Genomic DNA, 55522 nt, shown 5'->3' with positions numbered 1-55522 from the left:
GTGGCCTTCCTCGACGTCTCCCCGCTCACCGACGGCCACACCATGGTCGTCCCGCGGGCCGAGATCTCGCAATGGACCGACCTCGACGAGGGCCTCCTCGACCACCTCATGAACGTCGCCCGCCGGATCGGTCGGGCGCAGAAGGAGGCCTTCGACTGCGAGCGGATCGGTCTGATGATCGTCGGCTACGAGGTGCCCCATGTCCACATCCACGTGTGGCCGACGACCTCGATGGCCGACTTCGACATCTCCGACCGCGCCCCGATGCAGGATGCGGACACGCTGGCAGGGCCCGCCGAGAAGATCCGGCAGGCCCTGGCCCAGCAGTCCTGAGCTCACGTTGCATGTTCAGTCGGGTCAGCGCTCAGCTCGCTGGGCACTCAGCTTGCTGAGCGCTCAGTCGGCTCACTGCGCGTCGAGGTAGGACACGAGTGCATCGCGGACGAATCCCGCACCCTGCTCACCACCGTAGGTGGCCGCGAACCGGGGGTCGGCGACGTACATCTCCGCAAGCCCCCGAACGTAGCCGTCGGTGTCACCGTCGGGATCCGACGCCGGAGTGCCCGGCACCGAGGACAGCCACTGAATGTGACGGCGGGACAGGTCCCGTGCCTCGGGCGAGTCCGGGGCCGCCCCCGCCTCGGCGGCCTGGGCCCAGTCGGCGGCAAGGTCACGGACCCGGGCCTGCCAGTCGGCGCGCTCGGTCGCGGTCATGCCCGTCCACCATCTCTCCGAGGTCTCATAGGCGCGGTCTCCCCACGTCTGCCGGACCTCGTCCTCGTACTTCCGATGGTCGAAGCCATCGAACATCTCCTCTGCCATGAGAGGCTCACCTGCCTTCATTCTCTCGATCGTCGCGGTGACGGCTCGGATCTGCCTCGTCAGGCGCGCTCGCTCGCGTCCGAGCGAGCGCACATGTTCATCGAGGGCGGCGATCGGGTCCGCGGTGCTCTCGAGCACCTCGGCGATCCGGGGCAGCGGCAGTCCGAGGTCCCGCAGCAGCAGGATCCTCTGGAGGCGGACGAGGCTCGCCTCGTCGTAGTGCCGGTTGCCGTTCGCCGTCCGCGATGACGGAGGCAGGAGGCCGATCGCGTCGTAGTGACGCAGGGTTCGACTCGTCGTCCCCGTCAGCCGCGCTGTTTCCTGTATGGACCAGTCCATGTCGACCAGCCTAGAAGTTGACGTCGCGTCAATGTCAACAGTGCGGGACGGGTTCGCGGTCGATGCCGGACCGGCGGCAGAGCCTCAGGCGGCAGAGCCTCAAGCGGCGGCGCGGACGGAGTCGAGGGCGGAGAAGAGGTCCTCAGCGAGGTCGTCGACGTGTTCGAGGCCGACCGAGAGGCGGACGAGTCCGTCGCCGGGCTTCGCCTCGGCGGTGACCGGGCGGTGGGTGAGCGATGCCGGGTGCTGGATGAGGGTGTCGGCGCCGCCGAGGGAGACGGCGTGGACGACGAGGTCGCAGGCCTCGACGAACGCGCGGGCCGCCTCGAAGCCGCCGGCGACCTCGAGGGCGATCATCGCTCCCGGGCCTGCCATCTGTCGGCCGAGGAGGCCGTGGGGATCCTGCCCCTCGAGTCCCGGGTAGTGGACGGCGGCGATCGCCGGGTGGGCACTCAGGCGCTCGGCGAGCTGGGCTGCCGTGGCCTGGGCGGCGCGCATCCGCACCCCGAGGGTGCGCAGACCGCGGTGGAGGAGATAGGCGCCCATCGGGTGGAGGAGTGCGCCGGTGATCGCGCGGACCTGGCGCAGGCGCATCGCCCACTCGGAGTTCGTCGCGATGATCCCGCCCATCGCATCGCCGTGGCCGCCGATGTACTTCGTCGCACTGTGGAGGACGAGGACGGCACCGTGGCGGATCGGGCGCTGGAGGACCGGGGTGGAGAACGTGTTGTCGACGAGGACGGGCACGGATCCGGCCTGCGCGACGACGGCGTCGAGGTCGACGAGGTCGAGGCTCGGATTCGCCGGGGTCTCGACGATGACGAGACCGGTGTCCGACTGGATCGCCTCGGCGATGGCGTCCTGGGTCGTCCACGTCACGGTTGTGCCGAGCAGGCCCGAGTCAAGCAGGTGGTCGCTGCCGCCGTAGAGGGGGCGGACGGCGACAATGTGCGGGGTGCCTGCGCTCACGGCGGCGAGCAGTGTCGCGGTGAGTGCCGCCATGCCGGTGGCGAAGGCGACGGCCTCCTCGGCCTGTTCGAGGTCGGCGAGCGCGGATTCGAAGCGGGCGACGCCGGGCTGCCACAGGCGCTGGTAGACAGCGGAGTCGCCGTCGCGGAGGGGATGACCGGTGGCGAGCCATTCGTAGGACTCGCCTCCGGTGTCGATGTCGCCGACCGGGTTCGTCGTCGAGAGGTCGATCGCGGGGACGTGGACGCCGGCGTCGGTGAGGCCGTCCATGCCGCCGTGGACCATGAGGGTCTCGGGGTGGAGGTGGGATTCGGGGTGGAGTGAGGTCATGCCAGCATTCAAGTCATCTCTGCGGTCAACCGCAATGGATCCTCACGGATCTGCGAAGAACTCGTTTCTCATCGCAGAACCTCCACCGAGGTGTGGGAGACTGTGAGGCATGTCGCAGAAAGTCGAACTCGATGACGTCGATCTCCGTCTCCTCCGCGCGCTGCGGAGGAATGCGCGGGCCTCGGGCTCGGCGCTGGCCGCCGAGGTGGGGATCTCCGAGTCGACGGTGTCGCTGCGCCTCAAGCGCCTGCGCTCCTCGGGAGTCATCCGCGGTTTCAGCGTCGACATCGACACCTCGGCGCTCGGCATCCCGCTCCAGGCACTCATCTCGATCCGGCTCGCCCAGCACGATCGCGCAGAGATCGACGCCTTCACCGCGGCGGCACCGAAGTTCCCCGGGGTCGTGCGGATGTACCACATGGCCGGGGCCGATGACTATCTCCTCCACATCGTCGCCCCCGACACCGAGGCCGTGCAGTCCTTCGTCCTCGACTACCTCACCCGGTACCCGGCGGTCGCGCACACGCGCACGAACCTCATCTACCGGGTCGAGGACGGTACGGACTGGCTGCCCGAGGGCTGACAGGAGGGGCCGCCTCGGCGATAATCGGGGCATGGCCGAACAGAAGACGAAGCCCACCGACGCCGATGTCGGGGCGTTCATCGACGCGGCGAGCCCGGCGAAGCGACGTGAGGACGGGAAGCGCCTGAGGGAGATCTTCACCGAGGTGACCGGGGTCGACCCAGTGATGTGGGGTCCGTCGATGGTCGGGTACGGCGAATACCACTACCGGTCGCCGGTGAATCCGCGCTTTCACGGGGTGTGCGATCTCACCGCGGTGAACGCTAGGGCGGTCCGGCGCGAACGACAGACGATTCAACCGTGTATCGGTGGATCCCCTCGTCGTCGGTCGCGAGCACACACGGCCCGGAGGTGATTTCAACGGGTAGCTGAAGCTCTTCAGCGGAACACCGGCTGGCTTCGCAGCCTCACCCAGAAATCGGTTCCTTTTGAAACAGGCAGATCCAGCTCGCGACTGGATCCTCGACATGGAAGAGCAAATACGCTCTGGCGCATTGGGGAGAAGGGTAATGCTGTGCACCATTAATCGCGATTCTGAATCCGCGCAGTCTAGCTGAATGGAAGAGTTATCAATTATGGCTCGAACGGCTTGTACGTCGATATGCGCTTGAAGTACCGAACCTGACTGGGGTCGAATGAGAATGGACATTTCGTCGGCGAAAGCTCATCCGATCCTGATCGAGAAGAGGGTTCAAGTTCAAAGTCTTCTCGATTGAAAAATAGTGCGTAGGTGGGTCGTCCGGTGTGCGCACTTGGAAACTTCAATCCATCAATTCGCGGCGACGAGATCCAGCGGAGATACTCGGTTATCACCTGAGTCGGCACGTACTCGATGTCCTGGTCGTCTGGCGCAATTGACCGAGAAATGTCTTCTCTGAATCGGTTGAAAAATCTAGCCATTCGCCTTTCCCGCAACGCTGTGGGATCGAAAATCGAAGGCCAATCGGGCTCCTGAGTTAAGTCAAGTACACGAAGTCTATTAAGGTTTATGAACTCGCCGATTATCATGTACTGTTTTTCGCCGTGCGCGCCGATTTCCATTTCCGCAGTTTGAATGTCCTCTGTCACGTACATGATCGGTACACCGGCGGGTGACATGCGGTTGGAAGCGGCTCGGCTTTGGGGGGCTGGGCCAAGGGAGTCAATTGTTATATGCGATTCCTCTAACTCGTCAAAAAGTCGTCCACGGTAAAAGAACGCACCTGGTTCAATAGTTTGAACCAAGTTAAGTGAGTCTTCAAGGCACGAACCGAAAGCATCTAGAAATTCAGCGAGTTCGTGACTGCCATTATTCATCGTTGGGTGTAGCAAAAAGAAGCGAGCACGATGCTTAACTAGCTCCTGGAATTCTTCCCATGGATATATGAGATCGTCTCGCTCGCTTTCGGTGCCGCATTCTGTCCATTCAGTATCGAAACCGATAGTTTGACATACTGTGCGAAATACCTCGCCGAAAACCTCTTCATCTACTAAGTCCGGTGCCGCGAGAGACGCCACCGCTTCGTCAGTACCGACGACGTCGCCTAAGTAATGGCCGCTTTCGGCGTCCCAGGAGAGTTCATTCGCCGCGTCCTGGTAGAAGTAGCGAAATGCTTCCATAAACTGCGACATAAACGCTCTGCCGTCAACCGCGAACATTTCGGTGCTGCTGGATTTAGTGCAGAACGTGCAAAATATGTTAGTTGCCTCGTTTGCGAGGCGCTTTTGCAGGTCCGCGTCAGTAATATGATCGAGACAGATGCTCCACGACGCCGATCCAAAACCCCGCTCTTCGTACTCTGACTGTTGCCTTTTCACCCAACCCATGGGTTCGATTCTAGTTGCAGCAGATCCGGCTTTCATGCCGCGTCGATGGCGAAACGAACGAATTTGTCGACAGTGTGGTTTCGAACTTGTCAGTAGAAGTGTCCATCGCATAACTATCCGCTTCGTCACTTAAGTGGATCAAGGGCTCGGCTTCCCGGGCAAGCATGCCGCGGATTCGTACGACCGTCTGCAAGAGATCGCGCCGACGGTGATCGTGTCCGGGGACAGGCAGACGTGGCAGGATCAGTTCGCGTTCATCGCCGGTGACGTCCTCGGCAGGCAGGATGACTACGACGGCTTCGTCCGCGATTATGAGAAGCGGGTCGCCGAGGTGAGGGAGAGCATCGAGGTGCCCGCAGGGGAGGTCTCGTTCCTCACCCTCGACAAGCCGGAGAGCCCATACATCCTCATTGAGGGCAAGAGCCTGTCGGCCGAGCTCGCACCGCTCGGCTTCACGACCGCCCCCTTGTTCGAGCGCAACGACATCGACCCCTATGTCGCCGGCGGCGACATGTTCGGCCCCTCACTCGAGACGCTGCCCGACGTCCTCGATGCGAACACCGTCTTCGTCGTCGGGTTCAACAGCCCGAAGATGACCGTCGCGGCGCTCGAGGACCGCGCCCCGTACGACCGGGTGCCCGCGTTCGAGACGGGCCAGGTCTACGACCTGCCGTACTGGGCGCTGCGCGCCGACTACGACGAGTCGCGGGCGCTCCTCGACCTCATCGAGGACATGTTCGCTAAGGCGTGAACCGCGGATCGGCTGACAGGAGGGGCCGCCTCGGCGATAATCGGGGCATGGCCGAACAGAAGACGAAGCCCACCGACGCCGATGTCGGGGCGTTCATCGACGCGGCGACCCCCGCGAAGCGACGCGAGGACGGCAAGCGCCTGGCGGAGATCTTCACCGAGGTGACCGGGGTCGACCCGGTGATGTGGGGTCCGTCGATGGTCGGGTACGGCGAATATCATTACCGATCGCCGGTGAATCCGCGCAATCACGGGGTGTGGCCGAAGACGGCGTTCTCACCGCGGAAGGCGCAGCTCTCCCTCTACGGGCTCAAGGACCTGCCCGAAGGGGCCGCGCTGCTGCCTCGGTTGGGGAAGTACACCGAGGGCGCGGGGTGCGTGTACGTGAGGAAGCTCGAGGACATCGACGAGGATGTCCTGCGCAGGCTCATCGCCATCGCCTTCGCGCGGGAGGACGATCCCGAACCTGGAGCAGCTCACTGAGGCGGGGCGCAGCTCACTGGGGCGGGGCGCTGCCGATGCTCAGCCCCGGTTTGCGCTGGTGGACCGAGAGATAGCTCAGTCCGTGCTCGCCGGCGGTGAAGGCTCGGGGCGTGCGGCGCGGGAGCCAGACGATGGCTCCGGGGGAGAGGGCGATGTCCTCGTCGTCGGTTGCCAGCACTCCGGAACCGGAGATGACGTGGATGAGGACATCGAGAGCCGGGCCGGTGTGCCGGTCGATGGTGTCGCCGGGAGTGAGGACGATGATGTTGGCATCGAGGTCGCGGGCGGGTGAGTCGAGCCTCCAGGCCGAGCCGGATGCCGGCGGCACTCGGGTGAAGTCGGTGGAGTCGGCGACGCGTCGAGGTGTCTCGGTCATGGCAGTTCCTTCCATTCGTCACGCCGGGGTCGGTCGAAGTTCGACGGTGCTGGTGAGAGTGGGGCGGAGATGAAAAAATCTCGGGCCATCGCACTGCGATGACCCGAGATCTCACGTGGTCGGGATAGCGGGATTTGAACCCACGACCTCCTCGTCCCGAACGAGGCGCGCTACCAACCTGCGCCATATCCCGTGACCAGCAACTACTATAGCGAGGGGAACGCATTCTGAGAAATCGAGTGCGCCCCGGAACGAAAAATGAAAGGAACGTCTCATTGCCGCTCAGTGCTGAGAGCATCACGACGACCGCACTCGACGTGCTCTCGCGCTACGGATTGGGCGATCTGTCGATGCGGCGGCTCGCCCGTGAGCTCGATGTCCAGCCGTCCGCGCTCTACTGGCATGTGAAGAACAAGCAGGACCTGCTCGTCCTCATTGCCAAGCAGATCTGCGCCGAGGTCGACGCCCGGTGCCCTGCGAGCGCCGATCCACTCGTCGCCACTCTCGCGCTGCGCGATGTGCTCCTGCGGTTCCGCGACGGCGCCGAGATCGTCATGCTCGGATATTCACTCGCCCCCGAGGACGTCACCCCGGCGGCACTCGACCCGGACCGGTTGGGGACGACCGCCTCGGCGGGGGTGATGGCTCACGCCCTCGGTGCGGTCGCGATCGAGCAGAACCGGGCCCTCTTCGAGGTGGCCGATGAGACGGCAGGGGAGCGCTTCGCCGAGGTGGCGGCAGGTCTTCTGCGCACCCCGGCCTGACCGCGGGGTCGGGGACTCTGTCGGTGAGGGCGCGACGTCCCGGCTTGTGCGGCTGCCCACGGAGGATTCGGAGGCCTCCGCCGCGTATGGCATACTGAACTCGCACGTTCGGGGCCTATAGCTCAGTTGGCTAGAGCATCTCGCTTACACCGAGAGGGTCGGGGGTTCGAGTCCCTCTGGGCCCACCGTTTGGTCGAAGTTCCCACCCTGCCCCGTGGTCGGTGGGCAGGGTTGCGTCACCTGAGTAAAGATGCCGATGCCTGAACTCGCCGAACAAGGTCACAGCACTCGAACGGAGGATCGTGACCTCAGCGTAGTCGCACGCCGGTGGCTTTATGCGGAGATGTCTCGTTCCCGTCCTGGCGACGACTGCCGAGGAGTTGCGACGCCTGGCTCTTGGCATTCTCGGCTCAACTGACAGTGCGTCGTCAAACCATACCGTTCGCGCCGGGAGAAGCGCGCTTGCCCGCCAAGACAACTGATTCAGCAACTTCATTGCCGCTTCGTGGCTGCCGTATTGGTCGAGCGGTTTGCCGTTTTGACTTGCTCGGCGAACCATCGCGCGACGGCCGGGCCGAATCGGCCCGCTCGGGTGCTGTCAATGACGACGCCGAGGCCCAGGGGACAGTCTTGTCGCTGAGTCATGGCAACAGGAGCGTCTTTCCGGTCGTGGCGCGTGACCCGATCGCGGCGTGGGCTGCGGCAGCGTCATCGAGAGGGAAGGTCTGCCCGATGGTTGGTCGGAAGGTTCCCCGGGCGGCGAGATCGAGGGCTCGTTCGGTGAACGAGAACAGTTCTCCGGGGTTGGCACCGATCGCGTCGAGGGGGATGACCGTGACGTTCCTTTCGGCGGCCGCGGTTGGTTCTATCGTGCCCCAGCTCCCGCCCGCTGCGCCGTGCTGGACGTATCGCCCGCCGGAGCGGACCAGCGCGAACAGCGCCGCGGTTGTGCCGGTGCCGATCCCGTCGAAGACGACGTCCAGTCCGCCTGGCGCAGCCGCGCGGAGGCGACTGGTCCAGTCGAGGTCGCGGTAGTTGACAACCGTGTCGGCGCCGAGACTGCGAGCATGATCGAGCTTGCTGGTGTTTCCGGCGAGGGCGATGACGTGCGCGCCGGATACTTTTGCCAGTTGGGTGAGGATGCTGCCCACGCCGCCTGCCGCGGCAGTGATCACGACGGTTTCGCCGGGTCGGATGCCGGCGGCGTCGTGCAGGCCGACGGCGGTACGGCCGTCGGCGAGCAGTGCGGCCGCTTCCGGGAGGTCGAGCAGTTCGGGCACACGGTGCAGGTCAGCGACGTGGGCCAGCGCGAGGCTGGCGTAGCCGCCGGTGCCCCCGGTGGTGGTGACCACACGGGTACCGATCCAGGCCGGGTCCACGCCTGACCCCACCCGGTCTATGAGGCCGCCGACGCCGTTGCCGAGGACGACGGGGAACGTCGCACGCGGCGCGACGGGGCTGCCAGAGCGGATCAGCGTATCGATGAAGGTGGTCGCGGCGGCCTCGACGGCGACCCGCACCTGTTCGGGGCCGGGCGCAGGATCGGGCAGCGTGACCGGATGCAACACGTCGGGGGTGCCGGGACGGTCCGCGATGACGGCTCTCATGTTGTGGTCCTCATTTCTGGATCTCTGACGTCTGTCGGTGGTGGGGGTGGGTCTTTAGGCAGGAGGAGCACAATGACGAGGGCAACGCCGAGGAACCCCAGCGTCCACGCGAAGGCGTGCGCGAACGCCGTGTCAATCCCGCTGCTGCCGGAAGCAACGAGGGCGGCGAGCCGGCGGTGGAGGATGAGCGCGACGACGACGGTGCCGAACGAGGCGCCGATGCGCTGGACGACGTTGAGCAGGCTGGTAGCGTGGGGGATCGACACGGGTTCGACATCGCGATAGCTGGTAGCGGAGACTGCCACGCCGATGCTCCCGAGTCCGGCCCCGAGAGCGACGAGCCCGGCCGACAGCACCGTTAGCGAAGCGCCCCCGGCGAAGACGAACATCCCGAGCCCGGTGCCAGCGAGCACCGTGCCTGCGAGCGCGACGATTCGCGGGCCGTACCGGTCGGCGTACCGTCCCGCGACCCACAAGCCGGCCAAGAACCCGAGGCCCTGCGGGGCCAGCATCCACCCGACCTCTGCCACCGGGAGGCCGCGGGCCTGTTGATAGAACAGAGGCAGAAGCAGCATCGGCCCGTATAGGCACACGCCGGAGAGGAACATCATCACGATGGCGATCGAGAACGATCGGCATCGGAACAGCTTCAGATCGAGCAGCGCCCGGTCGCCTCGGCGTTTGGCGTGCAACACGAACCCGGCCAGAAGCACCACTCCGCCGACGAGCGGAACTATCGCAACTGCCGACAGGTCATCGATGAGCGACAGGCCAACCAGTACTGCCACTGTCGCCGCGACCATCAGCAACGCGCCGATCCAGTCCAGCCCGGCAGGCTGCCGCTCATGCACCGGATGCAGGTGGCGATAGGCGAGTACGAGAGCGAGCAGGCACAGCGGCGCGTTCACCACAAAGATCCACCGCCACCCGAGCGAGCCCAGGATCATCCCGCCCAGCACCGGGCCGAGAATCGGGGCGAGTTGGCCGGGAATGCCTATCAGCCCCATGACCCTGCCCACTCGCCGCGGGCCGGCCGCGCGGGCGAGCATCGCCTGCACCAGCGGCAGGATCAGCCCGCCACCGAGACCCTGCACGACTCGGAAGGCGATCAGGCTCTCGATCGACCACGCCAGTCCGCACAGGATCGATCCGATCAGGAACACCCACAGCGTCACCAGCCAGACCCGTCGTGGGCCCCATCGGCCGGTCAACCAGCCCATCATCGGAATCGCCGCTGCCATCGCCAGCAGATACGCCGTCGTGGCCCACTGAGCCGCCTGCACCGAGGAGTTGAATGCCCGAGTCAGGTCGGCGATCGCGACCGCGACGATCGTCGTATCCAAGAGCGCGACGGACGCGCCGACCAGCAGCACCCCGACCAGCGCCAGTAGGGATCGGTCGATCCGCACCGAGTCCGAATTGATTGCTGGCATGCCAACATCATATCAATGTTGCTGGCATGCCAACAGTCTCGCTATTCTGTCACTATGACAAGCCGGGAAGAGGACCGCACCAAGGATGGATCGCCGCCCCGTCACGTCGGTACCAGCATCGAAGGCGCCCCGATCGGTTCCCTGTTGTTGCAGGTCCTCCGTGCCCATGCACGAGTTGGTACGGAGCTGTTGAACGAAGCGGGCGTCGCGTCTCCGCACGAGATCGTGTTGCTCTACCTCAACGCGCACGGCCCGGTGCCGCAAACCGAATTGGTCCACTACATGGGCCGTGACCGCTCCACCGTCACCGCGACCCTCCAAGCTATGGAACGCGCCGGCCTCGTCACACGCACCTCATCGCCTTCGGACCGGCGCGCCATGATCGTCCGACTCACCGAGAAGGGATGCGACGCCGTGCCTCGGGCGCAGGCTGCCTGGCACGAACTCGAACGCCGCGCCACCCGAACGCTCTCCCCGTCGCAGCAAGAAGACCTGATGACGTCCCTCGCCGCGATACGCGATGCACTCAACGAAACCGACGAGTAGCCCAGGCCCAAAGCCCATAGCGGCAATGAGAGCCGCGAGCGCGACCGTCGTGCTGGGGAACGACGCCGTTCCCCAACGCGGCGAGTCTCGGGTTACGCGACAAGCGTAGCGACGGTTCAGCGACCCAGCCGGGGCGCAGGCACTGGAGCCACTCCACAAATGCCGGTGCAGGTCGCACGCATACATCGAGATTCGGGATCGCGGCCGCGGGGGTGCAATAGCCGATGATGCGCGCCCGCCGGGCAATAGTAGGAGGCGTAGCGTCCCCGCCGTCGCAGAACTCCTGACCAGTACGAACGTTGCTTCCGGTGAGCGACGACCGTGCAGAGTCACGAGGTCGATCACCTGATGATTGGTCGCGATCGTTTCGCGACGTGCGTGCAACTGATGTGGTGGGCCAAGACGCGGGCGACGGGCTCTATGGTTTCGGAAGACCACACGGTGCGGGATTCGACGTATTCCTCAACGGCAAGGTCGAGGCCGCCCTAGCGGGAGACGTGCGAGCCGACCCGCAGGCTCCGCTCGTCGCCGGCATTCCGACCCCGTCAAAGGTATGCCTCGTTCGGCGTCACAGGCCAAATATTCGGCCGATGGACGTGTGGACAGGGGTCGTCGCTTCTCAGGAATTCTTTCCGTACCTGACCGACGAACTGCTCAATGGTACGAGACGGAGGGGTACAGGCGATGTCCATGATCTCGACCCGAGATCGAGAAACGCACTGTCAGGTCCACTTGGCTCTTCAAGACTTCGCCTCCAGTGCCGCGACTGCAGCGCAAATCTTTCCCTGGTTAACGAGCAGTTGCTCCTTCCTGATCACGTGCATTCATCTCTGCGCCATTTGCTTCGAACGGTCGACAGACCGAACCTCGCATCGGTTTGTCACCGGGAAGCGGGTCAGCGTTTCGTTTCCACGTTCTCTGCAAGTCAACATACTGTTGGGCCGCTTTCCAATCTTTCGACCGCGAGGCGGAAAGGACCACCCGCAGACCACACGCTCGAAATGGGCACCCACACCTCTCAGAGCTTTTCTACAGTCGTCAGCTCCCCGCGCCATGCCGGTGAGCCCAGCCGTGATTGAATGAGCACCATGTCCAGACAGCGAGCCGCGAATCCGTCTGATCGTCGGGCCGCGGTCGTCGCTCTGGCCGAAGCCGCACTGACCTGGGAGCCGCGCGATTGGTGGAGGCTCGAAGGCCTGGCCTGGGCCGGAACGAAACGCGTCCCCCTCGCCCAGGCGCAGGTGGCGCCTCCGACCACACTTCATGCGATGACTCCTCCCGGGCGTCCGACCTTCCTGACCGTCCTCAACGGCATCTGGATCATCGCCGCCTTCGTCGGCGGTATCGTCCTCCACATCTTCGGTCTCGCCTTCATCGCCGGGCCCCTGCTGCGCGGCGACGGCGACGTCGTCGACCTCGGATGGGGTGGCCTCTGCTTCGCCGCTGCGGCAGCACTCGCGCTCGTCGATCTGGTGCGCAGCGCCTCGCGGCCGGACTTCGGCGAGGGATCATCCATCGTCGCGGTGCTCTACCTCGTCCCGGCAGTCCTCGCTCTCATCGCGATCGCTGCAGCGGCTGCGATCGGGTCACCCATCCACGGATGGATCGGTATCCTCGGCGTCATCAGCGGACTCGCCATCGGCCTCATCAGCTGGTTCGCCTCCGCCCGGGCACGCCGCAGCAGGAGGACGACTCCGCTCGAACTCCTCGATCGGGCAGTGGAGTCGACCTCTGCGACGACACGCACCCGTGTGCGCTCCGATATCGCCGCCGGGATCGCTGTGCTCGCCGAGCGAGGCCTCATCACCGCTGCCGTTGGGGAACGGGCCGAGGCCGCGGTGCCCGGACACCTGGGTCTCACCATGGCGCCGGAGGTCGCACGGCAGGTGGCAGCACGTCCGGCTGCGAGGGGTTGACGTCTCCGTCACGCACCTTCTAAGTTGATCGCACCTCCCCGTGCCGACGATGGCATGGCACACGAAGAGATCAGGTGAGCGATGGCTTCTGGATCCGCATCAGCATGGCCCACGTTGCGCGTCGACGACTGGACGGAGACACGCGAGTGCCTCCACCAGTGGCTGCAGATCATCGGGAAGATCGAACTCGTCTCCACCACGCTCATCAACCACTGGTGGAACGTCACCTTCGACGTCAGCGCCCGCGGACTGCGCACCCAGATCCTCATGCACCAGAGCGAGCGCACCTTCGACGCCGAATTCGACTTCATCGACAGCGTCTTCGTCCTCCGGGCGAGCACCGGAGACACCGAGACGGTCCCACTGACCTCCCAGTCGGTCGCCGACTTCTACCACGCGGTCATGGCCGCCCTGCTCAAGCTCGGGGTGCCCTGCACGGTGTGGGCGTGGCCGAACGAACTGCCCCACGCGACCCCGTTCGCTGAGGACACCCGCCCCCGCACCTACGACCCTGAGTCCGCGCGCCTGTGGTGGCGGCAGCTGCAGCGGATCGAGAAGGTCTTTGCGTACTGGCGGGCCGGGTTCGCCGGAAAAGCGAGTCCCGTCCAGCTCTTCTGGGGGTCGATGGACCTCTCTGCGACCCGGTATTCGGGACGGACGGCACCGCCGAGCCATGCTGCACCCCCGAACTGCCCGCCCTGGGTGATGGCCGAGGCCGAAGACAGGGAGAACGTCGCGGTGGGATTCTGGGCCGGCGGCAGTGATGAGGGTTCGTTCTATGCCTACGCCTATCCGGCACCCGAGGGCTACTACGACGGCACTCTCACCGCCGGCGGCTACGATTCGACGCTGGGGGAGTACCTCCTGCCCTACGCCGATGTCCGCACCGCCGCTGACCCCGAGGCGACGCTGCTCACCTTCCTCGACGAGGTCTACGCACGCGCCGCCGACCTCGCCGACTGGGACCGCAAGCTGCTCGAGGTCGACCAGGACCGGCTCATCAGATATCTGCCCCCGGCCGATCTCTCAGCCCACGACCACGGTGCGAATCCCGCCTAACGCACCCCGCAGCCTGCGTACAATCAACGTGTGAACGGCACCCCCTCCGACGATCATCCCCCTCCCCGCCGACTCCGACTGAGGTCGGCCCGTATGCGCGTGCTCGCAGCAATGCTCGGCCCGGTCGCTGTCCTTGCGCTCTACTTCACCGTGCCCCTGGCCAGCTCCGAGATGGGCGCCGTCGGGCGAATCATCGCCACGGCCGCAGCGCTCTCAGTGCTCGGCTTCGCCCTGCTGTGGCTGCGCCGGCACGACACGAACCTTCCTCTGCTCATCCTCCTCTTCGTCCTCGTCGCCGCGATCTTCTCGGCGGTCTTCTTCGTCATCGCGGTCAACCGTCCCGGCGAGTTCGACGGCATCACCACCCGCATCGACGCGCTCTACTTCACGCTGACGACGATGACGACGACCGGGTACGGCGACATCACCGCCGTCGGGCAGGTCGGTCGGGTCCTCGTCTCCGCGGTCTTCGTCTTCGATCTCGTCTTCCTCGGCCTCATCGCCGCTGAGCTCTCCCGACTCATGTCCCGCCGACGCCGAGGCGACGCTGACCCTGAAGACGCACCGTGAGTTCCCGATTCGCCGGGGTGACCGGGCGCCTTGCCCTTCTCGCCCTCGTCTACGGGGGCATCGCCGGTCTCGTCGCCGCCCTCGTCTTCGCCGGGATGACCTGGCTGCAGGAGATCGTCTGGGGAGCCTCCGGTTCCCTGCTCGGGAACACCCCGCTTCAGATCGTCCTCACCATCCTCCTCGGCGGGATCCTCCTCATCGTCCTCGACCGTGCCGCCCCGACCGAAGACCTCCAGACCCTGCTCGAGCAGTCCCGCGACCCGGATGCCCTGCCTCGGCGGGCGGTGGCGACGACCGCACTCTCAGCGATCGTCGCCGTCGCCTTCGGGGGAGCGATCGGCCCCGAAGCCGGCATCATCGCCGTCGTCGCCCAGCTCTCGACGATCGTCGCCCACCTCATCGGCGAGGACGTCGAGATGCGAAAGACGATCGGGCAGGCCGGCAGTGCCGGTGCCCTCGGCGGGTTCTACGGGTCACCGCCGGGAGCCGCCGCCATCGACGGGGACGAACTCGGTCCGAGCAAGGCCCTGCAGTTCGCCGCTGCACTCGCCGGTTTCTTCGTCTTCCTCGGGGTGACGAAGCTCGTCACCGGGGGAGGAGGCGCACAGATCACCCTGCCGCCGGTCGACGCGGGCTACGCGGATCCGTGGCTGCTCGGAGTCGCCGTCGTCGCGGCGGCGGCCGGTCTGGCCTTCCGCGGACTCCACCACGGGCTCGAGCGCCTCACCGACCGGCTGCGCCGACCGTGGCTGATCATCGGCCTCGGCACCATCGTCTTCGCCCTGCTGGCAGCGGTCGTGCCCCTCGTCCGGTTCTCCGGGCACCACGAACTCCACGATCTCCAGGTCCTCACCGAGACCGGAGCGTGGGCGACGCTGCTCGTCGTTGCCGTGGGCAAGATCGTCGCCGTCGCCGTCTGCTTGGTCAGCGGGTGGCGCGGCGGCGAGTTCTTCCCGCTCGTCTTCATCGGCTCCGCGATCGGCGGGGCCGTCGCCGTCGGCGTCCCCGGACTCGAGATCGGTGCCGCCATGGCCACAGGCATGGCCGCGACCGTCGCCGTCGGATGGAAGCGCCCCCTTGCCGTCCTCCTCATCCTCATCCTGCTCATCGACATCCCCGTGGCACTGCCTCTCATCATCGGCGCCGGCGTCGGATTCCTCGTCAACCTCCTTGGCCGAAAGCGCCCGGTCGAGGCCGAAGCGGCCTGAAGGCGCAGAACGATCGACTGCCCTGGCAGATCCCACCGAATCGCGTCTGCCTGTTGTCATCGGCAGGATATGTTGCCATGATCACACCAGGTGCGTGGGATCCCCCGCACCTCCGTGCACCACCCACGCAGGAGGACAACGCCCATGGCCACCTCAGATCTCGCCGCACAGTTCCACACCGCGCTCTCGAACGGCGACGCCGACACGCTCGCCTCCCTCGTCACCCCTGTCGTCACGTTCTCCGGCCCGCTCGCGCGCGCGTCGGGCGCCGAGGACGTCGTCAAGGGCCTGACCGAGATGGGCGCGATGACGACGTCTGACGATGTCGCCGTTCAACTCGCCGACGACGACAATGCCCTCACGTGGTCGGTGCTCAAGACCACTGTCGCCCCGTCGACGCCGGCCGCCACCTGGCTGCGGTTCGAGGGCGGGAAGATCGCGGAGATCCAGACGGTCTTCAACGCCGGTCGGTGACCTCGATTCGGCTCCGACAATGGATGGGCAGCACGACCCGGCAGATGTGCCGGCGGCAGTCGGCGGCTACGCGAACGCCGTTGAGGTTCCGGCCAGCCGTCGATTGCTCTTCATCAGCGGCCAGATTCCCGAGACTCGGGAGGGCGAGGTTCCCGACGACGTCGAGGATCAGTGCAGGCTGATCTGGCAGCACATCACCTCTTGCCTACGATCAGCGAACATGAACGTCACCGATCTGGTGAAGGTGACGACGTACCTCAGCAGCAGAGATCTCGCCGCAGTGAATACACAGGTGAGGCTCGACGTCCTGGGCGACCACCGTCCGGCGCTCACGGTGATCATCGCCGGGATCTTCGATCCGAAATGGAAGCTCGAGATCGAAGCGGTGGCGGCTGCGGCATCCGAGTGTTCTCCGGTGCCGCGGTCAGGGTGACGACTGCGCCAGACGGTCTTCAACGCCGGTCGGTGACCTCCGGCTGGCCCGCCTCGGCGGCGGAGTTGGGGATCGTTGCCGTGCCCCGCCACTTCGCGATCGCCCGCATCACCTGATAGATGACGATCGCCGAGGCGGTGCCCAGAGCGATTCCCGCGAACTCGAGCCCCGCCGGGGACCACGTGTAGTTCGCGATCGCGACGATGAGCGAGACGGCAGCGGTGTTGAGGTTGATGGGGTTGAAGAAGTCGACGCGGTTCTCCACCCAGATGCGCACGCCGAGGAGGCCGATCATCCCGTAGAGGACCGTCGCCGCTCCGCCGAGGACGCCCGGAGGGATCGTCGCGATGATCTCGCCGAACTTCGGCAGCAGGCTGAGGATGAGGGCGATGATCGCCGCACACAGGTAGGCGGCCGTCGAGTAGATCTTCGTCGCTGCCATGACGCCGATGTTCTCCGCGTACGTCGTCGTCCCCGACCCGCCGCCGGCTCCGGCGATCGTCGTCGCCAGGCCGTCGGCGAAGAGCGCGCGCCCGGTGAGTCCGTCGAGGTCGCGGCCGGTCATCGCCGCCACCGACTTCACATGCCCGATGTTCTCCGCGACGAGGACGAGGACGACGGGCAGGAAGAGCCCGAGGTAGCCGAGGTCGAAGGCCGGGGCATGGAAGGTGGGCAGCCCGACCCATGCCGCGGTCTCGACGGTCGAGAAGTCGACCTCACCCTGGACGAGTGCGGCTCCGTACCCGATGAGGACGCCGATGAGGATCGAGAGCCTGCCGAGCATACCTCTGAAGAGGACGGAGGAGACGATGATGGCGGCGATCGTGATCACCGCGGTCAGAGGTGCCTGCTGCACCCAGCCCCATGCGGCGGGGGCGAGGTTGAGCCCGATGAGGGCGACGATGGAGCCGGTGACGACCGGCGGCATCGTCACTTCGATCCACCGCACCCCGGCGAAGTGGACGACGATGCCGACGAGGGCGAGGGTGACCCCGACGGAGATGATCCCACCCTGGGCGAGCGCCATCGCCGAGGGGTCGAGCTTCTCACCCGAGGTCGCGGCGAAGCCGGTGACCGCTCCGATGGGGGCGAGGAGACCGAAGGACGAGCCGAGGTAGGACGGCATCATCCCCTTGGTGATGAGCAGGAAGAGCAGGGTGCCGATCGCGGTGAAGAACAGCGTCGTCGACGGCGGGAACCCGGTGAGCAGGGGGACAAGGAACGTCGCACCGAACATCGCGACGACGTGCTGAGCGCCGATCCCGATCGTCCTCGGCCAGGTCATCCGCTCCTCGGGGAGGACGATCTCCCCTGGCCTGATCGACTTCCCGTCGCCGTGGAGTCGCCACGGCCACCCCTTGATGCTGTCCTCAGCTCTCATCCGCAGCCTTCCCATCTCCGTGCGGCCAGCACTCTGGCCCTAGTGCAGTGTATGCGAGGCCGGGCACCGTACCGCGCCCACCGCCGGTCACGCCTCGCGGAGGGAGCGCTTGAGGATCTTCCCAGCGGAGTTCTTCGGCAGCTCGGAGACGAACGCGACCCGTTTGGGCACCTTGAACCCGGCCAACCGGTCCCGGACATGGGCGATGACGTCCGCCTCGGCGATCTCACTGGCGTCGTCGCGGACGACGACGAACGCCGAGATCGCTTCGATCCACTTCTCGTCGGCGATGCCGACGACGGCCACCTCGGCGACTCCGGGCATCTCGAAGATCGCGTCTTCGACCTGTCGGCTGGCCACGAGCACCCCGCCGGTGTTGATGACGTCCTTGACTCGGTCGACGACCTCGACGAAGCCGTCCGCGTCCATCCGCACGAGGTCCCCGGAGTGGAACCATTCTCCGTCGAACGCCTCGGCGGTCGCCTCCGGCTTGTCCCAGTAGCCCGAGCACAGCTGCGGGGAACGGTAGAGGATCTCCCCGAGCTCACCGGGGGCGACGTCGTCACCGGCGGCGTCGACGACCCGCGTCTCGACGAAGAGCACGGCGCGACCGGCCGATCCCGGGTGGGCATCGTGCTCCTCGGGTCGGAGCACCGTGCACAGCGGACCGAGTTCGGATTGGCCGAAGCAGTTGTAGAAGCCGAGCTCCGGAAGGCGCTCACGCAGCTTCGTCAGAACCGGACCCGGCATGATCGATGCCCCGTAGTACGCCTTGCGCAGGCTCTCCAGGTTGCGGGTCTCCAGCTCCGGACTGTTGGCCAGCGCCACCCACACGGTGGGGGCGGCGAAGAACGAGTTGATCTGCCGCTCCTCGAAGAGGGCGAGCAGGTCACCGGGTACGGGCGCGGGGACGATGATGTTGTGCGCGCCGACGGCGAGCAGAGGGAGGAGAAAGACGTGCATCTGCGCCGAATGGTAGAGCGGCAGGGCGTGGACGGCCCGGTCCGTGCCTGAGAAGTCGAGGCTGGTCAGGCACGAGAGGTACTCGTGGACGAGGGCGCGGTGGGTCATCACGGCGCCCTTCGGCGCCGAGGTCGTCCCCGAGGTGTAGAGGAGTTGCGCGATGTCGGCGTCGGTGACGTCGAATTCGTCCGGGGCGGCAGGGTCGATGTCGCTCTCCGAGGCGGGGCCGAGAAGCGAGGACAGGGTCCGCACCTGCCCTGCCGCACCCGAGGGCGTCGCCGTCACCGCGTCTATGAGGTCGTCGTCGGCGAAGACGATCTCGGCCCCGGAGTTGGCGAGGATGTAGTCGAGTTCGTCACCGGTGAGCTGGAAGTTCACGGGCACATGGATGAGCCCGGACCGTGCGCACGCGAGGAAGAGGATGAGGTAGAGGTCGGAGTTCTTCCCGTACGCGGCGATCCGGTCGCCTTTCGCCGCTCCGAGGGCGAGGAGTTCGCGGACGACCGCGGTGACCGCGGCATCGAGTTCGGCATACGACCACGTGCGGTCGGAGAACTCGACGGCGGTGCGGGAGGCGAAACGGCCGGCGCTGCGGGCGATGATGTCGGCGACGGTCGAGGACACGGGCTTCACTGGGGGCGTCGTCTCTGACGCGTGAGTGCTCATGATGCCAATCTAGCGGCCGACGACCTCGGTGAGAAGATTCGTCGCCGAGGAGCGGGGGAGCATCGACTAGGGTGGGCGTATGAGGTATCCGACGGTGAGTGAGTGCGTGGACGTCTTCGACTCCCTGTGGCCGCCTGACCTGGCCGAGGACTGGGACACCGTGGGTCTGGCCGTCGGGGATCCCGACGCCGAGGTGCGTTCGATTCTCCTCGCCCTCGACCCCACCGATGCCGTCATCGCCGAGGCGGTCGTCCTCGGCGCCGATCTCCTCTTCACCCATCATCCGCTCATGCTCCGGCCGGTCAACACGGTGAGCGCCGGCACGCTCAAGGGCGGGGCCGTGCACACGCTCATCACCAACGGGATCGCCCAGTTCAACGCCCACACGAACGCCGACGCCGCGGTCGGAGGCGTCTCCGACGTCCTCATCGGACTCACCGGCGTGTCGGAGTCCGCACCCCTCGTCCCCGACCCCGCCGCCCCGGAGCGCGGCATCGGACGGGTCGGCGACCTCGGCGAGGCGACGACCGTGCGCGACATCGCCCGCACGCTGGCCGAGCGTCTGCCGCGGACGACGACGGGGGTGCGCATCGCGGGCGACCCGGCCGCCGCCGTCACCCGTGTCGCCGTGTGCGGGGGAGCCGGCGATTCCCTCTTCGATGCCGTCCGGTCCAGCGGTGCCGACGTCTACATCACCGCCGATCTCCGTCACCATCCGGCGACGGAGGCCCTCGACACCGCCAATCGCGCCGAGGCGCGGCCGCAGCTCATCGACGTCTCTCACTGGGCCTCGGAGGCCGTGTGGCTGGCGGCGGCACGAGCAGAGCTCGAAGCGGAGTTCGAGCAGCGCGGACTCTCGGTCGCCCTCCAATCGTCTGCCGTCAACACCGATCCCTGGGTCGAACGCTACTGAAAGGGACGTGACCATGATCCTCACCGCCGCTCAGCGCACCACTCTCGACGAGCTCATCGAGCTCACCGCACGGTCGCGGGCTCTGCGTCACGAACACGACCATCCCGTCGACGCCCCGAAGCTCCAGGAACTCATCGACCGGCACAAGGCACTCGGAGCGGAGCGGGACGGTGTTGCAAAGGTCATCGCCGGCCTCGAGGCCGAGACGGCCGAGCTCACGGCGGCCATCGACAAGCAGACGGCGCAGATTGAGAAGAAGACGGCCGAGCTCAACGACGGCACCGGCCTGACCAGCCGCGACCTCGTCCACCTGCAGGAGGAGATCGCCGCCCATGAGGGCCGTGTCGCCGAATTCGAAGAGACCGAGCTGGGGGCGATGGAGCGCCTCGAGGCCGCGCAGGGCGAACTCGCCCGGGTCGAAGCCGACATCACCGCGGTGACCGCAGAGGGCAAAGCCACGCAGACCGGGATCAAGGAGCGCAAGGCGGCGCTGGCCGAAGACCTCGACGAGCTCGGCAGCCAGGAGGCGCAGCTGAAATCGGATCTGCCGCCCGACCTCGTCCGGCGCTTCGAAGCCAATGTCGCCCAGGGTGGTCCGGGGGCCGCGATCATCGCCGGCCCGCACTGTCAGGCGTGCGGTCAGGAGATCAGCGGGATGACCTGGCACGAATGGCTTGCCGAGGACGTCAACGAGGTCCACGCCTGCGAGGAGTGCGAGGCCGTCCTCCTGCGTCGAGGGTGAGCGGGCGCTGCGCTTCAAACGCCGAGGTGTGGGCTCAGTCGACGCTGTAGGGCTGGCTCAGTCGCGGAGGACGATCGTCAGCCCCGCCGGCCGTGACCCGGTCGCGGGAGCGAACTCGACCTCGTAGTGCTCGCCTGCCCGGTCGACGAGGGCATTGATGTTTGCCGGAAGTTCGCGTTCGTCGCGGAGCAGTCGGCCGACGAATTCGCCCCGGTAGAACTTGGCCCAGTGGGAGACGACGCTGCGCTTGGCACCGGTGTCCTTGACCGCTCCGAGCGTGACGACCTGGCTGTTCGGTCCCGGCCACGCGGCGCGGTAGTCGCTCGAGCGGCAGTCGAGGACGACTTCCTCGGACCCGACGGAGAACGACTTCGCGAGGATCGGTTTCCACCACGTCGAGAGGCGACCGAGCTGCCCGAGGTCGGTCTTCATCGCCAGCCGGTACGCGGGAATCGGGTCGAGGCCATTGACCTGGCCGAAGACGGCGGAGAAGACATGGACGTCGCGCAGGCGCTCGGCCATCGACGCATCGGCCTCGGCGGCGGCGACGAGGTCGGCGGCCCCCATCGCCTCGTAGAGGACACCGGTGTAGGTGAGCAGTGCGGGAGCGCACGGCTGGAAGTCGATTGTGACGTTGCGGGCGACATCCTCGGTCAGCGAGGCCCCGACTCCGAGAGCGGTGAGCGCATCCCGACGCTTCGAGACCTTCTTCAGGGCCCCGAGGACCTGCTTGCGCTTGGGGTTGAGATCCGGGGACGACAGCGCCGTGAGGTCGAGCGGATCGCCGCTGGGCGGCGGGGTCTTGCCTTCGGACGGCGGGAGGAGGATCTTCACGCCTCCATCGTATTCGGCGGCCCGGACACGCAGCGAAGCCGTCCATGTCGGATTGGTCACGGGCGGCGGCGACCCGGTGCCGGGGCGGGCCCGCGCGGGTAGACTGACCTGTGAGGACAGGTCACCAGACGGTCGCGGCCCTATGGGCTGAGGAACGTCCGGGCTCCGCAGAGCAGGATGGTGGGTAACACCCACCCGGGGCAACCCGCGGGCAAGTGCAACAGAGAGCAGACCGCCTGTCGACCGCGTCGGCAGGTAAGGGTGAAACGGTGGTGTAAGAGACCACCAGAGTGCCGGGTGACCGGTGCTGCTGGGTAAACCCCATCCGGAGCAAGATCAGACAGACGGCGTTCGAGGCTGCTCGCCGAGCCGTCGGGTGGATCGCTTGAGGCCGGTGGTGACATCGGTCCCAGATAGATGGCCGTCAGTCGAGGAGGGTGACCGACTCGATGACAGAACCCGGCGTATCGGTGGCCTGTCCTCACTCACATCCGGGCCGCAGCGCTGAGCCGAGGCCCTGTTGCCTGTGGTCAGCGCCGCAGCACCACAATGTCCTTCGCCGTCGCGACAAGGGTGCGCGCCCGTCGCACCAGCGTCTCTGCTTTTGCCTCAGACATGAGGCCGGTCCCGTACTCGATCTCGCTCTTTGCGGAAACGAGTTGTCGCAGGCACCGTTCGGCGTCGGCGGCAACGGGCCGACTCCCAAGCACGTCGCGCAGTTCTCGGGCTGCGCGAGAATGGTCCTTCGCCTTTCCCGTCGTTCCTGAAAGCGCAGTGACGATAGCGTCTTTGGCGCAGATTCCAGCATGGACGGCGTCACCGCCGGCTACGGTGAGGCGTTCCAGAACGAGGTTGTCCTCCGCCGAGTCCAGGTACTCCTGCGCCTTTCGCAGGAACAGCCGAGCGGAATTCTGCTGTTCCGACCGCGCCATCAGCCGACCCGCGGCTCGCGATGGGGGAGCGCACCGACGAGCGGAATGCCGTCACGAAGGATATCCCTGACGACGGGTTCGCCTCGTCTGACTGCCGCGTCAAATTCCTCCGGCGTGAAGACGAGAACGTCACATGGGTTGCCCATGCCGGCGTGCACGTGCTGAGCCAGACGGCCGGATTCGTCCCAGTCACTCGAGCCGATGACGGCAAGATCGATGTCACTGTCGGCGCTCGCTGCTCCGGTGGCTGTCGATCCGAAGAGAATGACCGCGTCGACAGCAGTCGTGTCGATGTGCGCTTCGATGACCCCGGTCAGCATGCCGACAGGATCGACGAGCCTGCGGAGCGAGGGCACTGTTGCATGGTCTTCGTTGATCGAGTAGATGATCGACGGCCCCACCGTCGTCTGCTCGACGATTCCCAGCTCGACTAACGCTTTGAGCGCCTGCTGCACAGACCAGAGGCTGTGGTCACCGTCGAGAAGCGAGTGGACCCTGCGACCCGTCGGCTGGGCGCCGGTCCGTAGGAGGAGAGCGAGCACTGCGCCGCGTGCGCCGGTGATCAGTCCTCCGAAGGGCTCGTCGACATTCATGTGACCAGCATACCGATCACGTGACTGGCTGAACAGTCAGATGGGACTGCAGTGCTCAGCCGAGGCCCTTCTTCACCCGCGGCTTGCCGTCGTTGACGGCCAGTATTGCGGCACCGACGATGCCCGCGTTGTTGAACATCTTCGCCGGGCACATCACGGCCCGGGTCGTGATGAGCGGGAGGAACTCGTCGTGGCGCTTCGAGATGCCGCCGCCGACGATGATGAGATCCGGGGCGACGAGCAGCTCGACCTGCGAATAGTACTGCTGCAGCCGCTTCGCCCATTCGTCGAACTCGAGCTCCTCACGGACCTTGACCGACTCCGCTGCCTGCGTCTCCGCGTCACGGCCATTCATCTCGATGTGGCCGAGCTCGGTGTAGGGGACGAGGCGACCCTGCGTGAACAGCGCCGTGCCGATACCGGTGCCCAACGTCGTGAGCAGCACCGTCTTCTTCCGGTACTTCCGTCCGGCACCGAAGACCATCTCGGCCAGACCCGCGGCGTCGGCGTCGTTCATGATGAAGAACTGCCTGCCCATGCGCTTGCGCAGGATCGCCTGGATGTTCGAGCCGATCCAGCTCCTGTCGAGGTTCGCCGCGTAGTGGACCTCGTCGTCGAGGACGACGCCGGGGAACCCGCACCCGAGCGGCAGCGCGTCGAGGACGCCGCGGTCGGCGACGACCTCGAGTTCGAGGGCACGCTCGACGAGGAGGTCGACCACCTCGGCGATGGCATCGGCCACGGCATCCGGGGTGCTCGGCTTCGGAGTGAGCACGCGCACGCGCTTGAACGCGAGCTGGCCGGTCTCCGTGTCGACGAGGGCGGCCTTGATCCCGGTGCCCCCGATGTCGATGCCGATTGCGAAGCGGGCGGGGGTGTCCTCAGTCATCTGCGTCCTTGGGCGTCGGGCCACCGGCGATCGCCGAGGCGGGGTCGGGAAGGGTGAGGATGTCGGCACCGGAGTCGGTGACGACGACGGTGTGCTCGAACTGGGCGGAGCGCTTCCGGTCCTTCGTCACGACCGTCCACGAGTCGTCCCAGACGTCCCATGCCTCGGTGCCGAGGTTGAGCATCGGCTCGATCGTGAAGATCATCCCCGGCTCCATCACCTCGGCGTGGGAGGGGGCGGCATCGTAGTGGGGGACGATGAGGCCGGAGTGGAACTCCCGGCCGACGCCGTGGCCGCTGTAGTCGCGGACGACCCCGTAGCCGAAGCGCTTCGCGTACTTCTCGATGACCCGGCCGATGACGTTGATCTCCCGACCCGGGTGCACCGCCTTGATGCCGCGCATCGTCGCCTCCCACGTCCGTTCGATGAGGAGGCGCGACTCGTCGTCGATGTCTCCGACGGCGAACGTGTAGTTCGTGTCCCCGTGCATGCCGCCGATGTAGGCGGTGATGTCGACGTTGACGATGTCGCCGTTCTCGAGCACGGTCGAGTCGGGGATGCCGTGGCAGATGACCTCGTTGACCGAGGTGCACACGGACTTCGGGAAGCCGCGGTAGCCGAGCGTCGACGGGTAGGCGCCGTGGTCGGCCATGAATGCGTGGGCGACCCGGTCGATCTCATCGGTCGTCACCCCGGGGGCGATGATCTCTCCGACGGCGGCCAGGGCGTTGGCCGCGATGCCGCCGGCGACGCGGACGCGCTCGATCTCCTCGGGCGTGTACTGGTCGCCGCCGCGGCCTTCGTCGGCGTCGGCGCGCCCGACGTACTCGGGTCGGGTGATCGAAGCGGGGACCTGACGTTCGGGGGAGAGCGTTCCGGGCGTGATGAGGCGAGGATGGGCTGTCATGATGGTCACGATTCTAGAGCCCCGGCGCATCGAGAATCCACTGACGAGCACCCCACCGACGTCCCGCCTCGGCGGTGGGAAAGCTTAGACTCGGAGAAGACACAGGACCGGGAGAGCGAAAGTGGAGGTGCGATGAGCGAGCGGCCTGACCTGCCCGGCAAGGAGTTCTCCGGGCTGAGCGAGGTCGTCAGCCTCACGAGCGCCCCGCAGCAGATCGCCGACCACATCCTCTCCGGCATCGCGGTCGGCGCCCTGCCCGAGGGCACGCTGCTGCCGGGGGAGCGTGCGCTGGCAGCCGACCTCCAGGTGTCGCGATCGAGTGTGCGCGCCGCCCTTGAGCGCCTCGAGCGGCTCGGCGTCGTCGAACGCCGTCGCGGTCGTGGCGGCGGCACTTTCGTCGCGAGCGCCGCACCAGCGACCCTCGCCCCGATGGCCGAGAGGATCGAGGAGTTCCACGCCGAGCGGCGCAACCTCCTCGACGCCCGCGCCGTGTTCCAGAACAGTCTCGCCGCGACCGCGGCGCTGCGCCGCACCGACGACGAGCTCGACGAGCTCCGTGACCTCGCCGAGGCGTACTCCGAACGCGCCGAGGCGTCGGCCGCCCGCACGGCCGACGCCCGGTTCCACTTCGCGATCGCCCGGGCCGGACACAACCCCGAGCTCGTGCGCATCGCCATCGACATCGACACCCGCATCAACGCCGGTTTCCGCCACGACCCGTTCTCCCACGAGCTCTTCGATCGGGCCGTCATCGACCACGCCGCGATCGTCGAGGCGATCGCCGCCGGAGACGCCGAGGCGGCGGGTCGCCTGTGTGAGGAGCATTTCCGGCAGACGACGATGCGGGAGTCCCGGTAGGCAGCCTCGAGCGTCGACACTGATCGTTCGCGGTCGCGCACGAGACCGTGTGCGGTTGCGCCCGGCAGTCGTTAGCGGTTGTGCACGGCGGCGGCCCTGTAGACGTCCCCGCGGGGACGTTCTCCCTCTCACCCCCTACTTCAAACGGCACGTCCTACCCCAAGCGCGGAAGCGCACCCGAACCGACGCTGCGCACCTGCACTGCCACAACCTCGGCGGGGGAATGCACAACGCACCGTCAGCGTCTGTTCATCCCGGTCTACGGGGTGGAGAAGACGCTGACGGTGCGTTGTGCGCTCGGGTGCCGGTAGCGATCAGCGCTTTAGCGGCATCGAGCGAGAACCGGCCGAGCAGCAACCGGTCGCTCGGTGACTCAGTTCGCGAGCGCGTGTTCGACGGAGACGGCCTGGAGGCCGAACGCCTCGGCGACGTTGTCGTTCGTCACGTGGCCGTTGTGGGTGTTGAGGCCGCGGGCGAGACCGGTGTCGTTCGACAGCGCCTTGTGCCAGCCCTGGTCGGCGAGCTTGACGGCGAAGGGCAGGGTCGCGTTCGTCAGCGCGGCGGTCGCGGTGTTCGGCACGGCGCCGGGCATGTTCGCCACGCAGTAGAAGATCGACTGGTGGACGACGTAGGTCGGGTCGTCGTGGGTCGTCGGGTGCGAGCCCTCGAAGCAGCCTCCCTGGTCGATCGCGATGTCGACGAGCACCGAACCGGGCTTCATGCCGGCGACCATGTCGTCGGTGACGAGCTTGGGAGCCTTCTTACCCGGGATGAGGACGGAGCCGATGACGAGGTCGGCCGTCGAGAGCGACTTCGTGATCTCGTACCTGTTCGACACCTTCGTCGCGATCGCACCGTTGAAGGTCTCGTCGATCTGGCGCAGGCGGGGGATGTTGATGTCGATGACCTCGACGTTGGCGCCGAGGCCGAGCGCCATGCGTGCGGCGTTCGTGCCCGCGACACCGGCGCCGATGACGACGACGTTGGCCTTGTCGGTGCCGGGAACGCCGGAGAGGAGCACACCGCGGCCGCCTTCGGCCTTGAGCAGGCTGTGCGCGCCGACCTGCGTCGAGAGCCGACCGGCGATCTCCGACATCGGAGCGAGCAGGGGCAGGCCGCCGCCGTCGGGTTGGACGGTCTCGTAGGCGATGGCGGTGGTGCCGGCCTCCATGAGCGCCTTCGTCAGCGCCTCATCGGCGGCGAGGTGGAGGTAGGTGAAGAGGATGAGGTCCTTGCGGAGGAAGCCGTACTCCTGCGCGATGGGCTCTTTGACCTTGAGGACCATGTCCCCGGCGGCCCAGGTGCTCGCGGCGTCGGGAGCGATGGTCGCACCGGCTGCGGTGTATTCGTCGTCGCTGATGAATGAGCCTTCGCCGGCACCGGCCTGAACGGTGACCTCGTGACCGCGGGAGACGAGCTCATGGACGCCGGCAGCGGTGATGGCGACCCGGAACTCGTTGTTCTTGACCTCTGTGGGCACTGAAATGCGCATTGGATTCCTTCTCTCATGGCGCCCCGGCAGCGGGGCAGGTCCGGCCGCGCGAGGCAACGGCCGAGGGTACATCTCACTCTAAGCTTCTGAAGGTCTGGGAGGCAAACCTTTACATGCCCATTTCGTGCCGAGTCTTGCGGAATCGGTTGTCCACGATGCGAAAGATTACGGAATGGTTCGATCGACGGCAGCGTCGGGACGCCTCGGCGGGAGACTCCGCCTGCAGTGACACGGGCGGTCAGATGACCGCGTCCAGCTCAATGCCCACAGTCGCCGACACGGCGCCGACACCTCGGCGAACACCCCTGTCAGGAGGCCTGCGAACCGGTAAGCTGACATCGTCAGGGCACCACAGCAACGACGGAAGGCCGGCCATGGGACTGTTCAAGGATATCGACGAGGCGAACTCCAAGTGGTACTTCAACACTGCGACGGGTGAGGTCGAACAGGGTCTCGTCAGTGACTGGACCCACCGGATGGGCCCCTACACCACCGAGGCGGAGGCGCGCGACGCCCTCGAGCAGGCGAAGAAGCGCAACGAGGAGTGGAACGAAGACGACGAGAAGTGGAACGGCTGATCGATGTCGCGACAGGAAGAGTTCGTCCTCCGCACCGTCGAGGACCGTGAGGTCCGGTTCATCCGCCTCTGGTTCACCGACGTCCTCGGCGGACTGAAGTCGGTGGCGATAGTGCCCGCCGAACTCGAGGGCGCGTTCTCCGAGGGCATCGGGTTCGACGGCTCGGCGGTCGAAGGACTCTCCCGGGTCTACGAGGCCGACATGGTCCTCAAGCCCGACCCCTCGACGTTCTCCCTGCTGCCGTGGCGCGGAGAGACCGAGCCGACGGGCCGGATGTTCTGCGACATCCACGTCCCCGGGGGCGAACCGGCCAAGGCCGACCCGCGCAACGTCCTCAAGCGCACCCTCGAGGCGGCGGCGAAGAAGGGCTTCACCTTCTACGTCCACCCGGAGATCGAGTTCTACCTCTTCCGCTCCGGCAACCTTGACTCCGGCAACGGGACCCTCGGTGCGCCCGTGCCCGTCGACACCGCAGGCTACTTCGACCACGTCAACGGCGGCACCGCGAACGACTTCCGCCGCTCGGCGGTGACGATGCTCGAGGCGATGGGTCTGTCCGTCGAGTTCTCCCACCACGAGGCGGGACCCGGGCAGAACGAGATCGACCTCCGCTACGCCGACGCGCTGACGATGGCCGACAACATCATGACGTTCCGGTCGGTGATCAAGGAGGTCGCGATCGCCCAGGGCGTCTACGCCTCGTTCATGCCCAAGCCGCTCTCCGACCATCCCGGCAACGGGATGCACACCCACGTCTCCCTCTTCGAGGGGGAGAACAACGCGTTCTTCGAACCGGGGGCGACCTATCAGCTGTCGAAGACCGGGCGCCAGTTCATCGCGGGCCTCCTCCACCATGCCGCGGAGATCACCGCGGTGACGAATCAGTACGTCAACTCCTACAAACGGCTGTGGACCGGCCACGAGGCTCCCTCGTACATCTGCTGGGGCCACCGCAACCGCTCGGCGCTTGTGCGTGTGCCCCAGTACAACTCGGGCAAGTCGTCCTCGGCTCGCGTCGAGTACCGGGGGCTGGACTCCTCGGCGAACCCGTACCTCTCCTACGCCCTCATGCTCGCCGCCGGGCTCAAGGGCATCGAAGAGGACTACGAACTGCCCGAGGAGGCCGAGGACAACGTCTGGCTGCTCTCGGACACCGAACGTCGGGCGATGGGCATCCGCGCCCTGCCTGCCAGCCTCGCCGAGGCGGTCGAGATCATGGAGGGCTCCGATCTCGTCGCCGAGACGCTCGGTGAGGAGGTCTTCGACTTCTTCCTCCGCAACAAGCGCCAGGAATGGACCGAATACCGGGCGCAGGTGACGCCGTACGAGCTCAGCAAGCACTTCTCGTCGATGTAGACCATGGCTCGGATCACCTCACGGACCCCTGCCGGCTCCACGTCGGCCACCCGCTTCCTCGGCGACATCGACGGGATCGTCGGAGCGCCGCTGGCCACGGATTCGCGGTTGGTCGACCTGCTCGAGGCGACCCCGGACCCGCACCAGGCCGCTCTCGGCCTCCTCCGCGTCCTCGAACAGTGCGAGGACGATGGACGCGCCCTCGTCGAGGCGGTAGGAGCGGGCGGGCCGGACCCCGTCGCCGAGGCGGATCTCGACCGCCCGCTGCTCGCGCGACTGCTTCGGGTGCTCGGCACCTCCGAGGCGATGGTCGATCATCTCGTCCGCCACCCCGACTCGCTGGGCATCCTGCTCAACCGTGCCCCGTATCTCATGATCTCGACCCCGCAGGCCTCGGCGAGCGCCCTGCGCGAGACGCTGCTGGAAAGCGTCGGCGCCGACCCGGATGATCCGGCCCCGGTCGCCGCTCACACCGGCAACGAGGGGATCGCTCGCCTGCGCCGGGCCTACCGGGACGTGCTTCTCGCCCTCATGGCCGACGACCTCTTCGCCGACCAACCCGAGGACATCGTCGACCTCGTCACCGCAGTCCTCTCCGACCTCGCCTCGGCCGCGATGGAGGCGGGCCTGTCCATCGCCCGGGCCGAGCTCGACCCGGACGCGGACGTCCGGATGGCCGTGATCGCGCTCGGGAAGACCGGGGCAAGGGAGCTCAACTACGTCTCCGACGTCGACGTCGTCTTCGTCCTCGCCTCCGAGTCGACCGACGCTCAGCGGCGCCTGGCCACCGAGGTGGCGCAGCGGATGCGCTCGATCCTCTCCGACCCCGGTGCCGAACCGGCGCTGTGGGAGGTCGACACCGCCCTGCGTCCCGAGGGCAAGGCCGGAGCGCTCGTGCGCACGATGTCGGAGTTCGAGCACTACTACGCCGATGTCGCGAAGAACTGGGAGTTCCAGGCTCTCCTCAAAGCGAGGCCCGTCGCCGGCGACTCCGAGGTCGGCACCGCGTTCACCGACACGCTCGGCCCTCTCGTCTGGGAGGCTGCCGGCCGGGAGGGCTTCATCGACGGGATCCGGGCGATGCGCCGTCGAGTCGTCGACCTCATCCCCGCCGCCGAAGCGCCGCGGCAGATCAAACTCGGACGCGGGGGACTGCGCGACGTCGAGTTCTCCGCGCAGCTCCTCCAGCTCGTCCACGGGCAGAGCGACGACGAGATCCGGTCCCCGAACACGCTGCTCGCCCTGTCCGCCCTCGGAGAGCACGGCTACATCGGCCAAGACGATGCCGCAGCGTTCTCCGCGGCCTACCGTTTCATGCGTGTCGTCGAACACCGTGTGCAGATCCCGCGGATGCTGCGCAACGCCCTCATCCCCGACGACGAGGCGAAGCTGCGGACTCTCGCACGCTCCGTCTTCACCTCCGGCACCCGCTCGGGGGAGCGGCTCGAGGAGACGCGCCGGGACTTCGCCAAGCAGGTCACGCGGCTGCACGAGCAGATCTTCTACCGTCCCGTCCTCGACGCCGCCGTCGGCGTCCACGGTGCCGTCGTCGACGCCCATCACCGCGGCACGAGTCTCCAGGCGGCCGCCGATCGGCTCCGCGCCTTCGGCTACCGCGACCCGCAGGGTGCGCTCGGCCACATCAAGTCGCTCACGGCGGGCATGTCGCGCACCGCCCACGTCATCCGGCAGGTCCTGCCGGCGCTGCTCGACTGGTTCTCCGACGGCGTCGATCCCGATGCCGCCCTGCTGTCGTTCCGTCGGCTCACGGACTCCCTATCGTCCTCGGGCTGGTTCCTCAAGATGCTGCGCGACTCCGGGCTCGCCGCGAAGTCCGTCGCCGAGGTCCTCACGCTCTCCGGGTACGCGACGGAACTCCTGCTGCGCCAGCCGGCCGCCGTCGCGTGGCTCGACGACTACCAGAGTCTCCACGCCCGCGACCTCGAGGTCCTCGGCGCCGAGATCGAGGGACTGCTCTCCCGGCACGGCGGGTCAGCGGTGTCGCGGATTCGGGAGACGTACTCCCGGGAGCTGCTGCGCATCGCCCTGCGCGACGTCCTCGACGTCGGCGACCGGGCCGAGGTGCCCGGCGATCTCTCCGACCTCATGGACCTCACGGTCTCCGGTGCGCTGGCGGCCGTGCGTCTCGACCTCGACGAAGAGTCGACGCCGGACTACGAGTTCGCGGTCATCGCCATGGGGCGGTGGGGCGGCCGGGAGATCGGGTACTTCTCCGACGGGGATGCGATGTTCGTCTACCGTGCCCGCGACGAGGACCTCGACGCCGAGGCGCGGGCGAAGCTGAGCAAACACGTCAACAAGGTCGCCCTCCAGCTCACCTCGCGCCTCAAGGCGAGCGAGGGGGCCAAGGGCATCGACCTCGACGCAGACCTGCGCCCCGAGGGCAAGAACGGCCCGCTCGTGCGCACATTCGCCTCCTACCAGTCCTACTACGCGAAATGGTCGGAGCCGTGGGAGGCCCAGGCACTCCTGCGGGCCAGGCCCGTCGCCGGCGACTCAGCGCTGACCGAGGCGTTCACGGCCCTCATCGACCCTCTGCGCTACCCCGAGCAGATGACCGGGAAGGCGCTCACCCAGGTGCGCACCCTCAAAGCGCGGATGGAGGACGAGCGGCTGCCCAAGGGCGCGGACAAGCGCCGACACCTCAAGCTCGGCCGGGGGAGCCTCTCCGACGTCGAATGGACCGTCCAGCTCCTCCAGCTGCGCTTCGCCCATTCGGTTCCGGGCCTGCGGACGACGTCGACGCTGCCGGCCCTCGAAGCCGCGGCGGCCGCGGACCTCATCCCCGCAGAGGACGCCGCGGAGCTCGCCGCCGCCTGGCAGCTGGCCACGAACGTCCGTTCAGCGGTCATGCTCTTCCGCGGGCGCACCGCCGAGTCGTTGCCCGACGAGCACTCCGAGCTCGAAGCCACGGCCCGTCTCCTCGGGTATCCGGCCGGGGGCGGACGGGAGCTCGAGGACGACTACCTGCGTGCGACCCGCCACGCCCGCTCCGTCATGGAGAACCGGTTCTACGAGTTCTGAGGCCTCACCGCGGGGAGAAGTCGAGCCCGAGGAGAGCGTTCTCGATGACCTCGGGCAGGGCAGGATGGATCCAGTACTGCCCGCGGGCCACCTCGTCGGCCGGCTGGTCGAAGGCCATCGCCTGGATCACGGGTTGGATGATCATCGACGCCTCGTGGCCGACGATCTGCGCACCGAGGATGAGCCGGGTGTCCCGGTCGGCGATGATCTTGACGATCCCCGGGTCGTCGGCCATCGCCCACCCGTAGGCGACGTCGGAGTAGCTCTGGACCTTGACGGTGACGTCGTGGCCGGCGGCGCGGGCTTCGTCCTCGGTCATCCCGACCGCGGCCACCTGGGGCGAGGTGAACACCGCCGCGGGTACGGCCTTGTGGCTCGAGCGCGTCAGCGCGGTCTCCGGCGCGGCACCGGGCGCGCCGGCGGCGACGTCGACGGCGAGGTTGTCGCCGACGACGCGCGCCTCGTGGTTGGCGACGTGCTTGAGCTGGTGCTCGGAGCTGATGTCACCGAGGGCGAAGACGCCGGGAACCGGCCTCCCTCCCGCGTAGACCCGCTGGAAGTCATCGACGACGAGCCTGCCGTCGGCGGTCGTGTCGTATCCGACCGCGGCCGCGTCGAGGCCCTCGGTGTTCGGGTGGCGCCCGATGGCGATGAGGACGATGTCGGCCTCGACCGAGGCCGGGATGTCGACATCGTCCATCCGTCCGCTCGGTTCGAGGTCGATCGTCACCGGCGCTCCTTCGCCCTCGCCGAGGCGGTAGGCGGCCGGCTGGGCACCGAGGAGGACCTTGTGGTCGGCGGTGAAGATCTCCGTGAACTCCGCCGAGGCGGTGGCGTCGAAGTCCTGGAGCAGCCGGGGTCCGCGGGCGATGACGGTCACCTCGGTGCCGAAGCTCGAGAGGATATGGGCGAACTCCATCGCGACGACGCCCGAGCCGACGATCGCCAGCCGCTTCGGCTGCTCCGGCAGACGCATGATCGAGTTCGAGGTGACGATCGGATATCCCGGAGTGTCAACCCGAGCGGGATCGAGCCCGGGGGTGTCGGGGATCGTCGGGGCGGCCCCGGCGGCGATGACGATGCGGTCGGCAGTGATCTCCTCACCGGAGTCGGTGACCACGGTCTTCTCGTCGACGAAGCGGACATGTTCGGGGATGACGGTGTTGTTGGGCTGGCGGTCGCTCATCCGGTACTCACGCCCGCCGGCTTCGATCGCGTCGACGCGGGAGAAGATGCGCTCCTGCAGGTCCGACCAGTCGACGCCGGAGAACGAGGCATCGACATCGTAGCGCTTCGCGTGCGCGGCCTCCTCGGCGACGGTGGCCGGATAGACGAACATCTTCGTGGGGATGCAGCCGACGTTGAGGCAGGTGCCTCCGAAATGCCATTCCTCGGCGATCGCGGTCTTCAGCCCCGCGAACCGCTTGTCGAGGAACATGTTCCCCGAACCCGTGCCGATGACCAGCAGATCGTAATGCGCCATGTTCCGTCCTCGCAGGTGGTGGTGTCGATGATGGGTCCCTGCCGATCCGTGCCGAGGGCAACGCGGCAGGGGCGCCACCGGATGAACCGGTGACGCCCCCACTGTATTCCCTCCGGCGATTCTCCCGCCGCGGGTCGGGTCAGATCGAGAAGTAGAGCTCGAACTCGGTCGGGGTCGGACGCAGGCGCGCGACGTCGATCTCGTTCTCGCGCTTGATCCGGATCCAGGTCTCGATGAGGTCGGGCGTGAACACGTCACCGGCGGTGAGGAAGTCGTGATCGCGCTCGAGCTCGTCGAGCGCCTCGTCGAGGGAGGCCGGCACGAGCTTGATGTCCTTGGCCTCTTCCGGGGGCAGCTCGTAGAGGTCCTTGTCGATCGGCTCCGGCGGTTCGATGCGGTTGCGGATGCCGTCGAGTCCGGCCATGAGCTGGGCGGAGAACGCGAGGTAGGGGTTCGACGACGGGTCGGGCACGCGGAACTCGAGGCGCTTGGCCTTCGGCGAGGAGCCGGTCACCGGGATGCGGATGGCCGCGGAGCGGTTGCGCGCCGAGTAGACGAGGTTGACCGGGGCTTCATAGCCGGGGACGAGGCGGCGGTAGGAGTTGATCGTCGGGTTCGTGAAGGCGAGGACGGCGCCGGCGTGCTCGATGAGGCCGCCGATGTACCAGCGTGCGAGGTCGGAGAGACCCGCATAGCCGTTCTCGTCGTAGAACAGGGGCTCGCCGTCCTTCCACAGCGACTGGTGGCAGTGCATGCCGGAGCCGTTGTCCCCGAAGAGCGGCTTGGGCATGAACGTCACCGTCTTGCCGTACTCGTCGGCGGTGTTCTTGACGACGTACTTGAAGTCGAGGAGCTGGTCGGCTGCGTGCTGGAGGGTGTTGAACTTGTAGTTGATCTCCTGCTGCCCGGCGGTTCCGACCTCATGGTGGGCGCGCTCCATCTCGAAGCCGATGGTCTCGAGCGTCATCGACATCTGGTCGCGGATGTCGGCGAACTTGTCCTGCGGGGAGACGGGGAAGTAGCCGCCCTTGTATGGAGTCTTGTAGCCGAGGTTGCCGCCCGGCTCCTCGGCGCCGGTGTTCCAGGCCGCTTCGACGGAGTCGATCTCGTAGAAGCTGTGGCCGGGGGTGTTCTGATAGCGGATCGAGTCGAACATGTAGAACTCGGCCTCGGCACCGTAGTAGACAGTGTCGGCGATCCCGGTCGACTGGAGGTACTTCTCCGCCTTCGCCGCCACCTGGCGGGGGTCGCGCGAATAGGGCTCGTCGGTGAAGGGGTCGACGATCGAGTGGGTGACCACGAGCGTCTTCGCCTCGCGGTAGGGGTCGACGAACGCCGAGGCGACGTCGGCGAGGAGCTTCATGTCCGACTCGTGGATGCCCTGGAATCCCGTGATCGAGGACCCGTCGAAGAGGAGGCCTTCGGTGATCTCGTCCACGCCGTAGGATGCGGCGGGCAGATTGAAGTGCTGGACGACACCGGGGAGGTCGCAGAAGCGGACATCGACGAATCGCACGTCGTTCTCCGCGATGTAGTTGACGAGTTCTTCAGCAGACGAGAACACTTAGGTCTCCTAGTTAGACGAGTGGTCGGTGGTCCCTGACCACGATCCATCCTAGTTGGCCGGAGGTGAAGCCGTGATGACGGTCATGTTTCGCGGATGTTTCCTGAGGATTCTCCCACGTCGCCTTCGGTAGGCTGGCAGGGTGATCAATCGCGACGACCTCGGGTCCTGGCTGCAGGGCCCTCAGATCCACCGAGAAGAGGGCGACTGGCCCGGACGCAGGCTCGGCCTGCCGGAGACCGGTCGACACTCGGTCGCCCCCGCCTGGCGCCGCCTGCTCGCACTCATGGTCGACTGGTTCATGTGCCTGGCCATCGCCGGCGCCATCGGTTCGACGAATCCGTTCCTCGCCCCGGCGATCTTCGCCATCGAGAACATCCTCCTCGTCTCCACCCTCGGATACTCCGTCGGGCACCGCCTCTTCGGGATCGAGGTCCGTCGCCTCGACGGCCGTGTCCCGGGGTTCCTGCCCGCGATCATCAGGACGGCGCTCGTCGTCCTCGTCATCCCGGCGCTCATCTTCGACCGCGACAGCCGCGGCCTCCACGACCTCGCCGCACGCACGGTCATCCTCCGCCGCTGACTTCCTACTCGCTGACGCGAGGCCGGACGCACATCGGCCCCGACTCCGCATCTGCGGAGCCGGGGCCGACGAGTCTGCGGGGACGGTCAGCGTCCGCGCATCGCCTTGTGGTTGGGGCGGGCCTTGTTCGGGTCGATGCCCTTGGGGATCGGCGGGCGCGTGCCCTGCGTGCCGAGCGCGGAGAGCCGGTTGCGCACCGCGAGGACCTCGGCGCGGTTGAGCTTGCGCGGCAGCTTGTGCACGGCCGAGACGACCTGCTTCATCTGCAGCTGTCCCTCCTCGTTGCCGCCCTGGAGGGTGTGGACGGGAACATTGGGGAGGATGCGCTCATGGCGCTTCTTCTCCTTGGCCAGCAGCTTCGCGCTGCGGGCCTTCGGGCCCTCGCTGAGCAGCACGACGCCGGAGCGCCCGGTCGAGCGGAAGACGAGGTCGCGGCTCTTCGGGTCGATCGCGATCGGCTTGTCGTCCATGAGGTAGCCGCGGCGGGCGGTGTTGAGGACCGCGCCGAACGCACCGGGCTGGCCCTCCATCTGTGCGAACGCCGCGGTCTCGGCGAAACGGCCGAGCATGAACATCCCGAGGAGGAGGCCGACCATGAGACCGAGGATCGTCGTGAAGACGGCACCGCCGAAGACGAGTCCGGCCAGAAGACCGACGAGGGTGCAGCCGACGATCGCAGCGGCGAGCAGCCACGGAGTGGCCTTGTTGTGCTTGGCTGCGAGCTCGTAGACCTGGCGCATCTGCGCCAAGCGGCCCGGCTTCCGGTTCGGATCCTTGGGCTTGCGGCGGAAAAGTCCCTTGCGGCGTTCTTCGCTCATTCTCTCACTTGCTCTTGACGGGCCGGCGGGTCCCCGGAACCATGCCCGGGACCACTCATTGCTCAGCAGTCAAGTCTACCTCTTCGCCGGCGCCGAACATATCCACGACGGCCTGCGCCTCCTGGCGAGCCGGGGTGTGCTTGTCGAGGTGGGCGAGGTGGGAGGGGATCTCCTCCCCGCGGTGGCGCATGGCCGTCGCCCACAGGCGACCCGCGCGGTACGAGGAGCGCACGAGCGGACCCGACATGACGCCGAGGAAGCCGATCTCCTCGGCGGCGTCGCGGAACATGACGAAGTCGGCGGGCTTGACCCACCGGGTGACCGGATGGTGCCGGGGGGAGGGTCGCAGGTACTGCGTGATCGTGATGATGTCGCAACCGGCGTCATGGAGGTCCTGGAGGGCGGAGATGATCTCGTCATTCGTCTCGCCCATGCCGAGGATGAGGTTCGACTTCGTGATCAGTCCCGCCTCCCGGGCCTGCGTGATCACCGACAGTGACCGTTCGTAGCGGAAGGCCGGGCGGATGCGCTTGAAGATCCGCGGGACGGTCTCGACGTTGTGGGCGAGAACCTCGGGGCGGGAGGAGAACACCTCGGCGAGCTGGTCGGGCTTGGCATTGAAGTCGGGGATGAGGAGTTCGACTCCGGTGCCGCGGCCGTCGACGTGATCGAGGGCGTGGATCTGCCGGACGGTCTCCGCATAGAGCCAGGCGCCGCCGTCGTCGAGGTCGTCACGGGCGACACCGGTGATCGTCGAGTAGCGCAGACCCATCTCACCGACCGAGGCGGCGACTCGACGGGGCTCGTCGGCGTCGAAGTCGGCAGGACGGCCGGTGTCGATCTGGCAGAAGTCGCAGCGCCTCGTGCACTGCTCGCCGCCGATGAGGAACGTCGCCTCGCGATCCTCCCAGCACTCGAAGATGTTCGGGCATCCGGCTTCCTCGCACACGGTGTGGAGGTCCTGCTTGCGGACGAGGGACTTGAGCGAGGTGTACTCGGGGCCGATGTGGGCCTTCGCCTTGATCCAGGCGGGCTTCTCCTCGATGGGCACTTCCGAGTTCCGTGCCTCGACACGGAGCATACGGCGGCCTTCGGGTGCGATCGTCACAGGTGAGCTCCTAAGCGGTGATGGTCTCGTGGAGGATCTCGTCGAGCCGGGGGGCGACCTCTTCGGGGGTCACCGTGCGTCCGAGCTCGGCACTGATGGTCGTGGTGTCGGCGTCGGTGATCCCGCAGGGGATGATCGAGGCATAGGCGCCGAGGTCGTTGCTGCAGTTGAGGGCGAGGCCGTGCATGGTCACGCCCTCGTGGATGCGGATGCCGATCGCCCCGATCTTCCGGTCCCGGCGGACGCCGTCACCGAGGATCCACACGCCGGCGCGCCCCTCGACCGTCGTCGCCTCGATCCCGTACTCGCCGAGCAGGCGGATCATCGAGTCTTCGAGCTGGGCGACGAAGAGGCGGACCTCTTTGGGATCGTTGAGGCGGTAGATGAAGTAGGCGACGAGCTGGCCCGGGCCGTGCCAGGTGATCTTCCCGCCGCGGTCGACGTCGACGACCTCGGTGCCGTCGGTCGGCCGCTCATGGTCCTCGGTGCGCTTGCCCGCCGTGTAGACAGGCGGATGTTCGAGGAGGAGGATCGTCGACTCCCTCGTCCCGGCGAGCACGTCTTCGTGATACTTCTTCTGCAGGTCCCAGGTTCGCCGGTAGTCCGAGAAGGCCGGTGCGAAACCGAGAATTTCAGTGGCCAGAGGCATGCCACCACAATATGCCCGTTGATCGGGGTGTTCAATTGCGCAGAACATGACCCTCGACACCTTTCGCTCGCATTCCGCATTGACTTATCAAACGTCATCATCCATCATCGAATGACATCTAAGATCGTTTCGTTTCATCGATGGGGATGACGAACTATGACATGGCATTACGAGACCACGATCGCCGAGGTGGTCCACCGCCTCCGCGACGACACCGGTGAGTCCGTGTGGGGAGTCGAGAACCGCGGGTTCGATGCCGATCACGACGCGGCACGCGGTACGGAGTTGGTGCTCCTGCCGACGGGGGAGACCGAGGTCCTCCTCGTCGATCCCCTTCCCGGAGGCTTCGTCCTCGACGCCGTCCGCGCCGTCCACGGACTCACCGAGGCAGAGATCCATACTCTCCTGCGCGGATGCTTCGCCGAACTCGCAGCGGTCGGGGACCAGGCCTCCCGGCTCGGCCTCGACTGCTTCGCCCTCGACGCCGAGGGCCGCCCCCGTCTCATCCCCGGGGTGCGGCACCGGCTCGAGACCTCCGTCCGCCGGGCGATCGGCGAGCTCGTCTACCATGCCGCCTACGGATCCCCGTGGAGCGAGGCCCTGCTGCCGGTCGATGTCGCCCTCGCCGAGCGCAGCGCGCAGCTGCGCGCTCTGGTCGCCGATCTCCTCGACGACGATCCTGTCCCGCCATCCGGCGGGGAGGCCGGGGTGGCAGCCGCCGTCGCCGAGGTGTCTGCGCAGTTGGGCACTCTTCCCGCACCGGTTCCGTTGCCGCTCGTCCCGGCCTCCCGCGACCTCGATCCGGCGCAGGCGATCACCGCTCGGCTGCGGGCCGCTCCCGCGCAGGTCCCGACCCCGCAGGGCGACGCTGCCGATCGGCCGGGGCCGGGCTACGTCGGCGCCCGTCCGGGGGAGCGCTCCGGTCGCCTCGGCGCCGCAGCGGCCCTGCGTGCCGCGGCCGCTTCACACGCGCGTCGATCCCGGTCGAGGCGTGGGGAGCGGACCCGCAGGTCGGGTCGGCCACCGCGACGTCAGGAATCCACCCGATCCTCGTGGTGGACCAGGCTGCGGATGAGAGGAGGTCCGGTGCGCTGGGGCATCGCCGCGTCGATCGTCGTCGCCGTCCTCGGGGGTCTGCTCGTCGCCTGGTCGACAGCGGAGACACCACCGGCCGGACCCGAGCAGGCCGCGGCGCAACGGCCGCCTGCGGGCTCGGGGGACGGTGCGGGGGACGAGGAACCCACCGACGAAGACGTCATCGACCGCCTCGGCGACCTCTGTGCCGAACGCGCGCGGGCGCTGGGCGCCGGTGACGGGTATGCCCTCGCCGCACTCACCGTCCCCGGGTCGTCGGCGGCCGCCGCCGACGAACTCATCGACCTCTCCGCCTATGCGGGCGGGACGTACACGGTCACCGTCGAGGATGTCACCGTGGTCGAGCGCACCGACACCGGCATCCGGGTTGCGGCGCGGATGACGACGAGCGCGGAGATCGGAGGACAGGAGGAGCGGTTCGAGGCCGAGGACGTCGTCTTCACGCTCACCGAGCATGAGGGAGCCTGGAGGATCGCCGAGGTGGCGGAGGTGTGAATGCCGCAGGGGGCCGGTCGACCGACCGGCCCCCTGCGGGCGTGGGATGAGAGCGCTGCGACTCAGAGGTCGAGATCGGCCTCGAAGTTGCCGTCCTCGAGACGAGCCTTGATCGTCTGCAGGAAGCGACCCGCATCCGCACCGTCGACCAGCTGATGGTTGTAGGTCAGCGGCAGGTAGACCATGTCGCGGATCGCGATCGACTCCTCGCCGTCGGCCGTCTTGACGACGATCGGGCGGCGCACGATCGCACCGGTGCCGATGATGCCCATCTGCGGCTGGTTGATGATCGGCGTGTCGAAGAGCGCACCCACCGAGCCGATGTTCGTCACGGTGAAGGTGCCACCGGAGAGCTCATCGGGCATGATCTTGTTGTTGCGGGTGCGGTCGGCGACGTCGTCGATGGCCTTGGCGAGACCGGCGATGCTGAGATCGCCGGCGTCCTTGACCACCGGCACGAGCAGACCGCGCGGAGTGTCCACGGCGACCGCGAGGTTCTCGTGGTCGAAGTAGGTGATCTCCTGCGTCTCGAGGTCGTACTGCGCGTTGACCTTCGGGTGCTGCTTGAGCGCCTCGACGATCGCCTTGGCGAAGAACGGCAGGTAGGTGAGCTTGACGCCGTGCTTGGACTGGAACGCGTCCTTGCTCGCCTTGCGCAGCTTGGCCACACGGGTCATGTCGACCTCGATGACCTGGGTCAGCTGTGCCGAGACCTCGAGCGACTCGCTCATGCGCTTGGCGATGGTCTGCCGGATGCGCGAGGCCTTCTCCGTGGTGCCGCGCAGCTTCGCAGCCTCCTCGGGGATCTCGAGCGTGAACGGCTTCTTCGACTCACCGGCCGGGGTCGACGCCGAGGATGCGGCCGGACGGTTCGCGGCTGCGGCGAGGACGTCCTGCTTGCGGATGCGTCCGCCGACACCGGTGCCGGTGACCGTCGAGAGGTCGACGCCCTCGTCGCGGGCGAGGCGACGCACGAGCGGGGTCACGTAGGCGGAGTTCTCACCCACGGTGTCCGCGGCAGCCGACTCGCTCTTCGCCGGGGTGGACTCAGCCTTCGAGGCGGCCTGGGCGGCCGGAGCGGACTGTGCCGCCGGCTCCTCAGCCTTCGGCGACTCCTGCTTGGGTGCCTCCTGCTTCGGCTCTTCGGCCTTGGGCTCTTCAGCCTTGGGAGCCTCTTCCTTGGGCTCCTCCTTCTTCGGCTCCTCGGCCTTCGGCGCCTCCTCCTGCTTCGGCTCGGACTCTGCCGGCTTCTCAGCTGACGCGCTCGAGGATGAGGAGGGAGCTCCGGAACCGATCCGCGCGAGCGGAGCGCCGACGTCGACGGTCTCGTCCTCCTCGGCGAGGTGCGCCTGGACGATGCCGGCCACGGGGGAGGGGACCTCGGTGTCGACCTTGTCGGTGGAGACCTCGAGCAGGGGCTCGTCGACCTCGACCTCGTCGCCGACCTCCTTGAGCCAGCGGGTGACGGTCCCCTCGGTGACGGACTCGCCGAGGGCGGGCATCGTCACCTCGGTGCCCTCACCGGAATCGTCGGAGGAGGACTCCGCCTCGGCGGGTTCCGGGGACGTCTCGGAGGACTCGTCCGACGCAGAGCTCTCGTCGGTCGAGGACTCCTCCGTCGAGGACTCCTCGCCCTCGTCCGCACCGGAGGGTTCCTCGGTCGCACCGGCGGCGACGCTTGCGGGCTCCTCCTCGGGGGCGGTCTCCGAGTCCCCGGAGCCGCTGCCGTCGCCGATGTAGGCGAGGTCGCCGCCGACCTCGACGACGTCGTCCTCGTCGGCGAGGATCTTCTCGAGCACACCGGCGAAGGGGCTGGGGATCTCGGTGTCGACCTTATCGGTCGAGACCTCGAGCAACGGCTCGTCGACCTCGACTTCGTCGCCGACGGACTTCAGCCACCGGGTGACTGTACCTTCGGTCACCGACTCTCCGAGAGCCGGCATCTGCACGGAATTCGACATGTCTTTCGTCTCCTCGGATCTTATGAGTGGAAGTGCAGGGGCTTGCCGGCCAGCGCGAGGTGCGCCTCGCCGATGGCCTCGTTCTGCGTCGGATGCGCATGGATGAGCTGCGCGACTTCCTCAGGGAAGGCCTCCCAGTTGACGATGAGCTGAGCCTCACCGACCTGTTCGCTGAGGCGGGCGCCGATGCCGAAGATGCCGACGACGGGTCCGTCCTTCTCGCGGATGACCTTGATGAAGCCGGTCGTGTTGAGGATGACCGACTTCCCGTTGCCGCCGAGGTTGTACTCGAGGGTCTCGACGTTGTCCGCCCCGTACTTCTCCTCCGCCTGCTTGGCGGAGAGTCCGACGGAGAAGATCTCCGGCTCACAGTAGGTCACGCGCGGGATGCCCGATTCGATGATCGGCACCGGACCCAGCCCGGCGATCTCCTCGGCGACGAAGATGCCCTGGCCGAACGCACGGTGGGCGAGCTGAAGGCCGGGGACGATGTCGCCGACGGCGTAGATGTTGCCGACTCCGGTGTGGAGGCGCTCATTGGCGAGGACGAATCCGCGGTCCATCGGGATGCCCTGCTCCTCGAAGCCGAAGCCCTCGGTGACGGGGCCGCGGCCCACGGCGACGAGAAGGTATTCGGCTTCGAGCTCGGTGCCGTCCTCGAGCGTGACCTTGACGCCGTCGGCGGTCTCCTCGACGCCCTTGAACATGACGCCGAGCTTGTAGTTGATCTTGCGCTTCTTGAAGGCGCGCTCGAGGGCCTTCGAGATGGACTCGTCCTCGTTGGCGACAAGGTGGGGCAGACCCTCGACGATCGTGACATCGGCGCCGTAGGACTTCCAGACGCTGGCGAATTCGACGCCGATGACGCCGCCGCCGAGGACGATGACCGACTTCGGCACGGTGTCGAGCTCGAGCGCCTCGGTGCTCGTGAGCACCCGATCGGTGACGTCGAGGCCGAGCGTCTTCGACGTCGACCCGGTCGAGAGCAGGATGTTCTTGCCGGTCAGGGTGTACGTCTCATCGGCGCCCGTGACCTCGACCTGGTCCTTGCCGACGAGCTTGCCGTCACCGAGGTAGGTGTCGATGCCGCGGGCCTTGATGAGTCCCTGGAGGCCCTTGTAGTTGCGGTTGATGACGTTCGTCTTGTACTCGAGCACCTTGTCGATGTCGATGCCCTTGAACTCGGCGTCGACACCGAACGTCTCGGACTCCTTGGCCGAGTCGGCGACCTCAGCAGTGTGGAGGAGTGCCTTCGTCGGCACACATCCGCGGTGCAGACACGTTCCGCCCACCTTGTCGCGTTCGATCAGAGCGACCTTCATGTCGAGCTCTGCCGCGCGCAGAGCCGCGGCATAGCCGCCGGTTCCGCCGCCGAGGACGACTAGGTCGTAGGTCAATGAGTCACTCACGGATTACTCCTCGTAGCTGTGGTCAAGCCTGCCTCAGGCAGCTATCCCTCTTATCTTTCCACTTTTCTTCTCAGGCGCGAAAGCACACACTGTCTGTTCCGCCACAGGTGGGGAGCATCACTCCCGGCGCGACGGGGTGCGGAAGGCCCTGATCAGTCGGCGCTGCGGGCGAGCTGCACGAGAGTGCGCACTGCGGCACCGGTGGCCGCGACCGGGGTGTAGCCGAACGCAGAACCGGTGTTGAAGCTCGGACCGGCGATGTCGATGTGCGCCCACGCGGTGTCGTCTCCGACGAACTCGCGGAGGAACGCCGCGGCGGCGAGCATGCCGCCGGGGCGGGGACCGGAGTTCTTGAGGTCGGCTGCCGTCGAGTCGAAGCCTGCGAGCATCTCCTCGGGGATCGGCATCGGCCAGATGTCCTCTCCGGCGATCTTCGCCTGCTCACTCACCTTCTCCCGCACCGCCTCGTCGCCCATGACACCGGAGGTCCGGTTGCCCAGCGCGACGATCTGGGCGCCGGTCAGCGTCGCGACGTCGATGAGGAGGTCGGGGTTCTCCGCGTCGGCGTCGGTGAGGGCGTCGGCGAGGACGAGGCGGCCCTCGGCGTCGGTGTTCGTCACCTCGACGGTCTTGCCGCTGCGCATGGTGAGCACATCGGAGGGACGCTGCGCCGAGGATCCGGGCATGTTCTCCGCCAGCGGCAGCCACGCGGTGGCCTTGACGGGCAGGCCGAGGTCGGCGATGGCGAAGACGGCCTCGACGACGGCGGCGGCACCGGCCATGTCGGACTTCATGTCCTCCATGCTCGCGGCGGGCTTGAGGGAGAGTCCCCCGGAGTCGAAGGTGATGCCCTTGCCGACGAAGCTGAGGTGGCGGCGGGCACCCTTCGGGCTGTACTCGACCTTGACCAGGCGCGGTCCCCGCGTCGAGCCCTGTCCGACGCCGATGAGTCCGCCGTAGCCGCCCGCGGCGAGTTCCTTCTCACCGAGGACCGAGACCTTGACCTTCCGGGACTTCGCCTGGTCCTTGACCGTCTGGGCGAACGATTCGGGGTAGAGGTCGAGCGGGGGAGTGTTGACGAGGTCGCGGGCACGGTTGGTCGCCTCGGCGATGACGACGCCGGCGGCGTGGGCGCGGGAGAACGCCTTGCCCTTGGGGCCGAGGACCGTGACGGGACCCGGGACAGTGTCGTCGTCGCCGGTGCGGTAGGTGAGGAAGCGGTAGGCGCCGAGTCCGGCACCGACGGTCACGGCCTCGACATCCTCGGCGGAGGCGACCGGCAGCGCGAGCGCGATCGACGATGCCCCGCTCAGGGCCCGCAGCGCGGAGCCGGCGGCGCGGCGCAGGGTCTCACGGTCGGCGGTGTCGTCATCGGACTTCGCGGGGTCGAAGGATCCGAGGCCGACGAGGAGGACGCTGCCGGCGGCCACGCCCTTGGGGGAGGGGAGGCGCACGGTCGCCCCGGCCTTGCCGGTGAACTCGATCGCCTTCGCGGCGTCGTTGAGCGCGGTGGTGGCGGCCTTGGCGGAGTCGAGTCCGCGCACCTTGCCGTCGGCCACGCCGAGGACGAGCACGGCATCGCCGGCTTTGGTCGGATTCGTCGAAGAGTAGCTGGAGGGGGTGGAGGCACCGGGCATGTGTTCCCTTTCTTCGTCTGCGGGCATTGCCTTCGATCCTAGTCCCATATTCCCCGCCGAGGTGGACGTGCCCGCCGATGCGATGTGCGACTGCCCTATTGTTGGGGGCGTGTATCGACTCATCTTCACTCTGATCTTCAAACCCATGGACGCCGAGCGCGCTCACCATCTCTCCTTCACCGCGCTGCGGGTCCTCGATCGGATCCCCGGTCTCGGCAGGCTCCTGCGGGTCGTCTTCGCCCGGGGGACGCAGCAGCCCGCCGAGGTGCTCGGCCTCCCGTTCCCCAACCGGGTGGGCCTCGCGGCCGGCTTCGACAAGAACGGGGTCGGCGTCCGCGCGCTCTCCGCGCTCGGCTTCGGGCACATCGAGGTCGGTACGATCACCGCGCACGCGCAGCCGGGCAACGAGCGCCCGCGCCTGTTCCGGCTGCTGCGCTCCCGCGCGCTGCTCAACCGGATGGGCTTCAACAACGACGGGGCCCGGCAGGCCTCGTTCAACATCACCCGGCAGCGGAAGGCGCTCGCTGCACTGCCGGCGGCGAAGCGACCGATCATCGGGATCAACATCGGCAAGACGAAGGTCGTCCCCGCCGAGGACGCGGTCGCCGACTACGTCGCCTCGACGCGGGAGCTCGCACCTCTGGCCGACTACCTCGTCATCAACGTCAGCTCCCCGAATACCCCGGGTCTGCGCGACCTCCAGTCGGTGTCCGCCCTCGAACCGATCATCACCGCCGTACGGGAGACGGCCGCCGAGGTCGTCGCCGCCCCGCGTTCAGCACTCGGCCATGTGCCCTTGCTCGTCAAGATCGCCCCCGACCTCAGCGATGAGGACGTCCTCGACATCTGCGATCTCGCCGCACGGGCAGGCGCCGACGGGCTCATCGTCACGAACACGACGATCGACCGGAATGTCCTCACCGGGAGTGACGCCGCGTTCGCGCGCAGGGAGGCCGGCGGGATCTCCGGCAGGCCGCTGGCCGCGCGCTCGCTCGAGGTGCTCCGCCTCGTCGCGGCCACCGTCGGCGATGAGCTGACGATCGTCTCGGTCGGGGGCGTCGGCGACGGACGGGACGTCTCCGCACGGCTGGCTGCGGGAGCCGACCTCGTGCAGGTCTACTCGGAGATGATCTACTCGGGTCCCTTCTGGCCCGGACGGATCATCCGCGGTCAGGGGACCCGACTGCTCACTCGGGGTACTGGCGGCGCTTGACCTGCGGCTTGGGCATGCGCAGCGGCCGGAGCTGGACGCTGCGCATGACCGCGTAGAACGGGATGCCGCGCTCGACGGTGCCGAACTTCGCCCGCAGGCGTCCCTTGAGGATGTAGTTGAGGACGAAGCCGTCGAGGATGACGAGAGCGAGCAGACCCCACACGGCGTAGGTGAAGTACTGCTGGATCGCCACCGGCTGGGTGAAGGCGACGACGAGGATGAGGATCGCCGCCGGGATGAAGAGCTCGCCGATCGAGAAGCGGGCGTCGACGTAGTCGCGGACGTACCGGCGCTGGGGCCCGCGGTCGCGGCGGGTGAGGTACTTCTCCTCACCGTTCATCATCCCGATGCGGGCACGGTCGCGCTCCTTGCGCTGCTGTTCCTTCGCCCGCTGATTCGCGACCTTGCGGTCCTTCGAGACCAGGGGCTGACGGCGCACGGCCTCCTGCTGGCTTCGCTTGGGGGTCGGGCGGCCCTTCTTCGCCTCGGCATCACGAGGTGACGCCTCCGCTGCGGTGGAGTCGTCGTCGGTCTTGGGGGAGGAGTCGTTGTCCTCGTGAGTCTTCTTGCTTCCGAACACGGAATGAATACTACCGTTGGAGCATGAGTGATTCGACTTCCGCGCCTGATGCCGCCCACCTCCACGCCCGTGTCGACGAGATCTTCGACGACGTCCTCGACCAGCTGAGCGACCTCGTCGCGATCCCTTCGGTGGCGTGGCCGAGCTTCGACCCGTCCCAGGTCACCGCCAGCGCCGAGGCGGTCGCCGGCCTCGCCCGCGACCTCGGCCTCTCCGTCGAGATCCTCACCGCGGACACCGAGGACGGCGGGCAGGGATATCCCGCGGTCGTCGCCTCGGCCCCGGCTCCCGCCGGTGCGCCCACCGTCCTCCTCTACGCCCACCACGACGTCCAGCCTCCCGGCAGGGCCGAGGCGTGGGAGACCGAGCCCTTCGTCGCGACCCGGAAGGGGGACCGGCTCTACGGCCGCGGTGCCGCCGACGACAAAGCAGGGATCATGGTCCACCTCACGGCTCTGCGGCTGCTCTCCGACCGCCTCGGCGTCGGGGTCCGGCTCTTCATCGAAGGTGAGGAGGAGGCGGGCAGCCCGAGCTTCCGGAACTTCCTCGACCGCTACCGGGACAAGCTCGCCGCCGATGTCATCGTCGTCGCCGACTCGGGGAACTGGGCGGCCGGGGTGCCCGCGCTGACGACGAGCCTGCGCGGGATGTGCGCCGTCGAGTTCGAGGTCGCCACCCTCGATCATGCGGTGCATTCGGGCATGTACGGGGGTGTGGTCCCCGATGCGATGCTCGCGATGACGAAGGTGCTCTCGAGCCTCCACGACGACAACGGCTCCGTCGCCGTCGCCGGACTCGCCTCCACCTCGGAGACGGACATCGACTACGAGGAGTCCACGGTGCGCGAGGACTCCGGCGTGCTGCCGGGCACCGACCTCATCGGAACGGGAACGCTGGCCTCCCGACTGTGGGCCCAGCCCTCGATCACCGTCATCGGCCTCGACATCCCCGATGTCGACGTCTCCTCGAACACCCTGCAGCCGAGTCTGCGGGCCAAGCTCTCCATCCGCCTCGCCCCGGGCGACACGCCTGAGAACGCGGTGGCGGCGGTGACGAGGCACTTGGAGGAGAACCTCCCGTTCGGGACGAGTCTGAAGATCGGTGCGACCGAGGGAGGCAGCCCGTGGCAGGCCGACCTCAGCGACCCTGTCGTCCAGGTCGCCCGTGACGCGCTCACCGAGGCGTGGGGGAGGGAAGCGGCGACGATGGGCCTGGGCGGTTCGATCCCCTTCATCGCCGACCTCCTCGAGGTGTTCCCCCAGGCCTCGATCCTCGTCACCGGCGTCGAAGACCCGGACGCGCGGGCGCACAGCGCGAACGAATCCCTCTACCTGCCCGACTTCAAGGCCGCGATCGTCGCCGAGGCGCTGCTCCTCGACGCCCTCGGGCGCAGGGACGCGGAAGGCAGCGCAACAGGCGGCACCGAGCCCGCGGAGGCCTGAGCGGACAAACGTGACACGATGGGAATAGCCCGTGCCCGCCGCACGTTGAACGCGGTGTAGCCTTGGGCCCAAGACCACATGAGGAGTAGCAATGACAGCGACGAACGAAGCCACCGCCACGCACGAGGTCGAGCTCTCGGGCACGGCTGCGGACAAGGTCCGCAGCCTGCTGCAGCAGGAGGGACGCGATGACCTGCGTCTGCGTGTGGCCGTGCAGCCCGGCGGCTGCTCGGGGCTCATCTACCAGCTCTATTTCGATGAGCGCTTCCTCGACGGCGATGCCGTCCGCGATTTCGACGGCGTCGAGGTCATCGTCGACCGGATGAGCGTTCCCTACCTCAACGGATCGACCATCGACTTCTCCGACACCATCGAGAAGCAGGGCTTCACGATCGACAACCCCAACGCCGGCGGATCGTGCGCATGCGGCGACTCGTTCCACTGAGTCATCCCACGATCTGACGATCGTCTGAGCACCGCGACATGGACCTGGAGGATCTGCGCGCCGTCACTGCGACGGCGACAGGGCCCCAGGTCCTTTCCGCATATCGGGCCGGTCTCTTCCCCATGGGGATCGGTCGCGGGGGCACAGGTCGCATGGGGTGGTGGGCGCCGCGCCGCCGCGGTGTGCTCCTGCCCGGCGACCTCAGGGTGAGCAAAAGCCTGCGGAAGTCGATGCGCCGCTTCGACTACAGCGTCGACGGCGCCTTCGACGAGGTCATCCGCGCATGCGCCGACCCGTCCCGGACGGGGACGTGGATCACGCGTGAGATCATCGATCTCTACACGGGCCTCCACGAGGACGGCTGGGCCCATTCCGTCGAGGTCTGGGCCGAGGACCGTCTCGTCGGGGGCCTCTACGGGGTCGCGATCGGTTCGCTCTTCGCGGGGGAGTCGATGTTCCACCGCGAGACCGACGCCTCGAAGGCCGCGCTCGTCCACCTCGTCGGACTCCTCGACGAGGGTGCGGATACGGGTGTGACCTCGGCCGATGAGGACGAATGGCTCATCGACACACAGTGGCAGACGCCACATCTGGAAAGCCTCGGCGTGTCGGAGATCAGCGGTCTCGAGTACGCCGCGCGGCTTGATTCCGCGCTCCGGGGCAATCGCGCTCAGCCAATTCTCAACAAATGAACATCTGCATGTGAATTTCTACCGTGTGTAGCGGTAGTCTGGTAGATGACAAAGTACGAGTTCGTCCTTCGGCATGCCGAAAGGCGAAAGATGGTTGTGAAAGGCTGCACGTGGATTCTCCGAATCAGTCAGGGCCGCGACGGTCCTGGGCGAAGCGGCTCGGCATTCTGGGCGCGGTGACTCTGCCGGCGCTCCTCTCGGGATGCACGAAAGAGCAGATTGCCAACGGATTCTTCCCACTCGAATCGAAGGGTGCGACCAACCACACGGAGGCCTACACCGCCCTGTGGAACGGAGCGTGGATCGCTTCGATGATCGTCGGCCTCATCGTGTGGGGCCTCATCCTCTGGGCGATCGTGGCCTACCGCCGCCGCAAGAACGATCGCGGCCTGCCGGTGCAGATGCGCTACAGCATGCCGATCGAGATCCTGTTCACGGTGACGCCGGTCATCCTCGTGCTCGGATTCTTCTTCCAGAACGTCCAGGTGATGGCAAAGACCACCGATGACCGGACTCCCGGCGAGCAGGTCATCGAGGTCGCAGCCAAGCAGTGGGCGTGGGACTTCAACTACGTCAATCAGGACGTCTACTACGCGGGCACGCAGGTCAACCTCGACGGCACTGAGAAGCCGGGCGAGAACGCCCCGACCCTCTACCTGCCCGTCAACACGGATCTCGAGATCAAGCTCCATTCGCGTGACGTCATCCACTCCTTCTGGGTTCCCGCCTTCCTCGAGAAGCGCGACATGATCCCCGGCCACGACCAGAGCCTGTTCCTGCGTGCCGAGAAGGAAGGCGAGTACGTCGGCAAGTGCGCCGAGCTCTGCGGTGAGTACCACTCGGAGATGCTCTTCAACGTCAAGGTCGTCTCCAAGGCCGAGTTCGAGGAGTACACGCAGTCGCTCGCGGATCAGGGCAACACCGGTCAGCTCGGGCCCGAATACGATCGCAACTGGTACCCGAAAGAAGGTGCTCAAGAATGACCGCTACGACAGACAGAGCGGCTCTTGACGCTCCGGTCGTTCCCCGGAGCAAGGGCAAGATCATCGTCGACTGGATCACGTCGACGGACCACAAGACCATCGGGTACATGTACCTGATCGGCTCGTTCTTCTTCTTCTGCGTCGGCGGCGTGATGGCGCTGATCATCCGCCTCGAGCTCTTCGAGCCCGGCATGCAGATCATCGAGACGAAGGAACAGTACAACCAGCTGTTCACGATGCACGGCACGCTCATGCTGCTGATGTTCGCGACTCCGCTCTTCGCCGGCTTCGCCAACGTCATCATGCCGCTGCAGATCGGCGCCCCGGACGTCGCGTTCCCCAGGCTCAACGCCTTCGCGTTCTGGCTCTACCTCTTCGGCAGCCTCATCGCGCTCTCGGGCTTCCTCACCCCGCAGGGTGCGGCCGCGTTCGGCTGGACGGCGTATGCGCCGCTGAGCAACACGACGTTCACCCCTGGTGCCGGCGGCAACCTCTGGGTCCTCGGACTCGCGCTGCAGGGCTTCGGCACGATCCTCGGCTCGGTCAACTTCATCACGACGATCATCACGATGCGTGCTCCGGGCATGACGATGTTCCGCATGCCGATCTTCAGCTGGAACGTCCTCATCACGGGCATCCTCGTCCTCATGGCCTTCCAGCCCCTGGCTGCGGCGCTGCTCGTCCTCGCCTCCGACCGCATCCTCGGCTCGCATGTCTTCAGTCCAGGAAACGGCGGACCGATCCTCTGGCAGCACCTGTTCTGGTTCTTCGGACATCCGGAGGTCTACGTCATCGCCCTGCCGTTCTTCGGCATCATCACGGAGATCATCCCGGTCTTCAGCCGCAAGCCGGTGTTCGGTTACAAGGAGCTCGTGTTCGCGACGATCTCGATCGCCGCTCTGTCCGTGACCGTGTGGGCTCACCACATGTACGTCACCGGTGTGGTGGCGCTGCCGTTCTTCGCCTTCATGACGATGCTCATCGCGATTCCGACAGGCGTGAAGTTCTTCAACTGGATCGGCACGATGTGGCGTGGCTCGATCACGTTCGAGACGCCCATGGTGTGGGCCATCGGCTTCCTCGTGACCTTCCTCTTCGGCGGTCTCACGGGAGTCATCCTCGCCAGCCCGGCCCTCGACCAGTCGGTCTCCGACTCGTACTTCGTCGTCGCCCACTTCCACTACGTCGTCTTCGGCACGGTCGTGTTCGCGATGTTCGCCGGATTCTACTTCTGGTGGCCGAAGTGGACGGGTCGGATGCTCAACGAGAAGCTCGGACACATCCACTTCTGGATCCTCTTCATCGGCTTCCACGGCACCTTCCTCGTCCAGCACTGGCTCGGTGTCGACGGCATGCCCCGCCGCTACGCCGACTACCTGCCGCAGGACGGCTTCACGTGGATGAACCAGGTCTCGACCGTCGGTTCGCTCGTCCTCGGCCTGTCGATGGTGCCGTTCTTCTGGAACGTGTGGATCACGTCGCGCAAGGCGCCGAAGGTCACCGTGGACGACCCGTGGGGCTACGGTGGGTCGCTCGAGTGGGCCACCTCGTGCCCGCCCCCGCGTCACAACTTCACCTCGCTGCCGCGGATCCGTTCGGAGCGCCCGGCATTCGACGTCAACCATCCTGAGCTTCTGGAATACGCCGGCCACGGCCACGCCGAACCTCAGCTCGCCGGAGGTACCGCCAAGTGAAAGCATCGATCAACGTCTTCATCTACTGTGGTCTGTTCTTCATGGCCATGGGAGTCGTCTACGGATTCGTGACGCACTTCAACGAGCTCGTCGGCTTCCCGGCGCTGCTGCTCGTCGGAGTCATGTCGATCATGATCGGCGTCTACCTGTGGCTGACCGACCGTCGTGTCGGCCGCCAGCCGCAGGACAACGACGTCGCGGAGATCTCCGACGCCGACGCCGACTACGGTTTCTTCAGCCCGTGGAGCTGGTGGCCGATCGTCTGTGCCGCCGCCGGTGCCGTCTCCTTCTACGGCATCGCGATGGGCTGGTGGATCTTCCCGTTCGGTGCGGTGCTCGGCGTGGTCGCCCTCGTCGGCATCTCGTACGAGCACGATCGCGGTGGGTTCGCCCACTGATCGCAGGTCACTGATCGCGCAGGCGAGGGCCCGGACTCTTCAGGAGTCCGGGCCCTCCCGCATTCACGCTTGCGCCGGTGTCGGACGGGTTGCCGCGTTGCGGCACCTCAACGCCGATCCCGCGCCGCCGCGTCGCGACACGACAACGCCGCAACGCACCCGGAGCGGCATAACCGCGCGGAAGCACCGCACAACGCCCACGCAGCGGCGTCAAGGCAGAGGTGCTCGTGTCTGCGCCGGGCTCCATCCTCCACACGTATCGCTAAAACCCACCCGTAGCGCCGTAACGCACTTGGAGCACCACAACGCCCCTGAAGCGGCAAACCCTCGCTGTAGCACCGCACGACGCCCACGTAGCGGCAAATCATCCCCGTGCAACGGTAGGACGTAGCGCGGAGGGTGCGGGTTGCACGGCGGGGCGCACAGCCGAGCCGGGGGAGCGCAGCGGCGCCGGCTAAGAGTTGCTCGCGTCTGCCCGGCACAATCCCGCACACGGAGCGCTGGAAGGCACCTGCAGCGTCCTAACGCCCATGTACCGCGACGACTGTCAACGGCGCACCCTTAGCGCCGCAACGCACTTGGAGTGCCACAACGCCGCTGAAGCGGTAAATCCCCGGCGAAGCACCGCACGACGCCCATGTAGTGGCAAATCATCCCCGTGCAGACGTAGGACGTAGCGCTGAGGGTGCGGCGTGCTCGGAGAGGCGTTTCGAGCACGAGTGCAGGCCGCGCTCGACATCAAGACGAGGCGAGCAGGCCACGCCCAGCGCACACTTGGCGACCGGATCGGCATGCTCGAGGCGACACTCTCCGGCCGTCGACGCACAGTAACGGGGGACAGGCTCGCGCCCGACCGGGGCACACCCCTGCGGATACGAAAAGCAGCCACCGCACGGCGCGCCACAGACACGACGAGGGCCCAGCACATAGCGTGCTGGGCCCTCTCGGTGCCGGTCGACGATCAGCCGACCGCCGGCGCGATCAGTGGCTGAGCGACTTCGGATCCGAGCCTTCGACGGCCTCATGGTCGTGATGCGAGGCTTCGAGCTCGGTCTTCGTCACCGGCGCGACCCGGTCTTCGAAGAAGAACTTCGACAGGCGGGCGCGGAACTTCTCGAGCGCGGTCACCTTGCCCTCAGCGTTCGGCTGCGGCGGAATGTAGTGCGGCGATTCGAACGCGGTGAGCTTCCACAGCTTGTTCGGCGGGAGCGCCTCATGGCGCTCGAGGAACTCGCCGTGGGGCAGACGGATGATGTTCGCCGTCTCACGTCCGTGCAGCGCGACCTCACGGTCCTTGCGCTGGAGTGCGAGACACATGCGCTTCGTGACGATGTAGCCGATGATCGGTCCGAGGAAGAAGAGTGCACGGAAGATGTAGATCATGTCGTTGAGCGACATCTGGAAGAACACGGCGATGATGTCACCCGACGCCGCCGCCCACAGGTTGCAGTAGAAGATGATGCCTGCCACACCGATGGCGGTGCGTGTGGGGTTGTTGCGCGGACGGTCGAGGATGTGGTGCTCGCGGTTGTCCTTGAGCAGCCAGGCCTCGAAGAACGGGTAGACGAACATCGCCGCGAACACACCGCCGAGGACGATGACCGAGCTGTTGATGTTGAACGAGATCGGCCAGCCGGCGATGTAGAACTCGAACCAGCCCGGAACGATGCGGAGGAAGCCGTCCGCCCAGCCGATGTACCAGTCCGGCTGGGTGCCGGCGGAGACGGGGGAGGGATCGTAGGGCCCGTAGTTCCAGATCGGGTTGATCGTGAACAGTGCTGAGATCACGGAGATGACACCGAAGATGAGGAAGAAGAACCCTCCGCCCTTCGCTGCGAAGGTCGGGAGCACGGGCTCGCCGACGACGTTCTTCTCGGTGTGGCCGGCGCCGGGCCACTGCGTGTGCTTGTGGACGACGACGAACATCAGGTGGATGCCGATGAGCGCGATGAGCAGGGCGGGGACGATCATGATGTGGAGCGTGTAGAGACGCGACACGATGTCGATGCCTGGGAACTCGCCGCCGAAGACGAAGAACGAGATGTACGTTCCGACCAGCGGCAGGGACTTGAGGATGCCGTCGATGATGCGCAGGCCGTTGCCCGAGAGCAGGTCGTCGGGCAGCGAGTAGCCGGTGAAGCCGGCGGCCATGGCAAGGATGACGAGGAAGACGCCGACGACCCAGTTGAGTTCGCGGGGCTTCCGGAACGCACCGGTGAAGAACACGCGCAGCATGTGGAGGCTCAGCGCCGCCACGAAGAGCAGAGCGCCCCAGTGGTGCATCTGCCGGATGAAGAGTCCGCCGCGGATCTCGAACGAGATCTCGAGCGTGGAGTTGTAGGCCTCGGAGATCTCGACTCCGCGCAGCGGAACCCACGGACCTTCGTAGTGGAGCTCACCCATCGCAGGGTGGAAGAAGAACGTGAGGAAGGTGCCCGAGAGCACGACGATGACGAAGCTGTAGAGGGCGACCTCGCCGAGCATGAAGGACCAGTGCGAGGGGAAGATCTTGCGTCCGAACTCGCGAACGAGCTTGGAGGCCCCGACGCGGGATTCGGTGAAGTCCGCCAGCTTCCCGACAGGTGTGGTGGGCTGTGAAGTACTCATGGGTGGTTGATCTCCCAGAACGTAGGTCCGACGGGCTCAGGGAAGTCCG

Annotated in this window: 53 protein-coding genes, 2 tRNA genes and 1 other RNA gene (2 of these 56 running past the window's edge); 30 read left to right on the top strand and 26 right to left on the bottom strand. The window is 66.9% G+C overall.

Annotation, left to right across the window (positions count from 1 at the left end; genetic code table 11):
• Positions 1-333, top strand: partial view of an HIT family protein gene (locus BC102111_RS06010; protein ID WP_101623808.1) — the 3' portion only. Its footprint begins 72 nt before the window's first position; the window shows 333 of its 405 coding nt (coding positions 73-405); its start codon lies beyond the left edge, outside the window; the stop codon is at positions 331-333.
• Between the two features lie 72 nt (positions 334-405).
• Here the strand turns inward: BC102111_RS06010 and BC102111_RS06005 are convergent, their stop codons facing one another.
• Positions 406-1161 (bottom strand): MerR family transcriptional regulator, encoded by a 756-nt coding sequence (locus BC102111_RS06005; protein ID WP_101623807.1) that lies wholly within the window; start codon positions 1159-1161, stop codon positions 406-408.
• A 99-nt stretch (positions 1162-1260) separates the two neighbouring features.
• Positions 1261-2460: a trans-sulfuration enzyme family protein gene (locus BC102111_RS06000; RefSeq protein ID WP_063250483.1), complete on the bottom strand. Its 1200-nt coding sequence runs from the start codon at positions 2458-2460 to the stop codon at positions 1261-1263.
• Between the two features lie 109 nt (positions 2461-2569).
• Here BC102111_RS06000 and BC102111_RS05995 point away from each other — a divergent pair, with 109 nt between their 5' ends.
• Positions 2570-3043: an Lrp/AsnC family transcriptional regulator gene (locus BC102111_RS05995; protein ID WP_101623806.1), complete on the top strand. Its 474-nt coding sequence runs from the start codon at positions 2570-2572 to the stop codon at positions 3041-3043.
• Between the two features lie 31 nt (positions 3044-3074).
• On the top strand, positions 3075-3398 hold the full coding sequence (locus BC102111_RS17720) for a hypothetical protein (RefSeq protein WP_180960582.1): 324 nt from the start codon (positions 3075-3077) through the stop codon (positions 3396-3398).
• A gap of 218 nt (positions 3399-3616) precedes the next feature.
• On the opposite strand, the gene BC102111_RS05985 is transcribed toward BC102111_RS17720, so the two are convergent.
• Complete coding sequence (locus tag BC102111_RS05985; protein WP_180960581.1) at positions 3617-4849, bottom strand: HEPN-associated N-terminal domain-containing protein; 1233 nt, start codon at positions 4847-4849, stop codon at positions 3617-3619.
• Between the two features lie 133 nt (positions 4850-4982).
• Here BC102111_RS05985 and BC102111_RS05980 point away from each other — a divergent pair, with 133 nt between their 5' ends.
• Both BC102111_RS05980 and BC102111_RS05975 read left to right on the top strand, forming a co-directional pair.
• Positions 4983-5600 (top strand): ABC transporter substrate-binding protein, encoded by a 618-nt coding sequence (locus tag BC102111_RS05980; RefSeq protein ID WP_223289868.1) that lies wholly within the window; start codon positions 4983-4985, stop codon positions 5598-5600.
• Between the two features lie 47 nt (positions 5601-5647).
• On the top strand, positions 5648-6082 hold the full coding sequence (locus BC102111_RS05975) for a DUF1801 domain-containing protein (RefSeq protein ID WP_101623804.1): 435 nt from the start codon (positions 5648-5650) through the stop codon (positions 6080-6082).
• 13 nt (positions 6083-6095) lie between these two features.
• Here the strand turns inward: BC102111_RS05975 and BC102111_RS05970 are convergent, their stop codons facing one another.
• The gene (locus BC102111_RS05970; RefSeq protein WP_101623803.1) at positions 6096-6458 is read right to left on the bottom strand and encodes a cupin domain-containing protein; all 363 of its coding nucleotides are present in this window, start codon (positions 6456-6458) and stop codon (positions 6096-6098) included.
• Positions 6459-6574: 116 nt separating this feature from the next.
• A tRNA-Pro gene (locus BC102111_RS05965) sits at positions 6575-6651 on the bottom strand.
• Positions 6652-6733: 82 nt separating this feature from the next.
• Here BC102111_RS05965 and BC102111_RS05960 point away from each other — a divergent pair.
• Together BC102111_RS05960 and BC102111_RS05955 are read left to right on the top strand one after the other, a co-directional pair.
• Positions 6734-7222, top strand: coding sequence for a TetR family transcriptional regulator (locus tag BC102111_RS05960; RefSeq protein WP_101623802.1), 489 nt, complete (start codon positions 6734-6736; stop codon positions 7220-7222).
• 111 nt (positions 7223-7333) lie between these two features.
• A tRNA-Val gene (locus BC102111_RS05955) sits at positions 7334-7407 on the top strand.
• A gap of 456 nt (positions 7408-7863) precedes the next feature.
• Here BC102111_RS05955 and BC102111_RS05950 read toward each other — a convergent pair.
• Together BC102111_RS05950 and BC102111_RS05945 are read right to left on the bottom strand one after the other, a co-directional pair.
• Positions 7864-8829 carry a zinc-binding dehydrogenase gene (locus BC102111_RS05950; protein ID WP_101623801.1) on the bottom strand — a complete coding sequence of 322 codons (966 nt, stop codon included), beginning with the start codon at positions 8827-8829 and terminating at the stop codon, positions 7864-7866.
• Positions 8826-10262 carry a DHA2 family efflux MFS transporter permease subunit gene (locus tag BC102111_RS05945; RefSeq protein ID WP_101623800.1) on the bottom strand — a complete coding sequence of 479 codons (1437 nt, stop codon included), beginning with the start codon at positions 10260-10262 and terminating at the stop codon, positions 8826-8828. The genes BC102111_RS05950 and BC102111_RS05945 overlap by 4 nt, the downstream gene beginning before the upstream one ends.
• A 54-nt stretch (positions 10263-10316) precedes the next feature.
• On the opposite strand from BC102111_RS05945, the gene BC102111_RS05940 reads away from it, so the two are divergent.
• The 7 genes from BC102111_RS05940 to BC102111_RS05910 all read left to right on the top strand — a co-directional run bounded on the left by BC102111_RS05940 (position 10317) and on the right by BC102111_RS05910 (position 16468).
• Positions 10317-10808, top strand: coding sequence for a MarR family winged helix-turn-helix transcriptional regulator (locus BC102111_RS05940; RefSeq protein WP_197907853.1), 492 nt, complete (start codon positions 10317-10319; stop codon positions 10806-10808).
• 1088 nt (positions 10809-11896) lie between these two features.
• Complete coding sequence (locus BC102111_RS05935; RefSeq protein ID WP_101623798.1) at positions 11897-12724, top strand: hypothetical protein; 828 nt, start codon at positions 11897-11899, stop codon at positions 12722-12724.
• A gap of 81 nt (positions 12725-12805) precedes the next feature.
• Entirely contained in the window at positions 12806-13783 is a 978-nt protein-coding gene (locus BC102111_RS05930) for a DUF5996 family protein (RefSeq protein WP_180960580.1), read from the top strand.
• 30 nt (positions 13784-13813) lie between these two features.
• Positions 13814-14353, top strand: coding sequence for an ion channel (locus tag BC102111_RS05925; protein WP_146001397.1), 540 nt, complete (start codon positions 13814-13816; stop codon positions 14351-14353).
• On the top strand, positions 14350-15561 hold the full coding sequence (locus tag BC102111_RS05920; RefSeq protein WP_101623795.1) for a chloride channel protein: 1212 nt from the start codon (positions 14350-14352) through the stop codon (positions 15559-15561). Before BC102111_RS05925 ends, BC102111_RS05920 begins: the two co-directional genes overlap by 4 nt.
• Before the next feature lie 144 nt (positions 15562-15705).
• Positions 15706-16035 (top strand): nuclear transport factor 2 family protein, encoded by a 330-nt coding sequence (locus BC102111_RS05915; protein ID WP_101623794.1) that lies wholly within the window; start codon positions 15706-15708, stop codon positions 16033-16035.
• Between the two features lie 19 nt (positions 16036-16054).
• Positions 16055-16468 carry a RidA family protein gene (locus BC102111_RS05910; protein WP_101623793.1) on the top strand — a complete coding sequence of 138 codons (414 nt, stop codon included), beginning with the start codon at positions 16055-16057 and terminating at the stop codon, positions 16466-16468.
• Between the two features lie 19 nt (positions 16469-16487).
• Here the strand turns inward: BC102111_RS05910 and BC102111_RS05905 are convergent, their stop codons facing one another.
• A complete protein-coding gene (locus tag BC102111_RS05905; protein ID WP_101623792.1) occupies positions 16488-17849 on the bottom strand; it encodes a uracil-xanthine permease family protein in 1362 nt (453 codons plus the stop codon).
• Between the two features lie 87 nt (positions 17850-17936).
• A complete protein-coding gene (locus tag BC102111_RS05900; protein ID WP_101623791.1) occupies positions 17937-19478 on the bottom strand; it encodes a fatty acyl-CoA synthetase in 1542 nt (513 codons plus the stop codon).
• A 79-nt stretch (positions 19479-19557) separates the two neighbouring features.
• On the opposite strand from BC102111_RS05900, the gene BC102111_RS05895 reads away from it, so the two are divergent.
• Positions 19558-20391, top strand: a complete 834-nt coding sequence (locus BC102111_RS05895; protein WP_176472428.1) for a Nif3-like dinuclear metal center hexameric protein — start codon at positions 19558-19560, stop codon at positions 20389-20391.
• A gap of 13 nt (positions 20392-20404) precedes the next feature.
• Positions 20405-21133 carry a zinc ribbon domain-containing protein gene (locus tag BC102111_RS05890; RefSeq protein ID WP_101623790.1) on the top strand — a complete coding sequence of 243 codons (729 nt, stop codon included), beginning with the start codon at positions 20405-20407 and terminating at the stop codon, positions 21131-21133.
• A gap of 57 nt (positions 21134-21190) precedes the next feature.
• Here the strand turns inward: BC102111_RS05890 and BC102111_RS05885 are convergent, their stop codons facing one another.
• The gene (locus BC102111_RS05885; protein WP_180960579.1) at positions 21191-21967 is read right to left on the bottom strand and encodes a YaaA family protein; all 777 of its coding nucleotides are present in this window, start codon (positions 21965-21967) and stop codon (positions 21191-21193) included.
• 116 nt (positions 21968-22083) lie between these two features.
• On the opposite strand from BC102111_RS05885, the gene rnpB reads away from it, so the two are divergent.
• Positions 22084-22450: RNase P RNA component class A (rnpB, locus tag BC102111_RS05880), an RNA gene on the top strand.
• A 47-nt stretch (positions 22451-22497) separates the two neighbouring features.
• Here rnpB and BC102111_RS05875 read toward each other — a convergent pair.
• The 4 genes from BC102111_RS05875 to map all read right to left on the bottom strand — a co-directional run bounded on the left by BC102111_RS05875 (position 22498) and on the right by map (position 25288).
• Positions 22498-22899 carry a HEPN domain-containing protein gene (locus tag BC102111_RS05875; protein WP_101623789.1) on the bottom strand — a complete coding sequence of 134 codons (402 nt, stop codon included), beginning with the start codon at positions 22897-22899 and terminating at the stop codon, positions 22498-22500.
• Entirely contained in the window at positions 22899-23354 is a 456-nt protein-coding gene (locus tag BC102111_RS05870; RefSeq protein ID WP_223289869.1) for a nucleotidyltransferase domain-containing protein, read from the bottom strand. Before BC102111_RS05870 ends, BC102111_RS05875 begins: the two co-directional genes overlap by 1 nt.
• 193 nt (positions 23355-23547) lie before the next feature.
• Positions 23548-24381 (bottom strand): polyphosphate--glucose phosphotransferase, encoded by an 834-nt coding sequence (ppgK, locus tag BC102111_RS05865; protein ID WP_009375672.1) that lies wholly within the window; start codon positions 24379-24381, stop codon positions 23548-23550.
• Positions 24374-25288 carry a type I methionyl aminopeptidase gene (map, locus tag BC102111_RS05860; protein WP_180960578.1) on the bottom strand — a complete coding sequence of 305 codons (915 nt, stop codon included), beginning with the start codon at positions 25286-25288 and terminating at the stop codon, positions 24374-24376. The genes ppgK and map overlap by 8 nt, the downstream gene beginning before the upstream one ends.
• A gap of 132 nt (positions 25289-25420) precedes the next feature.
• On the opposite strand from map, the gene BC102111_RS05855 reads away from it, so the two are divergent.
• Positions 25421-26146 (top strand): FadR/GntR family transcriptional regulator, encoded by a 726-nt coding sequence (locus BC102111_RS05855; protein ID WP_101623786.1) that lies wholly within the window; start codon positions 25421-25423, stop codon positions 26144-26146.
• A gap of 373 nt (positions 26147-26519) precedes the next feature.
• On the opposite strand, the gene ald is transcribed toward BC102111_RS05855, so the two are convergent.
• Positions 26520-27638 (bottom strand): alanine dehydrogenase, encoded by a 1119-nt coding sequence (ald, locus tag BC102111_RS05850; protein ID WP_009375678.1) that lies wholly within the window; start codon positions 27636-27638, stop codon positions 26520-26522.
• Positions 27639-28012: 374 nt separating this feature from the next.
• Here ald and BC102111_RS05845 point away from each other — a divergent pair, with 374 nt between their 5' ends.
• From BC102111_RS05845 to BC102111_RS05835, 3 genes are read left to right on the top strand one after another with little or no spacing between them, the layout of a single operon-like run.
• A complete protein-coding gene (locus BC102111_RS05845) occupies positions 28013-28216 on the top strand; it encodes a hypothetical protein (protein WP_009375680.1) in 204 nt (67 codons plus the stop codon).
• 3 nt (positions 28217-28219) lie between these two features.
• A complete protein-coding gene (gene glnA / locus BC102111_RS05840) occupies positions 28220-29572 on the top strand; it encodes a type I glutamate--ammonia ligase (RefSeq protein WP_009375682.1) in 1353 nt (450 codons plus the stop codon).
• A gap of 3 nt (positions 29573-29575) precedes the next feature.
• Complete coding sequence (locus BC102111_RS05835) at positions 29576-32617, top strand: bifunctional [glutamine synthetase] adenylyltransferase/[glutamine synthetase]-adenylyl-L-tyrosine phosphorylase (protein ID WP_101623785.1); 3042 nt, start codon at positions 29576-29578, stop codon at positions 32615-32617.
• A 4-nt stretch (positions 32618-32621) separates the two neighbouring features.
• Here the strand turns inward: BC102111_RS05835 and BC102111_RS05830 are convergent, their stop codons facing one another.
• Together BC102111_RS05830 and glnA (BC102111_RS05825) are read right to left on the bottom strand one after the other, a co-directional pair.
• The gene (locus BC102111_RS05830; RefSeq protein ID WP_101623784.1) at positions 32622-34100 is read right to left on the bottom strand and encodes a mycothione reductase; all 1479 of its coding nucleotides are present in this window, start codon (positions 34098-34100) and stop codon (positions 32622-32624) included.
• A 139-nt stretch (positions 34101-34239) separates the two neighbouring features.
• Positions 34240-35664 carry a type I glutamate--ammonia ligase gene (glnA, locus tag BC102111_RS05825; RefSeq protein WP_009375685.1) on the bottom strand — a complete coding sequence of 475 codons (1425 nt, stop codon included), beginning with the start codon at positions 35662-35664 and terminating at the stop codon, positions 34240-34242.
• A gap of 142 nt (positions 35665-35806) precedes the next feature.
• Between glnA (BC102111_RS05825) and BC102111_RS05820 the strand changes: the two genes are divergently transcribed.
• The gene (locus BC102111_RS05820) at positions 35807-36247 is read left to right on the top strand and encodes an RDD family protein (RefSeq protein WP_101623783.1); all 441 of its coding nucleotides are present in this window, start codon (positions 35807-35809) and stop codon (positions 36245-36247) included.
• 86 nt (positions 36248-36333) lie between these two features.
• Here BC102111_RS05820 and BC102111_RS05815 read toward each other — a convergent pair whose 3' ends face one another.
• Genes BC102111_RS05815 through lipB form a run of 3 tightly spaced genes read right to left on the bottom strand, consistent with a single transcriptional unit; the run spans position 36334 to position 38822 of the window.
• The gene (locus tag BC102111_RS05815) at positions 36334-37065 is read right to left on the bottom strand and encodes a DUF4191 domain-containing protein (RefSeq protein WP_040341010.1); all 732 of its coding nucleotides are present in this window, start codon (positions 37063-37065) and stop codon (positions 36334-36336) included.
• 55 nt (positions 37066-37120) lie between these two features.
• Complete coding sequence (gene lipA, locus BC102111_RS05810; protein WP_101623782.1) at positions 37121-38173, bottom strand: lipoyl synthase; 1053 nt, start codon at positions 38171-38173, stop codon at positions 37121-37123.
• A gap of 10 nt (positions 38174-38183) precedes the next feature.
• Positions 38184-38822, bottom strand: coding sequence for a lipoyl(octanoyl) transferase LipB (gene lipB, locus BC102111_RS05805; RefSeq protein WP_063250489.1), 639 nt, complete (start codon positions 38820-38822; stop codon positions 38184-38186).
• Between the two features lie 156 nt (positions 38823-38978).
• Here lipB and BC102111_RS05800 point away from each other — a divergent pair, with 156 nt between their 5' ends.
• Positions 38979-40412 (top strand): hypothetical protein, encoded by a 1434-nt coding sequence (locus BC102111_RS05800; protein ID WP_101623781.1) that lies wholly within the window; start codon positions 38979-38981, stop codon positions 40410-40412.
• A gap of 62 nt (positions 40413-40474) precedes the next feature.
• Here BC102111_RS05800 and sucB read toward each other — a convergent pair whose 3' ends face one another.
• The 3 genes from sucB to BC102111_RS05785 form a co-directional block, all read right to left on the bottom strand.
• Positions 40475-42373: a 2-oxoglutarate dehydrogenase, E2 component, dihydrolipoamide succinyltransferase gene (gene sucB / locus BC102111_RS05795; protein WP_101623780.1), complete on the bottom strand. Its 1899-nt coding sequence runs from the start codon at positions 42371-42373 to the stop codon at positions 40475-40477.
• Positions 42374-42393: 20 nt separating this feature from the next.
• Positions 42394-43782 (bottom strand): dihydrolipoyl dehydrogenase, encoded by a 1389-nt coding sequence (gene lpdA, locus BC102111_RS05790; RefSeq protein WP_040341012.1) that lies wholly within the window; start codon positions 43780-43782, stop codon positions 42394-42396.
• A 152-nt stretch (positions 43783-43934) separates the two neighbouring features.
• On the bottom strand, positions 43935-45419 hold the full coding sequence (locus BC102111_RS05785; RefSeq protein WP_101623779.1) for a leucyl aminopeptidase: 1485 nt from the start codon (positions 45417-45419) through the stop codon (positions 43935-43937).
• Positions 45420-45528: 109 nt separating this feature from the next.
• Between BC102111_RS05785 and BC102111_RS05780 the strand changes: the two genes are divergently transcribed.
• Positions 45529-46632, top strand: a complete 1104-nt coding sequence (locus BC102111_RS05780) for a quinone-dependent dihydroorotate dehydrogenase (protein WP_101623778.1) — start codon at positions 45529-45531, stop codon at positions 46630-46632.
• Here the strand turns inward: BC102111_RS05780 and BC102111_RS05775 are convergent.
• Complete coding sequence (locus tag BC102111_RS05775) at positions 46607-47212, bottom strand: DUF3043 domain-containing protein (RefSeq protein WP_009375703.1); 606 nt, start codon at positions 47210-47212, stop codon at positions 46607-46609. The genes BC102111_RS05780 and BC102111_RS05775 overlap by 26 nt on opposite strands.
• Before the next feature lie 23 nt (positions 47213-47235).
• On the opposite strand from BC102111_RS05775, the gene BC102111_RS05770 reads away from it, so the two are divergent.
• The 6 genes from BC102111_RS05770 (at position 47236) to BC102111_RS05745 (ending at position 52866) form a co-directional block, all read left to right on the top strand.
• Positions 47236-48654 carry a dipeptidase gene (locus tag BC102111_RS05770; protein WP_101623777.1) on the top strand — a complete coding sequence of 473 codons (1419 nt, stop codon included), beginning with the start codon at positions 47236-47238 and terminating at the stop codon, positions 48652-48654.
• A gap of 91 nt (positions 48655-48745) precedes the next feature.
• Positions 48746-49099 (top strand): HesB/IscA family protein, encoded by a 354-nt coding sequence (locus BC102111_RS05765; protein WP_009375707.1) that lies wholly within the window; start codon positions 48746-48748, stop codon positions 49097-49099.
• Positions 49100-49137: 38 nt separating this feature from the next.
• Positions 49138-49791: a leucyl/phenylalanyl-tRNA--protein transferase gene (gene aat, locus BC102111_RS05760; protein WP_101623776.1), complete on the top strand. Its 654-nt coding sequence runs from the start codon at positions 49138-49140 to the stop codon at positions 49789-49791.
• 110 nt (positions 49792-49901) lie between these two features.
• Positions 49902-50774, top strand: coding sequence for an aa3-type cytochrome oxidase subunit II (ctaC, locus tag BC102111_RS05755; protein ID WP_040341014.1), 873 nt, complete (start codon positions 49902-49904; stop codon positions 50772-50774).
• Positions 50771-52468: an aa3-type cytochrome oxidase subunit I gene (gene ctaD / locus BC102111_RS05750; protein ID WP_063250498.1), complete on the top strand. Its 1698-nt coding sequence runs from the start codon at positions 50771-50773 to the stop codon at positions 52466-52468. The genes ctaC and ctaD overlap by 4 nt, the downstream gene beginning before the upstream one ends.
• Entirely contained in the window at positions 52465-52866 is a 402-nt protein-coding gene (locus BC102111_RS05745) for a cytochrome c oxidase subunit 4 (protein ID WP_009375713.1), read from the top strand. Before ctaD ends, BC102111_RS05745 begins: the two co-directional genes overlap by 4 nt.
• A gap of 981 nt (positions 52867-53847) precedes the next feature.
• Here the strand turns inward: BC102111_RS05745 and qcrB are convergent.
• Positions 53848-55473, bottom strand: coding sequence for a cytochrome bc1 complex cytochrome b subunit (gene qcrB, locus BC102111_RS05740; protein ID WP_009375715.1), 1626 nt, complete (start codon positions 55471-55473; stop codon positions 53848-53850).
• Positions 55470-55522, bottom strand: partial view of a cytochrome bc1 complex Rieske iron-sulfur subunit gene (gene qcrA / locus BC102111_RS05735; protein WP_009375716.1) — the end only. 991 nt of this gene lie beyond the right edge of the window; only the last 53 of its 1044 coding nucleotides appear in the window; its start codon lies beyond the right edge, outside the window; the stop codon is at positions 55470-55472. Before qcrA ends, qcrB begins: the two co-directional genes overlap by 4 nt.

The organism is Brevibacterium casei CIP 102111 (genome assembly GCF_900169275.1).
Classification (GTDB): Bacteria; Actinomycetota; Actinomycetes; order Actinomycetales; family Brevibacteriaceae; genus Brevibacterium; species Brevibacterium casei.
The sequence above is the reverse complement of the archived record's forward strand: the minus strand, read 5'-3'. Positions and strand labels throughout refer to the sequence as shown.

Excerpts from the sequence above, each read along its gene's own strand:
- BC102111_RS05985 (WP_180960581.1), bottom strand. The coding sequence starts at position 4,849 with ATGGGTTGGGTGAAAAGGCAACAGTCAGAGTACGAAGAGCGGGGTTTT.
- lipB (WP_063250489.1), bottom strand. The coding sequence starts at position 38,822 with ATGCCTCTGGCCACTGAAATTCTCGGTTTCGCACCGGCCTTCTCGGAC.
- BC102111_RS05895 (WP_176472428.1), top strand. The coding sequence starts at position 19,558 with ATGAGGTATCCGACGGTGAGTGAGTGCGTGGACGTCTTCGACTCCCTG.
- BC102111_RS05935 (WP_101623798.1), top strand. The coding sequence starts at position 11,897 with ATGTCCAGACAGCGAGCCGCGAATCCGTCTGATCGTCGGGCCGCGGTC.
- BC102111_RS05855 (WP_101623786.1), top strand. The coding sequence starts at position 25,421 with ATGAGCGAGCGGCCTGACCTGCCCGGCAAGGAGTTCTCCGGGCTGAGC.
- BC102111_RS05940 (WP_197907853.1), top strand. The coding sequence starts at position 10,317 with ATGACAAGCCGGGAAGAGGACCGCACCAAGGATGGATCGCCGCCCCGT.
- ctaD (WP_063250498.1), top strand. The coding sequence starts at position 50,771 with ATGACCGCTACGACAGACAGAGCGGCTCTTGACGCTCCGGTCGTTCCC.
- BC102111_RS05835 (WP_101623785.1), top strand. The coding sequence starts at position 29,576 with ATGGCTCGGATCACCTCACGGACCCCTGCCGGCTCCACGTCGGCCACC.
- BC102111_RS05905 (WP_101623792.1), bottom strand. The coding sequence starts at position 17,849 with ATGAGAGCTGAGGACAGCATCAAGGGGTGGCCGTGGCGACTCCACGGC.
- BC102111_RS05975 (WP_101623804.1), top strand. The coding sequence starts at position 5,648 with ATGGCCGAACAGAAGACGAAGCCCACCGACGCCGATGTCGGGGCGTTC.
- BC102111_RS05945 (WP_101623800.1), bottom strand. The coding sequence starts at position 10,262 with ATGCCAGCAATCAATTCGGACTCGGTGCGGATCGACCGATCCCTACTG.
- map (WP_180960578.1), bottom strand. The coding sequence starts at position 25,288 with ATGACAGCCCATCCTCGCCTCATCACGCCCGGAACGCTCTCCCCCGAA.
- BC102111_RS05845 (WP_009375680.1), top strand. The coding sequence starts at position 28,013 with ATGGGACTGTTCAAGGATATCGACGAGGCGAACTCCAAGTGGTACTTC.
- BC102111_RS05930 (WP_180960580.1), top strand. The coding sequence starts at position 12,806 with ATGGCTTCTGGATCCGCATCAGCATGGCCCACGTTGCGCGTCGACGAC.
- ald (WP_009375678.1), bottom strand. The coding sequence starts at position 27,638 with ATGCGCATTTCAGTGCCCACAGAGGTCAAGAACAACGAGTTCCGGGTC.
- BC102111_RS05770 (WP_101623777.1), top strand. The coding sequence starts at position 47,236 with ATGAGTGATTCGACTTCCGCGCCTGATGCCGCCCACCTCCACGCCCGT.
- BC102111_RS05800 (WP_101623781.1), top strand. The coding sequence starts at position 38,979 with ATGACATGGCATTACGAGACCACGATCGCCGAGGTGGTCCACCGCCTC.
- BC102111_RS05915 (WP_101623794.1), top strand. The coding sequence starts at position 15,706 with ATGGCCACCTCAGATCTCGCCGCACAGTTCCACACCGCGCTCTCGAAC.
- sucB (WP_101623780.1), bottom strand. The coding sequence starts at position 42,373 with ATGTCGAATTCCGTGCAGATGCCGGCTCTCGGAGAGTCGGTGACCGAA.
- BC102111_RS06005 (WP_101623807.1), bottom strand. The coding sequence starts at position 1,161 with ATGGACTGGTCCATACAGGAAACAGCGCGGCTGACGGGGACGACGAGT.
- BC102111_RS05830 (WP_101623784.1), bottom strand. The coding sequence starts at position 34,100 with ATGGCGCATTACGATCTGCTGGTCATCGGCACGGGTTCGGGGAACATG.
- BC102111_RS05900 (WP_101623791.1), bottom strand. The coding sequence starts at position 19,478 with ATGAGCACTCACGCGTCAGAGACGACGCCCCCAGTGAAGCCCGTGTCC.
- BC102111_RS05890 (WP_101623790.1), top strand. The coding sequence starts at position 20,405 with ATGATCCTCACCGCCGCTCAGCGCACCACTCTCGACGAGCTCATCGAG.
- BC102111_RS05815 (WP_040341010.1), bottom strand. The coding sequence starts at position 37,065 with ATGAGCGAAGAACGCCGCAAGGGACTTTTCCGCCGCAAGCCCAAGGAT.
- qcrB (WP_009375715.1), bottom strand. The coding sequence starts at position 55,473 with ATGAGTACTTCACAGCCCACCACACCTGTCGGGAAGCTGGCGGACTTC.
- BC102111_RS05970 (WP_101623803.1), bottom strand. The coding sequence starts at position 6,458 with ATGACCGAGACACCTCGACGCGTCGCCGACTCCACCGACTTCACCCGA.
- BC102111_RS05785 (WP_101623779.1), bottom strand. The coding sequence starts at position 45,419 with ATGCCCGGTGCCTCCACCCCCTCCAGCTACTCTTCGACGAATCCGACC.
- BC102111_RS17720 (WP_180960582.1), top strand. The coding sequence starts at position 3,075 with ATGGCCGAACAGAAGACGAAGCCCACCGACGCCGATGTCGGGGCGTTC.
- BC102111_RS05910 (WP_101623793.1), top strand. The coding sequence starts at position 16,055 with ATGGATGGGCAGCACGACCCGGCAGATGTGCCGGCGGCAGTCGGCGGC.
- BC102111_RS05950 (WP_101623801.1), bottom strand. The coding sequence starts at position 8,829 with ATGAGAGCCGTCATCGCGGACCGTCCCGGCACCCCCGACGTGTTGCAT.
- aat (WP_101623776.1), top strand. The coding sequence starts at position 49,138 with ATGGACCTGGAGGATCTGCGCGCCGTCACTGCGACGGCGACAGGGCCC.
- glnA (WP_009375682.1), top strand. The coding sequence starts at position 28,220 with ATGTCGCGACAGGAAGAGTTCGTCCTCCGCACCGTCGAGGACCGTGAG.
- ppgK (WP_009375672.1), bottom strand. The coding sequence starts at position 24,381 with ATGACTGAGGACACCCCCGCCCGCTTCGCAATCGGCATCGACATCGGG.
- BC102111_RS05765 (WP_009375707.1), top strand. The coding sequence starts at position 48,746 with ATGACAGCGACGAACGAAGCCACCGCCACGCACGAGGTCGAGCTCTCG.
- BC102111_RS05875 (WP_101623789.1), bottom strand. The coding sequence starts at position 22,899 with ATGGCGCGGTCGGAACAGCAGAATTCCGCTCGGCTGTTCCTGCGAAAG.
- BC102111_RS05995 (WP_101623806.1), top strand. The coding sequence starts at position 2,570 with ATGTCGCAGAAAGTCGAACTCGATGACGTCGATCTCCGTCTCCTCCGC.
- BC102111_RS06000 (WP_063250483.1), bottom strand. The coding sequence starts at position 2,460 with ATGACCTCACTCCACCCCGAATCCCACCTCCACCCCGAGACCCTCATG.